Origin of the sequence: Weissella muntiaci (assembly GCF_008107635.1) — a bacterium.
GTDB lineage: Bacteria > Bacillota > Bacilli > Lactobacillales > Lactobacillaceae > Weissella > Weissella muntiaci.
Genome location: NZ_SDGZ01000020.1, coordinates 57,672 through 114,017 on the forward strand (window position 1 = coordinate 57,672; position 56,346 = coordinate 114,017).

Genomic DNA, 56,346 nt, shown 5'->3' on the forward strand with positions numbered 1-56,346 from the left:
AATCCCCTCATACTTTTCCCAAATTCATTTAGCTCACGATAATCAGGCTCACCATAGAGAGAAATAAGCGTATTAAAGAATATCTTTGTCTCGGTTGTTAGCGCTTCTTTTTTATTTAACGCACGTAATGATAACTCTAATGCATTAATGCTACTTGCAAAACCAAAGCCTGAATCAATACCGTCTTTTGCTCTCGTCAGATATTTACGTTCATGTCTTGTTAGGTCATTATTATTTTTCAATAAACCAGTGAGAACCGCATAAATTTTCTTCTCAATATATTCCATCACTCTTGCCTTCTTGAATTACAAATCAGACTAATCATAACCAGAAATAGCCACCCAGCAATCAGCTGTTTTTGATACATATCGTTTTGTAATCTCGGTGAAACCACGTATACAATTATGATCATTGGGATCACTATAGCCAAGAGAAGCCATATAAAGTCTTTATACTGCCAATCGCCATGGCTTCCACCTCCTGGTCCAATAATATGAACGTCATTATTTTGTATCGGCTCACCGTATACGCTCCTTAAACTTTCAAAGAGCGTCTTCACTTCTGAAGTTAGTCCGCCAGCTTGGATTCTACCAAAGTCCAGCGCCTTTAATGCCCGATCTAATCGATCAATAACTACCTCAAATGCTTCTCCAGCATCCAACATCTGCTTAGCTTCCGCCAAATACTTTCGTTCTTCGTTTGACACGTGACTGGTTACTTTAGATAACGTGGCAATTAAGTTATAAAATTTTTCTTGCTGATACATAAACATAACAATCCACCATAAATGATCTTAGCTATAACCCGGTAATGTAAATACACTTTGATTGAACACTTTTCTCATTTTGATTTCACCCTCCGATAAAGACTGTCTATCAGCGATTTTCTGCATCCAAGTCATCATATATTCAATAAGCTCATCGATTGTCATACTTCCATCTTGTAGACCTTGTTGGCTATTGAATAAAACCTGCTGAGTTAACTCAGATAAGTCGTTCCTTTGTTGAAGCACGGTCAGTTGTTCATTTAGATACTGTCGTCTTGACTCTATATTCTCATAATCCTTCTTTAAATCGATCAACAATGCAGCTATTCTTGGCGATAATCCCCTTTCCCTTTTTAAAGACATCCGCGCTTTTCGTATCTGTTCTTTGGCTAGTTTCTGTAGTTTCATGATCAAGGTTTTCATCACACTATCAAATTCAATACCTGACATGATCTTTCTCCGCGCCTCTGCAAGCAGCAATATCTCTTCATTCGTTTCTCGACTTGGTGCACTACTTATTATTGCAATCTTCAAATATAAGTTATCTTGCCTGATGGTCATAGACTAGCATGCCTCCTTCATCGGCTTAATTTATCCCCATTTTTCATTTTCAATCCGATCAAAAATACCACCTTTAAAGGATAAAAATCGACTTTTTCATTAAGCGACGTATCTTTTCTTACAAAACAAAGCGCACTTACAAAATATTATTTAGCATTGATCAACTCTGCTAATTCATCCAAACTTAAGTCCGAAGTATAAATTTGCTGACTAAATATTTTACGTGCTAATTTTTCATCTTTTACTAATCCTTGTGTGTTAGCGATTTTCTGTATCCAATCCATTATGTATTCGATGGCATCATCAACGATCATGCTTCCTTCTCGGAGCTTCTGATCGGCATTTGACAACACCATCCTTGATAATTCAGAAATACCTGCAGTATTTATAAACAATTGTAAAGCTCCAATCAGATACTTTTTACGTCCCTTGGCACCACCGTAATCATGCTTTATATCATCAAAAAGAGCTTTAATTCTAGTTGTCAGACCCCCTGTTTGCACGGTATCTTTGTTTAAATTCTCCAAATCATTTAACAAGCTCATGATTGTATCATCAAAATTATTATTGTTCTCAATCTTAGAAATTGCCTTGTTAAGGTAAATTGCTTCCTGGTTCGTTCCACGCACATCCGTAGAGAACAGAATTAACATTCTGACGAAATAATTCTTTTGCCGTCTGTTCAGCATGTCTATCCTCACTTTCCCTCGTGAATAATACATTTGCGTTATCAAAGTGGCATTCATGTCCAACTATTAATTACGCTCCTATGGACTCGTTAAACTTACTTGAGCTGGTCAAAAGACTATTTTAGGCGGCGCAAAGCAATATTAGTGTAAAAATAGCTTACGCCAATCAACTTTTAACATGGAAAGTTATCCAGTTAATCAATAAAGATAAATTTACCTAATCGGCTTCTTCAGACTCCCAGTAACAAGCAATCATATCAAATAAAAAAGCACCACTACGATATTAAAAATGATATATCCAAATCCACCAAATTGCTCCTTGATTCGTGGTATCAATGGATTAAAGAAACTAAGACTTCTTTACGGCAGCGCTTTACATTATTTGAGCTGATTAAATTAATTTCGGCTTGCTTTCGATTAGCCTTAATATAGCCATCTTTTCTCAAATCTACAGAATATATATTATCGTCTACCCTATGTCTACCCATTCCAACTTCAGATAGATATATAGACGTTTATACATTAGCTTTAAATAAGCTCTGCCGGCATTTTGATGCTAGCCTTTAATCAGTTCGCATTATTCCTTTTATGGCTACACCTATGCGCAAAATTTCTCACAATATCAATACAGAAAAAAAAGCTAATTATTGCTTGGCCCAGTAATCTGAATCGCGATTTTATTAATATCTATTTTTGTCAAATATATATTAGAGTTAAAAATCTGCACTATCAATTTTTCGTCAGGTAACAATTCTTGTTTTTCAGCAATCTTTTTCATCCAATTTGAAATATATTGAATTACCAAATCCCCCGTGATCTCTTCGCTCTCAATTTTCTGCTCTGCATTCGTTAATACTTGAAATGAAAGATTTGAAATCATTCCATTATCCATGATAACTTTAATAATCTCTATCAAATACTGATTCATTTTCACTTCACTTGTAGTATTCAAAATTAGATATTCTATGTTGTTTAACAATTCATCTGCCATTGGAGTCAACCCATTTTCATCTTCACTTAGTTCTTCCAAATCAGCATATAATTTAGTTACAGTCATCGTAAAATCTTCTCCAGATTCAATCTTCTTTCTTACATCAAATATCATTTTTTCTCAATATGTGTAACGCCGCTTCCACGTGATGAGAAAATCAATATTTTATTAAGAATAATATTCTGACTAATCGTTAGCATTATGAATCTCCAATTTATCTACCATTTGGATTTAAATCCTGTTGCTGTCTAAATTAACGCCGTTCTTCTGTAAAGACTTTTTCTTGAGTTTACTGTTCACTATATTCCTTCCCCATAACAGTAGAGGCGCGCTCTTTCACTAAGGAATATACCTCTCTTACCGTTCCCGCAGTACATGCTACCGCAAGTTCCGTTGGTATAATTTGTTCTGGCATCGGTCTTGCCTACCTTATTGATGAAAGTTTAATTTATATCACTATTTTTTTTGCTTCAAACTTCCTGTAAAAAATAGCAATATAATTGCAATTATTCCAACTACGACCATAAATATCTCAACGCCGCTTTGACCAAAAGATTTTTTAACCCATGGGACTACAAAGGAAAGAAATAGGATAAATAAGATCAAAAAAATAAAATTTCCACTCCATCCCTTGAACTGTTCCCAAATCGTTAGATCACTGGCCCTAGGATCATCGCGTCTCCCCCAAGTACCCACTTGACCATATCCTCGAAAAACAAGATTAGGATCTCCATAAAGTTTCAAAAGTTCATCAGATAACATTTTAACTTCTGGACTAAGTTTAATCTCACTATTGTTCTCTATATTTAAAAGCTTTATATTCAGATCCTTTATTATCTTTTCGAATTTATCAAGGTCTTCCAAATCAAGTTGAGCTTTCAGCAAATATTGCTGTTCAATACCAGTCGTCATATTGCTTTTTGTAAGATCGTCGATTTCTTTAATTATTTTGTTTTGCTGTAAAATTTTCATAACATTTCTTTCAAAAGGCATTCCTATTTGTATAAAATTCAATCTATCTTCTAATCTCCTATTCCACCTCCTTGTGAATGTTGCTGAATGTATTCTTGTTGGGTCCGTTTCTTTGAATCTTCTATAGCTTCTTTTTTTTGATCTTCTATCGAATCCGAGTACTCTTTCCCTGTCATTGTTGAACTCTCAACGTGATAGGTGCTCTTTATCTCACTATGCTCAACCATCGCATCAAAAGTTCCTTTTGCGTCATCTGTAAAAGCATTAAATTTACTGTCACGATACTCTGGTATATCAATATCTTTATATGGTCCATTTAAAGTATTTTCTTTATTGGCTGGACCATTGTAATTATTCATAAACTTTCCAAGTAAATCATCTGTGGTCCGAGAAAGAATTTTCCCCGTACGATCATTTCTCACTTCAACGTAAGTCATATTCATACCATCGGCAGTATAACTGATTTTTGTAGTCACAATACTATCATCAGATCTAATCTTATTAATTCGCTTTGCTTCCGCATCCATCGCCAACTGGCTCTTCAAAACCGTCTGTAACTCCTTAGACTTTGGTCAATTGCTAAATTTGTTCTTCAATTTGTCATTTACACTATTAAACGCCAATAATTGTGAACCGCCCAGCTTCTGCGTATCTGCCGCGCTTACGTTTTTCTTGGTTCGAAATGACCCTAGCCATGTTGCATAGTTTTCTAGAAATATTTCGTATAATTAAAGTTCTTCAAACCAATATCTATGCGTAGAGTTTTCCGTAATGCCGACGATTACAGGAAACTAACCATTACCTGGACCAAGAATCCTACTCGTAGTCTTATCAATATCTATATCCTCCAAGTATATATCTGAACTGAAAACGTCCATTATTAACTTCTCGTCAGAAGACATTTCTTGTCGATCAGCTATCTTTTTCATCCAAATTGTTACATATTCAATCGCCTCATTTGCATAAAATTCTCGACTTAATATTTTTTGACTCGTATTTGATAACACTTGGCGAGTGACATCAGAGATATCTCCTCTACTTAACATTGATTGAATAAATTCGTCAAAGAATTTAGCTATTTCTATTCTTGTTTTGCTGACGTCATTTAGTAATGGAATTGCAGAAAACGTACCTGACATAAAAGGGCCGTTTTTCATAGTGTATTTAGCTAGGTTAAAAATCAAGCTATTTTCATATTTATCATTGTTACTCATTTCCCACAGCCCCATTTCCGTATAAATTGCTATTCGGATTGAAATCCGGCTTCAACCCGTTATCTGATGGGTCACTGATCGAACTGCCATTTTGAGGTTTGCTTGCTCCGCCATCGGTTCCCTGTCCAACATTCGTGTATGCCCCAGCCGGTATTTTCCCATTGGTCTTCTCTCCTGATGACATATCCCAGACGCTAAACGCGCCCGCCATACCATCTCCAATATGTGCAATAGCAACTTGCGAGTCGAAATAATATCCAAACTTGTCGTCTCTAAAATGAATCCCTGAATTTTCAGCAACATTATTTCCAAAAGTTTCAAGCGCTTGTTTGTTTAATTCACGCTGTTGTGCTTGTTTCTTCTTATCTGGGGCCTTTTTAAGACCATTTTCAAGTGCAATAATATTTTTAAGATTCCTTGATAAATCACTATTAGAATTCCCTAGGGTGTCTTTTAATCTTTGATCGTTGGCAATAAACACATTTAATTGCGAGTCGTTTAATTTTTGAATATCGGCCTTACTTACTGATTTCTTTGCCTTCAAGGGTTTTACTTTCGATAATTTTTTTGTTCCTAATGCATTAGCGGACACTGATTGCCCCGTTAAATTTAAGCCCCCATCCATAAATTGCCGACCGCTCTTAATAATATCCTTGAACAAATGCTTAGCTGAAATTCCAGAACCGCCCTTGGTAACGTTTCGTTCCCACCAATTGCCAATGCCAGCTGCTTTTTCTTCTAACCAACTAGCAACAGGGTGCTTCTTCCCCCAATCAGCTTGACGCTTTTTCTGCTCTTTAATCGCTTTTTGCCGAGCAGCTTTTTCCGCTAAACTGATTTGCTTATCAACTTTATCAACTGCTTTTGTAAAGGTATTATCTTTAAAAGCATCTTGTAAACGTACATCAGAATACGCCATTCCACCAACTGATTTAGCTCGGTTCAATTGCGACTTAGTCGCACTAGCAAGTTCATCAACACTACTTGCCTTCCCACCTGCTTCAAACTGATAGACCGATTGAATCGTATCCGCCAATACTTTCTTCGATTCCCTTACTGCACTAGTGAAATTAGTCGTTGATGGATTCTTTAACGCAACAATATCATCAACACTGTGATAGATCTGTGCAAATTTCTTACTGATTTGATTATTCTCATCGATCAGCTTTTCTAAATCACGACTTAAATCCTGTAGAATATTCTCATCCAAAATTGCATTTGCATCAGTTTCCTTGACAGAACTTTGGAAATCACTAATTGTCTGTTCATATTCTTGAACTAACAATTTGTCCATATCCTTAATCGCCTTTTGAACAGGTACGTGGACATTGGCCGCATTATTCTTGACTGCCTCCCCAGTTGCTCCCTGAAAGGCATTTGTACTCACAATATTTTGAAATCCATGGCTGGCCTTATCTGCGGCATCAGCTTGTTTTTGTGCCGAGCTTTGCAATCGCCTAAGGTTTTCAAAAACCTCTTTCATATTAATATGAAACCCCATCATACTCCCCTTAACTACTCTTACAAATCCCCAATGGATGCTAAATATTCACTAACAATATCGTCTGGCATAAAGGCTGACGATATTTGCTTATTTGCCAATTGAGAAGCTTTCAGCACCTTCTCCGCCATTTCCTTTTCCAACTCATCTGTATGTCCGAGCGCAATCACCCGATCAATCATTAAATTAGAAATACTAATTGGCTCAACGTTCGGCAATACTCCTAATGGCCAAAGCACAGTTATATAATCAAATAAATAATCAGCAAAATCATTTTGTAGTTCTTGTTTTCTCCCTACAACCATCACCAACAACTCATCTTGATTGGAAAACATCGTTTGCCATTGCTCAGGTAACATACCTTGCTTAATTTTTAAGATCGTCCCTAAAGGATATACGGGAGCATAGACTGCATCAATCAAACCCATGAACTTTAGTAGTTGCTCAAATTTCAATTCTTTTTTGTATGGCCCCACTTGCAAGCTAGCAACATTATCAGTCCAATCGAAAGTCGCCTCAACCAAAGGCCCCATCATGACCTGGCGCGAAATTTCTGTTCCACGATCACGAATCACCTGATATATCTCCCCAAAGACCGCTTGATTAATCCCTAAGCTCATTGCCATCGTTATCAAATCGTCGTCCACTAAAGGCGATATGATTTCATCCGCTTTTAAAACTGTTTCAATAATCTGATTTGGCTCAATCTTTTCTTCCAACATGCTCTACCTCTTAATATGCACTGCATTCTTTGAAATATTGCTGGCAGATTTGCTATCAAAATCAATTACATTTTGACCAACCTGCAGCATTTTACTTGTGTCCGTACTTGCCACTTCTTGTGCTTCCTTAACGACATCGTTAACTTGCTTCTGAATATCATCAAATCGCTTAAAGCGTTGTAAATTATTACTTCCCATACTAGTTCCCGAGATTGTTGGCACTGCTGTCACTTGCGTTTTTGCCGTATTAACCAACTTAGTCCATTCACCATGCAAAAATTTTATTTTAGCCATTTACATTCCCTCAACTATTTAAGCATGGCCATAAGACCGCCGATTGTTGCACTAATCTCTGCCATAGCACCACCAACACTTGATTCTTCAAACTCCAATTTAGAAATCTTTCGATTTAAAGCATCAATTTCATCTTGGTTCTTATCATGTTGACTATTAACCGCCTTGATAATCTGTTCACTGGTTTGTTCAAATTTTTGGCGTCGAGTACCTTTGAAACTTCCTGTCGAAGTTTTCTTAATTTCCCGATTAACCTTTGACTTAAAACTATTTAACTCAGACATCTCACGATCGGCTAATCGTTTAGCATTTTTCAAACGTTCCAACTTCTCAGCAATTTGCTTATGTTGTCCCATTTTACTATCGTATTCCTTACGGAAATTCGCTACCTTGGAATTAATCGCCTTATTAGCTGCATCTTTAACCTTATCCAACTCACTCTGTCCCATAACACTCCCCTAAATTATAAAAACAATTGTGAATATCTTACCATGAATAAATACAATTGAACTAGCTTATAATTACACTTACTTGAAAATTAATAAATATATCTCTAGTAATCCTTATGAATATAAAGACGCCCTAGTGATTTGGGCTCACACTTCAAGGTCTTAACTATCCTTTACTTAAACTCTATTTCCCTAGGATGAAACTCTCTTATAAGGCCAAAATAAAAGCCTGATATATCAAAAAAGACATACCAAGCTTTGATAATAACTATCCATTTGACCTGTTTTTACAAATACACGCGTAGTAAATGTTAGTATAAGGTCATCTAGCTCTTCTATTTCTGGAGTCCCTAACATTTAAGACGTTGCATTTTTCATCCCATACTGCCTAAAAACGATTCTAGTATAGGCCAATAACTTTGTATGCAACCCCTCTTCATGTCACATAGAGCTAAGAACGTTAATGTTCTCGTACTTTTACATAAAATGATTAATAATGATATTTATAATTAAAATTATTCCGACCTTTTTAAATCCAACTCATACTTTGCTCTAGGTAACTCAAATGAAATATAAATCAATAATTCGAAACTTAATCCTTGTACTCTCATCTTGTTTCCTAACGCTTGGAGTACAAACCTCGAGTACGCACGAGGCTGACTCACCAACATACACTAATAAAACAACTGTTACACGTATCACAGCTAAAGACTTAAATGACAACCAACCGCTCTTAATGAGCACGCTTATTTATTATGCAATTACGCATATTTCAGACGGTCGTTGGATTGAGGTTTCCGATATTGACCGTGGCTGGCAGATCCAAAAAGTAGCTGTTGACGGCGGTATACACTATCTCGTCTGGCCAGATAAGCGAATCAAGAATGAAAGCAAGCATATCGAACCCAATTGGTTTGAAATTAATGGCGACACTGTTGTTTATCACAGTTTTATAATTCATTCGCAAGGATATGAAGTCACTAATACCATATCCCTAAAAGAAATCGTTAACACAGTTAATACTAAACACGGCATAATTAAAATTAATTCAATGCTTGAGAACCTAGTTATTGTCTAACAAACATTGTATATGCTTATTTCTGTTTGATCTTCCCCTTAGGAAATAAGGCGCAATTGAAGTCGCGGCACCTACATGTAAAACCCCAATAAGTCGACATATACCAACGCTACTCTAGAAAATGAATATTAGTAAAAGTATTTTGCGATTAGACAGAATACTTATATATCAACATCCCTCTATTATCCCCAAAATTAACTTTACCACAAGCTGAAGAACTGCATGCGCTTTCCTGTCAACATAGAGCGAAAGCATCCGCTATTACAATTAGATATTCGTATACTCTAGTTCATAATAATGTTCACTACCATTAGCATCGGTCATAGGATAGATTAATGTAATTACATCTTCATCATTGTACCTTAAATAATATATGTCTTGATTACTAGGGTTGTAGATTTCTGTATTAACCTGTACGTTTTCTGTTTCCCCAGTTATCTTTGTATTAACTGTTAATGTTTTAGTTTCAACATTTCTAATCTGCAATCCAGAATATTTTACAGATGAATTTGGTGGCGTTAAGTAGTCCACTAGTGATAGATCATTGTCCGTCGAATCTTTACTTATCATAATAATTCTATCGCCATAATGAAATTTATCCGACCATGTGCCTGTATATGTTACAGCGTAAGGAAAATCATTAGCTTCCACATTTATTGAACTACTTGTGGAGCTACTCCTTGACTCGCTCGACCTCACGCTAGATCCTGCCACATTCGATACTGTTTTTTCATTTCCTTTACTTGAGACACCCTCCAGCTTATCCTTTCCAGTCAAAAAGAGTATTCCAAATACGATAACTAAAACAACAAATCCCGCCAACATTGATACAAAAAAATCATGTCTTCTGATTGCTTTAATTCTCAAGTAGTCATCTCTCCAGTTCGGATCATCCTGTCTATCTCTATAAAATTCAAACGTATGACTTGTTCGAGTCTTGCTACTCAAATACTTCTTTGCCATTTCTAACCCCTTAAAAATATACTATTCGAATATACAATACAGGAGTTATGCTATTTTCATTATTCAATAGCTTATATTTCAAAGAAATCTTAAAATTCTTTTTTGGTGCACTATCACTCAAAACAACGTCATTGTACCGTTTAGCCTATTCGACCGCATTCCCCATATCATCGTATGCAAGTGCATTCACTGAAATATGATACTTATAACAATAAAAATCCCGTTATATCAACATAATCGCTGATACAACGGGATTTTTTACTACTAATATTATTGGGCATACTGGATTCGAACCAGTGCTCAAGGATTCAGAGACCTTTGCCTTACCTCTTGGCCAATGCCCAAAAACAACAATACTTATTATAACAATAACCCTTTAAACGGGCAAGGTTTTCGCCAAACAAAAAACTCTGAAGAAGAAGAAACCATTCATCAGAGTTTTCCAAGCAACTTGCTCTACTACATCATCAACTGACGCGCCCTGATCCGTGCACGCGACTTTGAGACAATTTTCTGTTCAATCAATCGTAACATCCGCAAACCACGCTTGGCGCTCTCTTCACCAAACGACTCAACCCAACCTTCAAAGCGCCGTTGAACTCGCTCTGTAACGACCTGCTCAACCTCGCGCCCCTCTGGGGTGAGGTATAACAACATCCGACGTCGATCATGTCGATCTGGCACCTGATAAATATACTGCTTTCTAAGTAGCATCTTAATCTGTCGTGAAATTGCAGCTCGTGTAACGTTGCGACTCTCAACAATCTCAGTTAGCGTTAACCCAGAATGATGATGCGCAACATTATGCATGATTAAGTACTGTTCAAAAGATAGACCAAACTCCATTGCGGGCTCCGATACCACGTCGTCCAAATATTTGATCGTTGTCAAATAGGCGTCAATATACTCATTCAATAATTTCATAAGCTATCCCCATAAAAGGAGTCCCCAAACTACTCATCCATTTTATCCTATAAACAAGATTTTTGCATTAAAAAACGAACAATTATGCATAATTGTTCGTTCCTTTATCTTGATATTATATATATTTTAGCGAACAACCATCACCGTAATTGGCGCATTATTCGCAACATACTTTGATTGCGAACCAAAGTAATGATGTTCTTCATCTTCCTTTGAATGTGCACCGATAACGACTAGGTCAGGTTGAATCTCTGGAATTACGTCCTTGACGATCACATCTCCCGGTTCGCCCTCTGCCAGCATGGTTGAGACGTTTGTTACCCCTGCAGCTTCAGCAGTTTGACGATACCGACCAAGTGCCCGTTCCACGTCATCCCGTGCCGCTTGATTCTTATCTTTTGAAAAGTAATCAAAAACGCTTAAATCATTCGACTCGAAAACTGATAAAATAGTCAGCTTCGAATCATCTTCACGAGCTTGATGAATGGCATTAATTAAAGTCATTTGACCCAATTCAGAATCATCTACGGCGGCTAAGACGTGTTTAAATGTTTTTGGTTCCATCTTTTCGGCTCCTTTTTTAAACAATTAGAAAATCATTGCAACTGTTTGAACAATTAGTTGGAAATTTAGAACTGTTAATGCGGTAGCAACAACATAAGCAATCGCGGTCATCCATGTTGCATTCTTATACTCACCCATGAACTTCGAACGCGAAGTGAAATAAATCAACGGGAACATCGAGAATGGTAATGCAACTGACAAGAATACCTGTGAATAAACCAAAAGGTTATCCAAGGCCCCCTCAGTTGCGCCAAAGATCAATGCGAAGATGATGATTGGCACAAGTGCCAAACCACGGGTTACAACACGTTGAACCCACATTGGTAATTGAAGATGTGCGAAACCTTCCATAATAATCTGCCCGGTTAGCGTCCCAGTGATCGTTGAATTTTGCCCTGATGCCAATAAGGCAACCGCAAACAACATTGAAAGGAAGGGACTAGCAATCGCTCCGACAATCTGATTATTATTTAATGCTCGATACAAGTCGCCGAAGGCCTGCATATCACTGTGACCAAAGAACAACGCTGCTCCAACAATCAAGAGCAATGCGTTCACCACAAAGGCCCCTGTTAATTGGATGTTTGAGTCCCAGGCAGTGAACTTTAGAGCTTCCCGAATCCGACTAGGCTTGCTTCGATCAATCTTACGTGTCTGTGAGATCGATGAATGTAGATATAGATTGTGCGGCATAACAGTCGCTCCGACAATTCCCAAAGCTAATGTTAATTGTCCTGACTTGAGTATATCACTATGTGGTAACAAGTTAACTGTTGCTTGCCCCATATCTGGCTTAGCCAAAACCGCCATATACAAGAAGATCACTAGGATCACTAATATCAGTGTCGCAACAATTGCCTCGATTTTACGGAAACCAAGTTTCATCAATAGCAATAACAACAAAACGTCCGCAGAAGTAATCAATACACCCCAAATCAATGGGAAACCAAACAACAGATTGATAGCAATTGCCGCACCGATAACTTCTGCCATATCGGTCGCCATGATTGCAAGCTCTGTTACAAACCATAAAATCCAACCCGTCGTCCGATTCGTTGAGTCACGAATCATCTGTGCCAGGTCCTTCTGCGCCACAATGCCTAGTTTAGCTGCCATAAATTGGAGCATCATCGCAATTAAACTAGATATTAAGACTACAGACATCAACAAATAGTGATACTTTGCTCCACCTACAATTGACGTGATCCAGTTACCTGGATCCATGTAACCAACAGCTACTAACGCTCCTGGTCCACTCCACGCCATCAACTTCCGGAGAAATCCCCCGCTTTGTGGTACTTCCACAGTGCCGTTGATTTCCGCCAAACTTGGACCGGCATTTGCTTCCAATGCTGGATCCTTTACTGAAATATCGCTCATCAGTAAAATTCCTCCTTGTTTTTTGGTACCACTTATTATGTTCCTAATATTGAAATTTGTAAACACCTTTAAATGCCTTTAGCAAGGCATTTACTAGCATTCACAAATGTAAGCGCATCCCTTCCTTTCAACGCTATTTTATAAAAAAATCACAGACTATCACACGCTAAACATTGACATTCTCCATAATTTCATGTAAATTAGGATAGTTGAAAAAAATAAATGACTATCAAATAACACTGCCTATTCCAATCCGGCACGGCGGTGTAAGGGAGGATAACATTATGGCAGTTCCTGCACGTAAAACTTCAAAGAATGCTAAGCGCTCACGTCGCGGTGGTCAAGGTGGAATTAACACACCTACTATCCATCAAAACGAGAACGGTGTTTATGTACGTAACCACCACGTAGCCGCTGATGGCACTTATAAGGGTAAGCAAGTTATTGCTCCTAAGTAATTAAAAAGAAAGACCTGAATCAAACTTCTGTTTGGTTCAGGTCTTTCTTTTTGCACGGATATTCATCTTAAAGCTCCTTCAAGATAAGATCATTGATCAACCGTTGCGCTGTAATGTTAGGAAGCTTCTTACGAAGATCTTTCCAATCTTTGAAGCCCATTTCTTTGGCTTGTACATCTAGTAATGACATCAAAATTACCTCCTTATTCTTTTTTGTATTCGCTTTCACAAAACCCCTATTAATATTATAATCATTCACGAAAATAAAGAAAGGGTTTTCATTAAAAGATTTTAGTTGTTTTTATATAATCCACTATGCTCTACCATAGTGGTTAACAGATTAATCTATATTGAATCGCCAAATTCAATCTACACTTTTTCAATAAATAAACGTAAAACGACCCGCTGATTTTCAGGGCTTGTTTTACGAGCGTCGCTCAAGTATATTTCACGATGATGATATTGACGCATAACGGGCCGATAACCTTGCGCTAGAGCAAATGTTTCCATCTCAGTGAAAGTAGCCTGCTCAGTATCAAAACTTCCACGATGTGGTGCTTGAACTACTAGACCATCCGTCTGCTCAATCAGCTCGATCGCATCCAACGCCAGTTCACGATCAACTTGCGTCTTAGCCCATGCCAATACCGTATCATCCACAAATTCTGGTTGTCGCAACATAATTTGCCAGACTAACTGTGCCTTATCCAGATCTCCGTCTGGTCTCGTGGTACTAGTCCAAAGACCCTCAAGGGGTGGCATTACATACGGGTAGAAATTTGGAATTTCGTACCCTTTTCGCCAAGCCATTGCGATTTTATAAGCAACGGCGTACAGCGTTGTAATAGCTTGCTTAAATGCTGCGCTCGTATTTGGATCACCAACTCCTCTAATTGCTAGGAATTGCATCGAAGGTATCTCAACAATCGATACCTTCTTCGGATTATAAAATACTTGCTCGCGCTTCTTGAAATCAATCTTATCCATAAAATTAATTCAAACCTCTTATAACGATACTTATTTAGTTTAACACAATTTCTGAAAAAGTAAATTAGTCTTCAACTAATCCTAAAAATATAATAGCAACTAGATTTAAGTATGCACAAAAAAAGTTCTAAAACCATGAATGATTTTAGAACTTTTTATTTTTATTTAGCTCACTTGCTTACAACTCTTGTTGCAAGTCGGTTGGCTTATAAACCTTGATTACCTTAGTAAACAAGAAGTCTGAGAAGAATCCTGCAATAATCGGAACCACAAAGAATGTAAGAATTGCAATCATTGGTGATACCGTATGCGTTTGGAACGCCTTGTCAGCAGTGTCCATAACTGATGATTGGATTGGTGAAACCATTCCAATCCAGCCAAATCCAGCAGTTGTTGGTGTTCCTTGAACATTGAACATTGCTACTGGAATTGCTGAAATCGCTGCCGTCAACAAGAATGACAAGATCATCTGTGGTCGCTTGAATACTGATGGCATCATACCCTTCATCGCACCCAAGAAAATGGCAACGGAAGTTCCCTTCTTGTTTACCTTAACTGAGTTGATCAACAAGACAACTGTGGTTGCAACAACCCCAACTCCAGCCGCTCCTGATCCAAGACCAGCAAGTGAAATTGCCAAAGCAATTCCAACTGTTGAAACTGGTGTGATGATAATGAATGAGAATGCCATCGCGATCAAGATCGACATTGGTAGTGGCAATAGTGTAGTAAAGTACTGCACCATATCACCAAGCCAAGTCGTCACGTGAGCAACTGCTGGTGCAATTGTCAAACCAAGCAAACCAACACCACCACCGATAACAAGTGGGCTCAAAATAATTGCAAGTGCTCCAAAGCCCCAGAGATACTTGTAAACGAGCCAGATTACCAATACTCCGATTGCCGCAACAATCATTGCATTGATCACATCACCTGCCCCAGATGCAAGGTATACATTGGCGGGTGCCTTTGATGCAACACCAGTAATCGGATTGACAAATCCTGCTGGTGCGGCAGCCCACTTAATTGAACCAGAAGCAGCTCCAACAGCAATTGTCAAAACTCCAACGTCCAATGCCTTCATCTTGAACTGCATGGCGATTGCCAAACCAATCAAAAGTGGAATGAATGATGAGAACAAGACCAAAATTGCGTTCAAGTTCATTGCCCATTGCATTCCGTCTTGAATAAATGGTCGTAGTACATACTTCAAGATTGCTGATGGCAAAACACCAATCAAAATACCTTGCGCAGACCCAGATAGAATCTTAAAGAGAAAATCTTTAAGATTGAAACGGTAATTACCGTCAAAAACTTCGTTACTCATATAACCAAAAACTCCTAGTTTATCGATAAGATCTTAATATTTAACTGCAATCTTAGGGGTCTCACCATTAATGAATGCCAATGAAGCGTCCATTGATTGAGTAACCATCTCCAAGACAGCCTTCGTAGTATAGAAAGCAGTATGAGGTGTAACCAAAACGTTCTCGCGGGCAATCAAGTCAGCGATCTTTGGATCTGGGAATTCCTTGTTTGACCAATCAACATTGAACAAACCAACTTCGTCTTCATAAACGTCCATGGCGAAGTCTGCAATCTTACCTGAATCCAAACCAGCGATTACATCATCGATATCCATCAAGTTTCCACGTGATGCGTTAACGATAACCACGCCATCCTTCATCTTTGCAATTGATTCTGCATTGATCATGTGATGGTTAGCAGGTACACCAGGTACATACAATGAAATAACATCAGCTTGCGCATACAATTCATCCAAAGTATCTACATACAATCCTTCTGCTTCAACTTGATCGTTATGGAACAAGTCATAAGCAATTACCTTAGCACCAAAGCCCTTTAGGATTTGCATAGCAACACGGCCGATGTTACCAGTACCGATAACACCAACTGTTTGCATGCGCATCTCGCGACCAATTGTTGGTGCCCAACGCAAGTCGTGCTTAGCAACCTTAGCATCCAATTCCTTTGTGCGACGTAGCACACGTGACATTTGAATGATTGAGTGCTCAGCAATTGCGTTTGGTGAGTAAACTGGAACGTTTGAGATTGAGAAATCAAACTCACGTGCAGCGTCAAAGTCAATGTTGTCAGTTCCAACATTACGCAATGACATCTTGTTAATTCCTAGTTCGTGCAAGGCTGTCAAAGTCTCGCGAGTGTAGTCAAGTTGTTGGTAAACGTTGACAGCATCAAATCCTTCAGCCAACTTAGCTGTTTCTGGATCCAAAAGCTTATCAGTGAATTCAACTGTAACCTCTGGGTTAGCAGCGATCCAATCCTTCAAAGCTGGTTGCTCGTCGTCACGAATTCCGTATGCAAAAATCTTCATGATATTCCTCCGTATAATGTGCAATAACAACTCTAATTATAAGTATTTATTTGTGAAAAAGTCAACGACAATTGCCCTTGTTAGTACGTTTGTAACTTAGCGATTGTAAGCGATTTCCGCCAAAATATTGTTTTAAAGGTAAATTACGTCTGGCCTTTGCCTGTAAATAGTATTAATTTCCTTGATAATTGAACGGTAAAGTTTTTTCATTCACTCAAAATAATTTTGTAAATTCTTATCATTAGCTGTGATTTAACGGCTTTATTAAACGATAAAAAAACGTAAAACCGCTCTGCTGTTGACCACTTTGGCAAACATGTCAGATTCGTTTTTACGTTTTTCTTTTTTCTAAATTACTTTTGTTCGTTAGCTGAGGTCATGATCTTGTCGACCAAACCATAAGCCAATGATTCTTCGGCATCAAGCCAGTGATCGCGTTCCGTATCAAGCTCAACCTCTTCATAAGGTCGACCAGTATTAGCGGCCAAAATCTCATTCAACTTCTTACGAGTCTTCAAAATTTCTTCTGCAGCAATCGCAATCTCAGTCTGTTGCCCTTGTGCACCACCTGATGGTTGGTGAATCATGAATTGTGAGTTAGGCAAAATAAATCGCTTTCCCTTAGCACCAGATGATGCCAAAACGGAAGCCATTGAAGCAGCCAAACCAATCACAATTGTTTGTACATCCGCACGAATAAAGTTCATCGTGTCAAAGATAGCCATACCGGCATTCACTTCGCCACCAGGCGAATTGATATACATATAAATGTCCTTATCAGGATCTTGGGCATCAAGGAACAAAAGCTGGGCAATAATTGCTGTCGCCATTTGTGACTCAATTGGTCCATTCACCATGATAATACGGTCAATCAACAAACGTGAAAAAATATCATATGAACGCTCACCACGTGATGATTGTTCGATAACGTATGGAATTGGATTCATCAAAATTTCCTCCTGTGGAATATTGAATGGATTATATTTTATACTCTTAGTCAAAAAAGGTCAAACTTTTACTTAATTCTCTTTTGGCAGACCACCGCCATCACGTAAGTCATTCGCTAATTGCGTCAATTTGCGCAATCGATGGTTGACACCTGATTTCGAAATCGCTCCCGAAGCAATATATTTACCCAATTCTGACAAAGGTTCTTCGCGATGTTCGAGTCGAACCTGCGCCATCTCTCGTAATTTCTCCGGTAGCTTATGCAAACCAATCTCTTCATCAAGAAACTCGATATCATCAACCTGCTTTTGACTGGCCGTAACTGTCTTCTCAATATTCGCTTGCTCTGCATTAACCAAGCGGTTAACCGAGTTGCGCATGTCCCGCACGATTCGAACGTCTTCAAATTTTAGCATCGCCTCAGTTGCACCAATTAAATTCAACATGTCGGCAATCTTTTCAGCTTCCTTTAGATAGACGATGTATCCAGAACGTCGCTCAACCGTTTTAGCATTTAATTCGAACTGGTTAATGAGATTTTCTAACTGCATGGCCTGCTCCTCATACAATGAGTAAATCTCTAGGTGATACCGACTAGTTTCAGGATTATTAACAGATCCAGCAGCCAAAAAGGCGCCCCGTAAATACGATCTCGCCATCCCCTCATCAGCCAACCAACTGTCCGGGATCGTCGGCAAAAGCTCAAAATTCTCAAAAATTCTCAAATCATCAAGTAATTTATCAACATCTTGAGTCACCCTTACAATATAAAGATTATTCTTTTTCAACTTCATTTGCCGCCGAACGGAAATTTCTGAGTTTACATCATAGAATTTTTGTAAAAGTGATAAAATTCGGCGAGCTGTAGCTGCATTTTCTGTTTGGACGTTTAGCGTGAACCGCATATTTGCTAGGCCCAACGACCCATTCATACGCATTAAGGCGGATAATTCTGCTTTAGCATTGTCAGGCTTGGTAATCTCAAGCATGGTCAACTCTTTTTTGACATCACTGGCAAATGACATGGCCTTCCTCCCTGTTAATCAATATTTTTAGCTTCTGCAATTTTCATGATTAACTGAGCCACCTTATCACCATCATGAAAGGCGCCATCATCACGTAATTCTAGTAGATTGCCCACTACAGGGACAGCTCCAGCACTCCGAACATGCTCAGGATCAGAAATAACCTGCTTTGAAACCTCGTTCCATTTTTTCCAATCAATATAATCATCTGGAACCGGCGCTGTATTCATAATCACCGCATCCACAACCCGTTCGCCAACATGCTCATTAATTGCTCGTACATGATCTGCATCTGAATAACCGTCTGTCTCGCCCTTTTGCGTCATAATGTTGGCTACATAAACCACTTTTGCCCGCGTTGCCAACAACGCTTCTGCTACGTTTGGTACCATCAGATTTGGCATAATCGAAGTAAACAACGAGCCTGGACCCAACACAACAATGTCTGCATTTAGAATTGCATTCACTACTTCAGACGGTGCTTCTGGCAAGCGATGTTCATCTAAGGTGAACTGTGGCGTTACCCACACGTGCTTAATCTTCTTTCCAGCAGCCGTAATTGCGCTCTCACCATCAAGTACAGTTCCATCCGTAAATTCGGCGTGTAAAATTAGTGGCTCATCCGCTACGGGAAATACATTCCCTTGCACTTTAAAGAATTTCGACAAACGATTAACTGCACTAAAGATACTATTATCCTGTTCAGCAATTGAAGCCAAAATTAGGTTTCCCAGGGCATGACCCGCTAGCATGTCATCATCTGAGTTAAAGCGGTACTGAAAAACATCAATAATTTCTTCATCAACATTTGCTAACACTGATAAAACGTTTCGCACATCTCCAGGTGGCACCATATTGAGATAGTTTCGTAAGGCTCCCGAAGAACCCCCATCATCTGCCACAGTCACAATCGCCGTTAAATCAACATGACACTTTTTGAGGCCCTTCAAGATGATTGGTTGCCCAGAACCACCGCCGATTACAACAATCTTAGGGGCGGAGTGCACTTTTAAAGTATCAATTGTTTCATTGTCCTTATTCATGCACGGGCACTTCCTTCTTTACGGCGCTCAATATCCCGATGATATTCGTTGATCTTCCAATCAGCTTTAAGATCCTCTGCCATCCGATGTGCAAAAGCAGTTGAACGATGTTGACCGCCTGTACACCCGAAGGCAATCGTTAATGTGCTCTTTCCCTCTGCTTTATATCGTGGCAAAAGCCACTTTATCCGCTGCAATTCAAGTTGGTAGAAATCCTGAGCGTCTTGATTATTCCACACATATGCACTAACAGCTGCGTCGAGTCCGGTTAAGTCGCGCAACTCCTTAACATAGTAAGGATTCGGCAAAAAACGCACATCAATCACTAAGTCAGCATCCACTGGCATTCCATATTTATAGCCAAAACTCATCACCTGAACCGTAAACAAACTTTGTTGCGCTAGTTCATCACCATATTTACTGATAATTAACTGCTTTAATTTACGTGCCTCTAGTTCATCGGTATGGATCACCTCAGTTGCCATCTCCCGAATTCCTACTAATTGACGGCGTTCCTGCTGAATTCCCCATAAGGTTCCTTTATCAGCCGACAAGGGATGCTGTCGCCGAGTCTCTTTGTATCGCGCAACTAGCGTTTCATCATTTGCATCAATGTAAATCAATTTAAGATCATAATCTCGATTAGCATTTTGCAGCATCGTTCGCATAATTCCACTCAAGTCTTGGAAGAAATTTTGTGAACGAAGATCGATCATCACGGCCGCCCGATGAAATGCTGGATCTTTTTCAATCATATCCCAGAAATCAGGGAGCATTTGTGGTGGCAGATTATCAACCGAATAATAACCTACATCTTCAAGCGCATCCATTGCCACACGCTTACCAGCTCCGCTCATCCCAGTAACGATTACTAATTCTCGTTTCGTCATGACAAGCCTCCTTATATTCCTAAGTTCCATTATATATTAACTACTTACTTATGTGGTGGTTCGTTCCAAAGAAAAAAGACTCGGTTAGCTCAACGCTACCCCAGTCCTCACAATGTCGATTAACTTATGCTTACTTTTTGCTTGTCTTTTGACGCCTTGCATCATGCAGTGCCTTTAACGCACGCTTACGAGTCTTAATGTTAGGACTCTTCATCTTACGACGAGCAGAAGCTACATCTAACTTTTCTCCAGCCATAATTGTCACCTCTTATTTTCTTTAACTTACAGAATGTAAGTATACACGCCATTGCAAATCTTTTCAAGTATTAGCTCTGATGTTTGAACTCAGTTGCCAAAATCCCCATAACCAAACTGTCATGATACGCACCCTCTGCAAAAAAATGTTGCCGCAAATGGCCCTCTTCCACAAAGCCAACTTTACGATAGATATGAATCGCCGCGGCATTTGATACATCAACATATAGATAAACCTTGTGCATATTCAAAACCTTAAAGGCATAATCTAATCCCTTCAAGATACTTGCTTGCGCATAACCTTGTCCTTGATACTCACTATTAATAATAATCTGAATTTCAGCATTGCGATGTAAGTTATCAATGTACATTAATTCCACCACTCCGATGAAATCATCATGGTCCTCAATTACGAAGCGACGTTCTGTTTGATCCAAGACATGTCGATCGTACAAAATTTGTAGTTCATCAAACGACGTGTATGGTTCTTCAAACCATAGTGCCATCACTTTTCGTGAATTCTCCTGCTGATAAATATAAGGTAAATCACTTTTCTCTAATGGTCTTAAACGCATTTTAATACCCCTCCGTTGCATTGATTATATCCTATCAGAAACAAAAAACACCAAACAAAGCGTTTGGTGTTCTCTGCGTAATTATTCTTGGGTAAATAATCACATTTTTAGGAGTAGGTTATGCAAAGTTGCTGGGTTACAACTCTGTAATAGGAGTAAAAAAGTAAGAAATTTTTCTAGCTATTTACTGTTAAAAGCTGTTACCCTTTCAACAATTTATATCTTAAAGCGCTAAACTTAACGCTACATTCAATGAATAATTAATGGAGCTTAAAGACGCTATTTTGCAATACTTGCATCATGCTCAGCACGCGCTCGATCACGCGCCATAATTGGTCCAAGATACCGACCGGTATATGATGCCTTAACATTCGCAATTGTCTCCGGTGTACCACTAGCTAGAATCTCACCGCCACCTTCACCGCCTTCAGGACCCAAATCAATCAGCCAATCAGCAGTCTTAATGACATCAAGGTTATGCTCAATCACCAGCACCGTATTACCACTATCAACAAGCCGTTGTAATACCTCTAGTAAGCGTGCAATATCGTCAACATGAAGTCCCGTTGTTGGCTCGTCCAAAATGTAAAAGGTCTTACCCGTTGACTTTCTTTGGAGCTCAGACGCCAACTTCATTCGTTGTGCTTCCCCACCTGACAAAGTTGTCGCTGATTGACCAAGCGTAACATATCCAAGCCCGACATCAACGATTGTTTGAAGCTTACGGTGAATCTTAGGAATTGGCGCGAAGAAGTCCAAAGCCTCATCAACTGTCAAATCTAGGACTTGTGCAATTGACAAGCCACGATAAGTTACTTCCAAGGTCTCTGAGTTGTAGCGCGTTCCACCACAAACCTCACATGTCACATAAACATCAGGTAGAAAGTTCATCTCAATCTTGATTACGCCGTCACCCTTACATGCCTCGCAACGACCACCCTTCGTATTGAAAGAGAAGCGTCCCTTTGCGTAACCACGCAATTTAGCTTCATTGGTCTGCGCAAAGAGGGTCCGAATGTCATCGAAAACACCCGTATAAGTGGCTGGATTCGAACGTGGCGTCCGTCCAATTGGTGATTGGTCTATATCAACAATCTTATCAATATTCTCTAGTCCGGTAATCTTCTTGTACTTACCTGGCTTCTCTGAATTATTATTCAAGATATGTTTCATCGCCCGCTTCAAGATAGTATTAACCAAAGTTGACTTTCCAGAACCAGAAACGCCGGTCACTGCAACAAACTTTCCCAAGGGGAATTCTGCAGTAACGTTCTTCAAGTTATTCTCAGCTGCTCCGGTCAATTTGATCGTATTACCGTTTCCAGCACGTCGTACATCAGGCACTGGGATATAGCGCTTTCCGGCAAGGTATTGACCAGTTAAGGATGCTTCATTGAGCTTTACATCCTCGGGTGTCCCAGCGGCAATAATTTGACCACCATGTTCACCAGCACCTGGTCCAACATCAATCAAGTAATCTGCTGCTAGCATCGTGTCTTCATCATGTTCGACCACGATCAATGTATTTCCCAGATCCCGCATCTGCTTTAATGAGGAAATCAAGCGATCATTATCACGTTGGTGCAGACCAATTGATGGCTCATCAAGCACATACATGACTCCCGATAGATTTGAACCAATCTGCGTTGCTAATCGAATTCGCTGTGCCTCTCCACCAGAAAGTGTCCGAGCAGCCCGTGATAAGGTTAGATAATCCAAACCAACATTCTTTAAAAAGCTAAGTCGATCCTTAATCTCCTTAACAATTGGTGCAGCAATTTCAGCGTCTTGCTCTCCAAAAGATACTGTCTCAAAAAATGCCAACTCTTGATCAACCGGCAATTCAGAAACTTGACCAATATGCTTGCCACCAACTTTTACAGACAAAGCACCAGGGTTCAAACGATAACCATGACAAGCTGAACAAGGTAATTCATTCATATATTGTGTCATCTGTTCCCGTGTGAAATCAGATGTCGACTCACGATAGCGCCGTTCGACATTGCTAATTACCCCTTCAAAAACAACATCCAAATCACGAATACCGCCAAAATCATTTTCATAATGGAAGTGGAAAGTCTTTTCCCCAGAACCATATAGAATCAAATCTTGTTGTGCCGCCGTTAAATCTTCAAATGGTACATCCATGTCAATATCATTTTGCTCAGCAAACTGACGCAACATTTCAGGATAGTAGCTTGATGAAATTGGATTCCAAGCTGCCATTGCACCTTCAGCCAAGGTTTTGCTACGGTCTGGTACAACCAAGTCAACATCGACTTCTTGCGTTACCCCTAAACCACCACAAACAGGACAGGCACCTAGAGGTGCATTAAAAGAAAACAGTTGTGGCTCTAACTTACCAACTGCAAAATCACGCAATTCGCCCGTATAGTGATCTGAAAAGGTTAAACTTGCACCATCAACCTCTTCAACGGTCACCATTCCATCAGCCATTCGTAGTGCTGACTCAAATGACTCAAACAAACGTGCCCGTGAACTATCTCTTAGAATAATCCGATCAACCATAATTGCGATATCATGATACTTATTTTTATCTAGGGTCAGTTCATCAGTGATTTCGTGTGTGACTCCATCAACAACAATTCTGACGAAACCTTCCTTACGAATCTTTTCCAAAGCAGTCGCATGCGAACCACGGCGATGCTGAACAATCGGTGCAAGAATTTGCATCCGAGCTCCCTCGGCCAAAGTATCAAAGAGATAATTTAGCATCTGATCAATCGATTGTTTAACAATCGTCCCATCGGCCGCCGCATCAGGCTTACCAACCCGGGCATACAGCAACCGATAATAATCATTAATCTCAGTCACCGTTCCAACTGTCGAACGTGGATTCTTAGAAGTTGTCTTCTGATCAATTGAGATTGCTGGACTCAAACCATCAATCGAGTCAACATCAGGCTTATCCATCTGTCCCAAAAACTGGCGCGCATACGCCGATAGACTCTCAACATATCGTCGCTGCCCCTCAGCATACAACGTGTCAAAAGCCAGTGAACTCTTACCTGATCCCGAAAGACCGGTCAAAACCACAAATTTTTCACGTGGAATCTCAACATCTACATTCTTAAGATTGTGAGCTCGCGCCCCATGGATGCTAATCCAATCATTGGCCATGAATTATCTCCTTATTTTTTGTATTTATCATTAATACGTCTATTATACGCATAAAAAGTATTTTTGTTAAGTTACACCTAATCCGATTTAATAAAAAAATGCTACTCGAATATTGTAGCACTTCATGCATATTTTACTTGCTGTTAGCTTTCAAGCCGTTGCCCTTTGCTTGCATCGGCAATTTGTCAGGCTGTCCCAAATCAGGATTCATGAGATCGCCCAACCAGGCAATTATCACATGCGTCAATACCAGAATAACCCCAATTAAGTTGACGTAAACCATCAGAATCAGCACTGTTCCCAGCGTTTGGTAGAAACTGGCATTTCTAATCGCAAAAGTCGCATACCAAGTGAAACCATGATTCAATACAACCAGCATCAAGGTTTCAATCGCCGAACCAATCATCACTGTTTTACGTCGCAAGCGTAAGGCTGGCAAAGCCAAATTAAAGAGCACCAATAACACCCACAAGCCAATCGCACCATAAAATTGACTTTGATCCAAAAGATCCGTGATCAAGGGGACTCTGATATTCACAGAGTCAACAAACACCCGTGCCACCGACATTCCCAGAATCACTACTCCTGCTCCGGCCAATAGCACGAATAGCCATAAGAAGCCAAATAATCGCGCAAAAATTGAACTAATTCGCTCAGAAACATCATGGACCGTATTAAAAGATGTTCTAATAACGCCCAAGACACGACTAGCTCCCCACAAGGCCACTAACAAGGCAAAAGACAATGTCCCAGCATTTCCCTTTAGGACCGAAACTAAAATTGGGTCAAGGATACTAACAATATTTTTAGGCAGGGAATTACTCATCAATTCATATAACTCATTATGGTCAAAGCCTACCATGGCGGCAACTGACCCAATTGACATCAACACAGGCACTAAGGAAAGAATTGTATAGTACGCAATCGTTGCCCCCGCATTTGTTAGATTTGCTCGCTGTATGTACAACATTAGCGAGCGAATTTGCCAGCGTTCAGCATACTTAACGAACGTTATTTTTACTTTTTGCATGCAAAACTCCTTCGTAACTTATCCCTACAAGTATCAACCATTTATAAAGAGACGTCAAAGATTTCGTGATTCTAAATATAAGTCTGCTATAATAATTGGTATTAAATATGTTTAGAAAGGGAATATTTGTCATGCAGCATCGTCGAGCTCGTCCTTGGTCCTTTCGTTGGATTTTAGAACATATCGCATCTGGCTTTTTATTACTCGGTGTCATCTTTGTTGCATCAATTGCCCTGACTGCCTTGATCATCGCAGTTGAAGAAGTCGTTATCTTAGTAATTCAAAAGCGACCAATCAATACATATTCCAACATCTACGGAAACGCTTTGACGACTATTTTTTGGCACTTCCTGATTATTTTCATCTCGGTCGGCTTCTGGTCTGCTCTAGACACTTTTATCCCGCTTCACACTGAAAAAGGCAAGTAAAAAAGGCTTGGTACACCTCAGTACCAAGCCTTTTTAAAATCTCAATTTGTGTTTTGCACGTCGATTCAAGATTAATGCGAATGCCAAGAAGATTGCCCCTGCCCAAAAGATATTATGGAGTCCAGTAAGCATAATCTGTCGAAGAATTGGCAAGTGTGCTGCTGGTAACTTTCCTGCAGTTGCTGGGTTAATCAATTGGTTTAATTCCGTGAACTTAATTTGTGGATACGCCTTCAAGGCAAAAATCATCGAAACATTCAGGATTACTCCATAGATTGTGGTCGTCAAAGTTTGCGACAATGATCGTCCCAAAGTATTTACCGAAGTAGCCATTCCCAGTTGTCTTTGGTCAACTGATTGTTGTGCAACCACTGTCGTTCCTGTGATTGTTGCACCCATTGATAAACCAAAGATAAATCCAGTCAACAAGAAGAAATTAAACGTCGTGTTGACCGGCAAAGTTGCTAACAGGATTGCGTACCCGAGTCCCAAGAGTAAACTCCATTCAAATAAACGCTGCGCATCATACTTCGCCATGATTCGGCCCGCCAAGACTGCCCCAATCATCCAAACAATTGAGCTTGGCGTAACGACAAAGCCCGCTACTGATGGTTGCATCCCCGTGAGTGCTTGAACCCAAGTTGGCATATAAATATTGTAAGCCGTGATGAATCCAGTTGCTAAGGCCGCCAATAAATTCGCATTCGTAAAGTCAAGTGACTTAAACATTTCCAGATCAATCAGCGGTTCAACGAAGTGGCGCTCGCGCCGGATGAACAACCAAATTAACAAGCCTGTTGCAACTGCGAACCCTAACATCCATAACCACTGCTGCTGTGAAACCATTTCAAGCGCCAATAACATTGTCGTCATCAACCCCGTCATCCAAAGAATGCCCCAATAATCAATCACGACCTTACGTCGTTCAACCTGGTCATGCAAGTAAACCAGCAAAATCAACATGGTTAGAATCCCGATTGGTACGTTAATAAAGAATACCCAGTGCCACGATAATACTTCGACTAAATAGCCACCAATTAAGGGACCAATCATCGAAGCGACACCCCAAGCCGTTGAATTTAGGCCCATCATAGTTGCACGTTTCTCAGGAGGATAGATATCGGCCAAGATTGTGAAAGCTACTGGCATAATCCCGCCAGCTCCAATCCCCTGCACCGCGCGCCAAAAGATTAATACGGACATACTGTCCGATAATCCTGACATAATTGAACCCAGCAAAAATATCAGCAATCCCGTCATCATGGCTGGCTTCCGTCCTAGAACATCCGCTAACTTACCATAAATCGGGGTTGTGATTGCTGTAAACAACATGTAGATGCTAAAGACCCAGCTCATTAGCGTAATGCCATGCAGTTCACCAACAATCGTCGGCATCGCCGTTGATATCACCGTTCCTTCCACTGCCGTCATAAAAGTCGCCAGCAGAATGGCCGCTGTAATCAATGCCCGGTGTCGTCCATTTTCTCTCTCTGTCAATGCACCATACTCACCTTCTAAAGTTTATCAAGGACTATCTTACCACAAGGACTTATGCCACAATAAAACTGTCTTGATTAATATCTATCAACAGAAAGTGAGTTAGCTTAATGGATCAACCTAAATTTTCACAAATTCATCATCTTGCAATTATCGCGAGCGATTATGAACAGACAAAACATTTCTATGTCGACATTTTAAATCTGCCGATCATCCGCGAAAACATTCGGCCAGATAAAGGTGATGCTAAATTAGATTTAGCACTAGCAGATGGTACAGAGCTAGAGATCTTCATCAAACCAGATGCACCAGACCGGCCAAGTTATCCTGAAGCACTCGGCCTACGTCACCTAGCCTTTACTACCAATCAAATTAATGAAACGATCGCTTACCTAAAAGAACAAGGTGTGACCGTCGAACCCCTTCGAACTGACGATTTCACTCACAAGCAGATGACTTTCTTTTACGACCCTGATATGTTGCCACTTGAACTCCACGAATAAATAAAAACGAACTGACTGCCAATCGCAATCAGTTCGTTTTTTTCCCTTTTTACAAAGACCGGCGATAATCCATCAATTCGTGTGATAGCTCCGCTGTTTGACGATAAACTTGCTTGTAAATCGTATGCATTTGTTCATATTGTGCCACTCGAGCTGGATCTGGCAAATAGGCATCGCCAAATTCCGTGAACGCCTCAGCCGCTTCTTGAACCGTCTTAAACCAGCCAAGTCCAACAGCTGCCAAAATTGCCGCCCCCATCCCAGGACCTTGCTCATTTTTCAATGCAACAACCTTCTTATTGAAGATATCCGCTTGAATCTGCAACCATAGTGGTGACTTTGCGCCACCGCCAATTGCTACCACGGTGTCAAACTCTGCACCAGCGGCGTCATAAATATCAAAAATATCCTTAAATGAATAGATGATTCCTTCTAGAACTGCTCGAACAAAATCAAACCTTTGGTGAGTTCCATCGATCCCGATAAACGCTCCTCGAATATCACCATCAGCGTATGGTGTCCGTTCACCAACCAAATATGGCGTGAAGAGTAATCCATTTGCACCAACGTTCGACTGCGCTGCCGATTCAACCATCGTCGTGAAATCAGTCTCAGCTGCAAAGGTCTTTTTAAACCATGACAGAGCATATCCAGCAGCGAGTGTCACGCCCATTGAATAGAAATGTCCTGGAATCGCATGATTGAAGAAATGGATCTTGCCATCATAATCGACATTCGCATGCTCTTCATATTTTAAGACCACTCCCGAAGTACCAATTGACGACATGACCATATTAGGCTGTAAGATTGCGGCGCCAACAGCACCAGCTGCATTATCAGCCGCACCACCGAACACTTGAGTATCGGTAGACAATCCCGAAAACTCTGCGTAAGTCTTTGACACATTCCCAGCAAAATCAGTTGCTTCAATCACTTCAGGAAATAGACTAGCTGGTAGATCAAAAGCATCTTGAATCTTTTTAGACCAAGTCTGCCCTGCAATATCAAAGGCCACTGTTCCAGCCGCATCAGAGATTTCCATTTGTAGGCGTCCAGTCATCCGATAGCGGATATAGTCTTTCGGCGTCACAAATTTTGCTGCTTGGGCAAAAATTGCCGGCTCGTTTTCTTTAACCCATAAAAGCTTGGGCAAAGTGAATCCTTCTAGGGCCTGGTTACGGGTAATCTCAATAAATTCATGGCCCATAACCTGAGTAATTTCTTTAGTCTGTGCAGTTGTTCGTGTGTCATTCCACAAGATTGCTGGTCGCAGAACCTGATTCTCAGCATTCAATAAGACCAAACCATGCATCTGACCAGAAAACGAAATTCCCTTGATTTGTTCTGCCTTAATTGCATCCTGTAAAATCAGACGAACAATGGCGATAGTTGTCCCGTTAACCCACTCCTCTGGATTTTGTTCACTATAACCTGGCTTTGGTTGCATAAGCGGATAATCGTACGCCTCCTGTGCAAGAATTTGCCCCTTTTGATCTACAGCTGATACCTTAACGGCGGATGTACCTAAGTCAACTCCCAATACAACATCTGACATTTGATAGTCCTCTTTCTATATATAAGATTATGTATGCCCTCAAATAAATTGAAGGCATTTGTTAGGCCTAGTTCTCACCAGTCCCGTTTTTATCTAGGAGTATGTCGGCGCAAAACTGTTTAACAGCTTACCCAACATAATATCCGTTTTAGTTAAAACGTGCTCCTAAGACAGCATAGATGTAGTTATTCAAAGTTGCCTTGATTGCCTCAAGATGTTGTGACTCAACGGTTGCAAAAATCTCATCGTTGGTCTTGTTCAGGATATATGCTTCAAATTGAGCTAAGCTACCCTTACCATTCTCGAAGTCAGCAAACATTCCTTGATCGAATGAAGCATAGCGTTCTTGCTTAATTTGCTCCAAGAAGCCATCTTCGTACATCTTCAAAGCTACTCGTAAACCAGCCGCATACACATCCATGCCAGCCATATGTGCATAGAATAGATCCTCAGGCTTGAATGATCCACGACGAACCTTTGCATCAAAGTTCAAGCCACCAGTGGTCAAGCCACCGTTCAAGATAAATTCGTACATAACCATAGTTGCTTCATAGATGTCGTTAGGGAATTCATCAATATCCCAGCCAGTTTGCTTGTCACCCATGTTGGCATCCAATGATCCCAACATACCAGCCTCGCGGGCAAAACGAGCTTCGTGCTCGTACTTGTGTCCAGCTAAGTAAGCATGGTTACCTTCCAAGTTCAACTTGAAATCATCTTCCAAACCATAAGTCTTCAAGAAGGCGATCGTCGTTTGAACATCGGTGTCATACTGGTGATCAGTTGGCTCCTTTGGCTTTGGCTCTAACAAGAATTGACCAGTAAAGCCAATTTCATTTGCATAATTCTTAGCCATCTTGAAGAAGGCCGCAATATGGTCTAATTCGCGCTTTGTATCAGTGTTTAGTAGTGATTCGTATCCTTCACGACCACCCCAGAATACATATGACTCAGCATTCAAGCGCTTAGCAATCTCCAAAGAATGCTTAATCTGGGCGGCTGCATATGCAAATACATCAGCAAATGGTGTCGTTGCTCCACCAGCTAAGAAACGCTTGTCAGTGAACAATGATGATGTATTCCAGAGCAATTTCTTGCCGGTTTCTTGCATCTTGGCTTCGATTCGATCAACAACCTTATCCAAGTTTGCATTTGTCTCAGCTAGTGTATTACCTTGTGGTGCTAAGTCACGATCATGGAAGGCAAAATATTCAAGACCTAATTTGTCCATAAACTCAAACAAATAATCAATCTTGGCTAAGGCATGCTCCATATCGCTCATGTCGTCTTCGCCATTAACATCCCAAGGACGTTGCGCTGTTCCTTCACCAAATGGGTCAACCATTCGTTGGTCCATTGTGTGCCAATAAGCAACTGAGAACTTCATCCAGTCCTTCATCTGCTTAGTTACACCATTAATTGTAATTTCTTCTGTTGGGTTGTAGAAGTTAAAGCCTTGCGTTGCCTTGAAATCAACACCCTTTTTACCACCAATGAATTCAACCTTCGGGAAATCAAACAAATCTGACATTATTACTGCCTCCAAAATAGTAAATGAGTTATTTTTTATCAGGTTAGTTGTTTCGATGAACCAACTAACTTATAAAACATATTGTAAACGGTTACTTTGGTTTTGGCAAGCGGTTGTTTTTATTCTCAACCATTAAAAAAGCCAGCACCTTTTCAGTGCTAGCTTCATCAAGCTTAATATTAATCCCATGAGGTATCATCAACCTGCGAAATGGTGAATCTGAGCCGGTAATCCTCTAATCCTAAAATATTACGTGTCGTAAGCGCAATACCACCAATCAAGGTTGCCGAATAAACCGAGTCACCAGCATATTTTAATTGTGTTGCACTTTCTGACTTTAGTTCATGATACATCTTTTGCATTTCGTCAAACAGTTCTGGCATCCCAGCAATCATTCGTGCGTGCACATAAAAAGTTGAAATTGCCGAGTATTGTGCCAAATTGAATAATAAGATTGTCGTTGCTTTAACCCACCCCTGTAAGAGTTCCATTATCTCAGGGTCATGCTGCTGATATAACTCGACTAGTTCATTTCTGGCAATCGCCTGACCTTTTAAATTACCGGCCCGCTTCAGTATCGCATCTTCTGAATAAAGCTCTTCAAAATGAACTGGCAATTTATATCCGGCCGTTTGCCAACGCTGATCATCATAAATAATCGTCCGGCCAATTTCACCAGCTGCCCCGTTCAAACCGTGAATCAGGTTGCCATTCTGAACAATTCCTGCCCCCACACCATTATGAATATTAACGACTGCAAAATCAGTTTGTCTGATTTCACGATCATGCTCACGAAAGTCACGCACATAGAGCGCCGCTAAATTAGCCTCATTTTCCAAAAATACCGGCACATCCAGCGCGATCTCAAGTTCGTGACCCAGATCATGCTCTAATAGGACCTGTGTGAATGGCGTGTAAACGACCCGATTCTCGTGCACAACCCCATGAATTCCTACCGCAATTCCAACTAGCCCGTTGATTGTTCCTTGGTCACCCAATTGCAGGACCCGTTGCAACATCGCTCGTTTAAGATCTTCATAACTTGTTTTACTAGTCAAATCCATCCTACCGCGATCTAAGATTTCACCCGTCAATCGAGCTACTAAGTAACGCAGGTGATTTCGTCCCACATCAAAGGACACCACAAAACCATACTCACGGTTAAAACGGATTAATTGGGGTTTGCGCCCCCCAACCTTCGACACTTCACCTTCGCCCAACTCCTCAATCAAATGTTCGCTTTCAAGCTCACGATAAATTGTCGAAATTGTTGATTTATGAAGTGAGATTTTATCAGCTATCTCACTTCGCGACGTTTTGGGTTCATTAAATAATTCTTGAATAACCAATTTACGGTTAAGTTGTCGCATACCTTCTTGATCTAATTTGTTTTCCATCGTTTTCAGTACTTCCTGTTGCCTAGTTAGTTGTGAGAATGAAGTAACTCCCCACGGTTACTATACCTGAATTAAGTGACTTTTGCTAATCTCCGTAATCAGCAAATAGAGGTCGAAACTCCCCTTAATATGGAAGTCTCGACCTCTATTAATCATCTTACTTAGCTAACTCACCATCATGCAAATGATTTACGCGATGCCGTAACTCGGCCTCAATTGATTCAAGTGAACGTCCACGTGTTTCGATTGCCTTGGCCTTGATAAACCAAACCGCCAAGAAACAGAAAGCTGCATAGAGCAAGAAAATATTTCCGGTACCAAATGCTGATAGCAATGGTAAGAAGGTCAGGGAAACCACATAATTTGCCCCCCAATTTACCACCGCACCAAATGAATTTCCAAGTCCACGAATATTGAGCGGGACGACTCTCCAATCATCACCCACATTACGGGACCCCATGTTGCTGAGAAGAAGGCAATGTAAACTGTTAGTCCTAGCACCGCAATATACGATCCAAAGGGACCAACCGCTTTCAAGTGCATTCCCAAAGACATCACGGCCAATGAGATTCCCATTGCCCATGCGCCCCAAATCAGCATCTTCTTACGATCAACCTTATCCATAATCTTCATCGCAATATAAGTCACAATGACATTAAAGATTCCAATTCCAATATGCGCTAACAAAGCCGCACTCACTCCAAAGCCTAGGTCAGTGAAAATTGATGGTGCGAAATACAGTACCGTATTACATCCCATGACTTGTTGGAAAACAGCTAGCCCAATTGCCATGATCAGCACTGGTCGTGACATTTCACCAAACAATTCTTGGAAGCCACCTTGACGCTCCTCGCTTGCTTGCAGTTGAATGTCAGATAATTCTGCTTCCACTTTGACTGCTGAATCATTAGTCATTCCCAAAACTTCTTGGGCTTCTGTAACTCGCCCCATCCGCACTAGGAAACGAGGAGACTCTGGTAAGATCATCCCACCAAAGAACAGAACCGCTGCAGGTAATGACGCCAATGCTAACATCCAGCGCCATCCATTAACTGGATCACCAGATAGGAGCCAATTTGAAACGTATGCCAGGAAAATACCCGTCATAATCATCAACTGGAAGAGTGTTCCAACACCACCACGATCTTTAGCTGGTGCCAATTCAGACAAATATGTTGGAATTAGCGCTGATGCCGCGCCGACAGCAACTCCTAATAGAATTCGCGAAGCAATTAACAAATTAAAGTCTTGCGCTAAACCGGATCCTAAAGCACCAAAGAAGAAGATTCCTGCTGCCAGTAGCAACAGGCGCTTACGACCAAATCGATCTGACATTGGTCCAATAATTGCAGCTCCTAGAACTGCTCCTAATAGAACCGCCGAAACAACCCATCCCTGTGCCCACGCATTTAAATGTAATTGCTTTTGAATAAAGAGGATTGCACCAGAAATTACCCCAGTGTCATAACCAAACAACATCCCCCCTAATGCTCCAAAGAAATAAACTGTCCTTGGGGAAATCTTACGCATCTTTTAACCTAACCTTCCTAAAAACCGACCTAATAAATAGTGGTAACCAACCACTCCATTAAGCATTAATCAAACCGTTGTTCAGAACGTTCCCATGAAAATGAACCATCATCCAACGCCCTGTCGCCGAGCTCTTTGTAATCGAAATAATCAAACTCAGCCGCCAACTCATATCCTGAGTAGTCAACTGCGGCCAAACCAACAAAGGCCCCTGTGAAGAATCCACCGTATGATTGAACAACGTAATCATCTGACAAAATTGCCGCATCCAAAGTAACTGGGATCTCAAGGTAATTTTCGCCATCGAACGAATACTCGTAACGATATGATTCCTTGCGTGCCTTTACACGGAACCAAACATACTCTGTATCCTCAGGAATCTTAATTGCGTCATCCTTTAGATATGAGGTGTAATTACCGCGGTTATTCTCGCCAACTTCAATCACATGACCATTCTTCTCATTCCATGTAATGAAGGCAAATGACCAGTGCTTGTCATTATAATAATTTGTAATTCCAGCCATTTGTTGATATGACCATGGGTTGAACTTCACCTTTGTTTCAGCATCAAAGTAGAAAGCTTGCCAGCGACGAGCAATCATGCCAACTTCAAAGTTGCTTGCTAGGGATCCCAAGCCGTTCAAGACCAACTTACCGTCACCAACGTGACCCAACTTATCCGTAAATGGTACCCGGAGCGTATTCCAATTCAAATCTAATTCAGCACTTGTAAAGTCATCGTGCTGAGAGTGATCGGCTGGTGCCTCTGTCAAGATGGCGTCCTTTGGTGCGTCAACGAAAGTTGTTCCACCATGACCACCAACAACTCGTGGCCAACCTGCTTCATCCCATTCAACCTTTTGAATTGAAGTCTCACGACCAAGAGTTGACCAACCACGTGGGTCAGTGGATGATTCATTCTCATGATTCCATGGACGACCAGTCAATGATGCATAATACCATTCACCACCTGGTGTACTTACCAAGGCACCATGACCTTGCTTTTGTAAGTAACTGTATGGTGTATCAAAGTTCGTGATGAATGGATCACCAGGCTCAGTTTCAAATGACAAAGCATCCAATGACTTTGAACGCGCAACTACTTCTTGGTGGGTAAAGATCGTACCGCCTTGAGCAGCAAAGAGATAGTAATACCCATTGATGTTGTACAAATGCGGTCCTTCAACAAGCTTTACATCCGTACCTTCATAGATTGTGTGCGCCGTTTGAGGCATTAACTTCATTGTCTTTGTATCAAATTCGGTCAAAGTAATGCCGTCAAAGGGATGATTGTACTCACGATGATCCCATGTTTGTTGAACAAGGTACTTACGTCCATCCTTGTCATGGAACAATGACGCATCAAAACCAACTCCATTCAACTTAATTGGATCAGACCAAGGACCGCGGATATCATCTGCCGTAGTTAGGTAGTTCGTCATGTCCTTGAAAGTTCCCTCGGTCACCTTAACGTCCGTGTAAACCAACCAAAACTTACCGTCGGCATACGACAAATCAGGCGCCCAAATACCACCAGAAGCGGGGTTCCCCTTCATATCCAACAAAGTTGTTGTTGATAATGGTGAAGGCAACAAATTCCAGTGTACTAAGTCCTTTGATTCATGAAGACGTACACCAGGGAACCATTCAAAAGTTGAATTAGCAATATAATAGGTATCTTCAACACGGATAATTGATGGATCTGCGTTAAAGCCAGGTAAAACAGGATTTACAATCTGCATGATATTTCTCCTATAATCATATATTTACAATAACCAACGCCACTTAGCAAAATATCCCACAATAAACAAACACTTACTGTGGGATACTGCTTTTTCAAAAATTAGTTCTTTTCAGCAATTTCCTTATTCATTTGGTTAACCATCTCATCAGTCAATGGATACATCCACATGATAATTCCAGCAACAATCGCCAAAGCAATTGGCACCCAAACCATCGCGTTTACCAAACCTGACAAAGCTGCTGATGATTGTGCCGTCTTGGTTGCATCAAAGCCAGTTGCAGCCAGCATGTAACCTGGAATGATTCCACCCAAGGCAAGTCCAATCTTGAAGAAAAGACCCATCAAGGCATTAATAATTCCGGCAACACGCTTACCTGACTTGTGTTCGTTGTAAGTGATAACTTCAGGAACCAACGCCCACATAAATCCAGTAGCTGCGGTCAAGCCCCACTGTTGTAGGAAACGGCCTGTGTAACCCAAAAGGGTGTTACTAGGGTTCTTATCCCACATGAACAGCAAAACTGATCCAAGAATGAAGACCGCCAAGAAGAGCTCAAAGAACATCTTCTTACCAATCCACTTACGGATGATCGGCCACAAGAATACCAAGAAGATTCCTGGGATTGAACCAATCAAACCAATCATGAACATCAACTCTGAATGACCAATGTTGTATTGCACGAAGAATGGCCAAACAGTGTTTCCAAAGAACATAAATGTAAATCCAACTAAGAAGAATAGTCCAAGGATTTGCAAAGGACGTGAGCCACTAAACTCATTCCACAAATCAGCGAACTTAACTTGTGGTGCATCACCTTCAGGCAAAACCCGTTCGTGTGATGTCCGATAAGTAATGTACAAACCAACTGCACCGAGCACCATATAAACGGCAAAGACACCGAACCAAGCACCTGCGGCGTGTGGAGAAGCATAGTTACCTAGTGGCAACTTGAGATTTCCAAGACCAAAGGCCGTTGGCTTGTTTTGATAAGAAGTTGCAAGTTGAACAAACAATGGGAACAAAGTATAAACCAATAAGTTTCCTGTATTTGCCCAAGTCATACGAGTAGTCGTTAGCTTAGCAATCTCATCATTATCACGAGTCAAACCAGCCATCAATGAACCGTATGGAATGTTAACCCATGAATAAACCAAGGCTGTTGCCAAATATGACACAAAGGCCCAAGTAATCTTCATGGTCATGTTTGTTCCTAGCCAAGTACCAACTGGCAAGAACAACAATGAAGCCAAAATAACCAATGGAATACCGAAAGTCTTAATATACTTACGATACTTTCCATCCTTGGTAACTGGACTCCGATCAACCATCGAGCCAACCCAAGGATCCCAGAACACATTAATCCACCGGACAACCAAGAAGATCGTTGCACCAACGGCAGCCGAAATCCCTGAAATTGAGGTTAGGTAGAATAGTAAGAATCCGCCGACAGTTCCGAAAATCAAGTTCTGTGAGAAGTCTCCCACAGCGAAACCATTTCGATCGGCGGACGTCAGCTTAGCGAATTGATCATCCGCTGGTGCAAACTTAGCCATATTCTCTTCCTCCTAAGAAGCAATCCTTAAATAAAAAAATACCTAGCAAAATGACAGTTATGTAACCGCTATCATCATTACGAATTGTATTATTACACAGTTGATTGTTTAATGCAACCAACCTAAAAGGATTGAAAATTATTAGGCGCATACTGCATTGTCAGTAGTTATCCTTGGGAAACCTTATATATAACTGTTTCTGTACATACAGAATAAATCAAATTTGATCGATAAAATAAGTTAAATTAGTTGTTCGGAAAAACCAACACCCCGAAATTCCATAATTTAAGAACATTTATCTTTAAAATCAACCAAACCATAAAAAAGCCCGTGCCACACGCATTCTCGCCTGTTTAACACGAACCTTATGCCGATTTTTTAAATTTTTTATAACCCCTCCATAAACATTAACCTTGTTTGCAAAAAAAAGACGTTTGCTGTCTAGTCACGACAGCAAACGTCCTCTATATTAACTATTTATTTAGATTATAAATCTTTCAAAACTTCACGGCGATTTGGAATTGATTGCAACGCTCCAAAATGTTGAATCGCAATTGAACTAGCTTTTGAAGCATATCTGATTGCCTCAGCTGCGTTACCCAAGTCCTTATCGAGCTCCACCGTTAATGATCCAATGAATGTATCGCCAGCCGCCGTCGTATCAACAGGAGTTACCTTAAAGATTGGTGCAACTTGGTCTGTTCCATCTAAATGATAGAACACGCCTTCTCCACCCAATGTAATAACGGTCTTTTGAATCGTTAACTGATTCATAGCCTCACGCACAATTTGCAAATCCGCTAGCTTAGTCGAGGGCGTCTCACCAACCAAGGCAGCCGCTTCAGTTTCATTTGGCACAATAATATCAGTTGCGCTAATTACCTCTGGTAGGATCGCATCTTGATCAATAATTGGCGCTGGATTCAGGATTGTCGTTGCGCCATATTTCTTTGCAAAATAGAAGGCCTTAGCAACCGCAACTTGAGGTACCTCAAATTGCGCAATCACAACGTCGGCATTCGCAATCAAATTCTCTGCCTTAACGATATCATCCGCCGTCAGTTCAGCATTCGCACCACCGTAAACCATAATTGTATTATGGCCGTCCTCCTCCAATAAAATTGAAGCAGATCCAGTCGGAACTTTCTTTGTTACGATTCCGCTTACGTCAATTCCTTCTTCACGTAAGACGGTTTTAAATCGTTCACCCGCTTCATCTGCGCCCACGGCTCCAATGAAACTTACTTGACCACCTTGTCGCGCCGCAGCCACTGCTTGATTTGCTCCCTTACCGCCTAAATTCTGCGATTGGTTTTTTACTGAAATCGTTGCCCCTTGATGAGGCAACTTTTCGATTTCCGACACTACATCAAGATTCAAGCTTCCGACAACAACAATATTTTTCATCTTATATTTCTCCATTTTTCGTCAAGTAAAACGTTTTATCAAAGCAATTCTACTATACATTATCCATCACTACAATGAACAATTGAAATGAATTAGTGTCGTAAGGGCCTAGTCGATTCTCGCTCAACCACTCTCACGATATCTAACTGTTCCGCCTGTAATGCCATCTCTGGGTGTTGAAGGCGATCAATTACCATGTCCAGTGCGCGCTGCCCAAGTTGCCAGACCGGCTGAGTCACTGTTGTTAATGACGGCGTCACAAATTCTGAAAAATCTGTATTATCATAGCCGATAATACTAATCTCATCGGGTACCTTTACACCAATATTTGCCAGACCTCGCGACAGACCAATGCCAAGTTCATCATTAAGCGTAAACACTGCCGTAACTTGCATCTTTGCGACTTTGCCTGAGACGGCCAATCCACCATGCTTCGATAGCGCAGTTGTGACCTCAACCAGTTCCCGCCCCTCCTTTACCCAGCAATCCTTGAATCCATTAATGCGTTGTTGCATATTGTTGGTAATAACATTTGGAATTACTAGCGCAATGCGTTGATGGCCTTGACGAATTAAAAATTCACCAACCAGCTTTCCTCCATGATAGTCATTCGTTGTTAAGACGTCTGATAGTCCTGCATCACCGGCTTGATCAAGCACCGTCACTGCGACTCCTCGCTGTTTCAACATTTTAAAGGTCTCGTCTGCTTTTTCAACAGTGCGGGCAATAACTAATCCGTTAATTCCCCGTTCTACAAGATTCTCAATGCTAGTTTCGATTGCATCATCCCCAGCAGCTTGGAAAATTAGCTCCACACGGTCCGCCGCATGTTCCTCCATGCTTTGCATTAAGTCAGCAAAGAATGGATTCCGTAGGCTCGGGACCAGAACCCCAATCATTGGTTTGGCAGTTCCACGTAATTTCTGCGCACTTTTGTTTGGAATATAACCCAACTTATCACGCGCCACCAAGACTCTCGTGATCGTGTCACTCGGAAATCGTTCCGTCTTGTTATTTAAAATTTGCGAAACAGTCGTGATAGACACACCAGCTTGCTTGGCTACATCTTTAATCGACGGCCGCTTTGTTTTCTCTGTCATCAGATTTCCCAGCTCATTCCATTAATTTCTATTATTTTACTTTCATTATAGGACAACGTTTTACTGTCCGCTCTTATCCTGTATTTTGCCCTATTCTACATTTAGTTTAACATATATTTTTATATATTTAATCAATTAGAACATCCTATTGTAGGATTATGCTGATCCGATTTGTTTCTTGTTGGTTCAACACCTGATTTATCAGTGGAAACAACCGTTAATTTATCAGTAAAAACTTTATAGAAGCAATTATTTCCATAATTCCGTATCAAGCGTCTCATCCCAAACTAACCGGTCAATCATTTACACAAAGCGGTCAAGGTAGTGGCAACTATTTAGTTAAGTTATCAACCACCATCCTCCCACCTTGCCGCAGCAAGCGATTATCAATAAACTCGTCCAGGCAGAATGTTTAACCTTAACTCGTTGATTGAGGGCTTTTGTCCAGAACTAGATCCAATAGACAATAAAAAACGACTACACATTAGATGCGTAGTCGTTCGTGGCTAGAAATTTATTCAAAATGCTAGCCAGCCTGTATCAGGATTCTCTATTCCAAAGGTGGGGCCAAATGGAGATAGAGTTAAAGTTATGTTTCTGTACTATAAAGGTCATCCGGATGGTATTAACCATTCGATAGGTATATTTTATAACTTAAACCTTAAAAGGTCATCGAAAACCTGCATTGTTTAAGATATGTTAATCATTTCTTAACATTCTTAAACTTCTAACTGACTTTCCCTTAATTCATATAACAAAATCCACCTTACTTGGCCTCGCCAAAGATCATTTCACGCTGATTCGTACTATAATATGCTGCCTTAGCGTTTCCAAGTCCGCTTCCAAACTTTGCCTGATTGCTACCATTCACCACAAAATCTAAATGGCGCATTTGCTCCATAATACTCTGCACCAAGACTGGTGTTAAATCATCTTTAACATGATCAAAAGTAATCACCTGCTCTGGTCCCTTGCTCAAATTCCCGTCAACCTGAAAAATCAACACCATATCTTTAGCCATCGTACCCCTCCTATTTTTGCTTTGCAAACGGAATTTCAGTCGTAATAATCCGAACCTCGGTCAACTCTTCTGCTCCAATTGCCTTTACCAACTCCGTTAATTGTTTAAGCTCATTTTCACTTAAGCTTGGCCGGACTTGGAATAATCGAGTTACTATCTGTAGCGGATTCACACCCTCGATCACTCCATTAAAGCGCACCTTTTTAATTACCTGCATCCTCCACCCACTTTCACTGACTAATGACGCTTAACAAATTAAACCCTGTTCCTGATCAGCAACATCGTTAATAACGCCACCAATCCCCCAAAAAGTCTCAATCTTTTAAAAAATTTTTTACCATCTGGCGAACAACAGCTAGCTTCCGATAATACGTTGCCCGCGACATATTCAATCGTTTGCGCCGTTCATGGTGTCGTTCACCTTGAAAGCTTAGTAAATCATTTAACAAACCCTGCATTGTACTGTCCTCCATTCTCTCAATCAACGCTAACAATGTTAACTCCATTTCAGGTGCAACAGGCTCGCTCACACCCAATATCCGTTCATCAATTTCCGTTGGTACATTTCTCAGTAGACTACGTCGTTCTTTCTTAAGATAATCCGCTGCCCGCGAGAACAGCAGGATATACAGATTTAGATTCTTTTCCGCTGCCTGATTTGGTCGTAATGCCAATTCCTTGATCAATACAATCCATAACTCCTGTACTAAATCCTCATACAGAGCTGTCTTAGGTCGTACCTGACTTCGCTTTCTCTTCAAGACACCATGAATTAACCGCTCAAAAGCCATATAATCAACTCCATTCGTCATCATCAGCCTCCAGATTTGTGCATCCCCAAGATGTGAACTACACGTTATAGCTTAACGACTTTGTTTGCCCAACACAAAAAGACGAATGGCTTTTAAACCATTCGTCTTGTGAATATTTACCATATTAATTATGCAACTGCGGAGTTGCCTTCTCGATACCGAGTCCAGCTTTTTGCGCACCGGCTTGCTCGATTTCCTCAAGCGTATGTCCACGCGTCTCTGGAACCTGTGTCCGGACAAACAATACACCCAACAAACAGATAATTCCAAAGATCCCGAAAACGGCAGCCTGAGACATTGCAGCCGTCATGATTGGGAACAATAATCCAACCAAGAATGAACCAATCCAGTTAAAGGATGATGCCAATCCTGAAGCACGTCCACGAATTGCCAATGGGAAAACCTCCCCAACAATTACCCAAGTCAATGGAGCCCAAGTACATGAGTACAGTGCCACATAAATTGAAAGGAACACTACCAAAAGCATTGGTTGCGTCTTCATCAAAGAAGGTGCAAACATGTTCAGGATTGCTGGAAGCAGGAAGGAAAGTCCCATAATCGTTCCACCAACCGTTAAGAGTGTCCGCCGATTGAAACGATCAGCAATTACCAAGAAGAACAGTGATCCAAGTACAAGAATCACACCTTGGATAATTGGCCACATCAATGCTGATGTAGCAGCTTTACCCGTTGCCGATTGAACAATCAATGGGATGTAATAGAAGATCGCATTAGCACCTTGGAACTGTTGGAAAGCAGCCACTCCAATTCCAGCGATCACCAGATAACGATAACGGCCAGTCAGTAAGCTACCCCAATTGGTTGTGGAAGCTGCCTTTTGTTCAACGGAAGCAGTTTCTTGAATATCACGTAATTCTTGCTCGACTTGGTCGGCTGGTCGAATCCATGATAAGACTTGTCGTGCTTCTGCAAGCTTTCCTTGCTTAACCAAAAAGCGTGGTGACTCTGGCAAACGCAAAACACCGAAGAACAGAATTACAGCTGGTACAGCCGCCATTCCAATCATCATCCGCCATGAAACTCCTGTTGGCAAACCTTGTAGGAAATAATCGACGATATATGAAATCAACATTCCTGACACAATCATTACCTGATTAATTCCAGATAGCCGTCCGCGGACCTTTGCTGGCGCCATTTCAGACATAAACGCCGGTACTAGCGCCGAAGCAGCACCAACTCCTAGTCCCAAAAAGACACGCATCAAGATTAGGAAAATTGCACCGCCATGACTAGGCGCAAACGCCGAAGCCAACGCAAAGACCGCGAAAACAACCGCCGACATCAAAATCATTCGGCGCCGGCCAAGGCGATCCGAGAGCTGCCCAGCTAAAGCACCACCGAAGATGGCTCCTAACATCAATGATGAAGTAATCCAACCAATAACTGAAGCGTTACCTGTTAGATTCCAATCAGTTTGCAAGAATGGCAAAGCTCCGGTCATAACACCGATATCATACCCAAATAGAATCCCACCAAAAGCACCAAAGAAGTAAATGAAATTACTTGATATTTTCTTTTCTGTCATTACATTCACCAACTACTTAATGTCGATGAAGTGCAAGGCAAACAAGTTACTCAAGTCATTGATTTGCTCTGCGTCAATCGCAAATGATAGCACTGTATGGTGTCCGCCACCAATCTTCATCCAGGCCTCAGCACCCGCCTTCAAGCCCATCTTTGGAGTCCAAAGCTGCTTAGCAACTGGCAAGAATGGTGTTTCAGCTTCTGGCTTATTACCGATAATATCGTATGACATTAGCTTGAACTCGTCACCATAATCAGCCATCGTGACATCAACGCCTTCAGCTTCCATTCCAGTGAAGACCAAACGAGCTGGATCATCTTTACCACCAATATCCAATGGATGCACTTCAACACGAGGACGGTCTGATGCAATTGTTGGATCCACTTCAAGCATATGTGAACCCAAGATTGCTTCGTGCCCCTTGCGCATGTCCAAAGTATAATCTTCCATGAAGACAGTCTTTTCGTTATGTGCCATTACCTTGAATAAACGAACTAAGGCGGCAGTCTTCCAATCACCCTCACCAGCAAAGCCATATCCATCAGCCATTAGCATTTGGGCTGCCAAACCAGGTAATTGTTCAACACCAACTAAGTCCTCAAAATTCGTTGTAAATCCTGTATAGCCGTGTTCATCCATAAATTGCTTGATTCCAAGATACTCACGCAATTGGTATTTCACATTATATTCGAACTTCTCGGCCGAATTCTCACCTTGAACGTAGTCATACTTGTCTTGTAAGTCGATATATAACTGATCAACAGCAACTTGATCGACAGCATCAATTGCGGCTGCCATATCGCCGATTCCCCAGTAATCAACAGTCCAGCCGAATTTGATTTGAGCTTCGACCTTGTCACCATCAGTTACAGCAACATTGCGCATCTTATCCGCAAAAGTCACAATCTTAATCTTAAATGATTCATTGTAAGCAACTGCCACATCCATCCACTTGGCAACTTCACTTTGTGTCTCCTGATCGTTCCAGTGACCAAAGATAATTTTGTTATTCTTCTGCAAACGAGCATTAATGAAGGCATACTCGCGATCACCGTGCGCTGATTGATTAACATTCATATAGTCAAAATCAATTGAGTCATACGGAATGTTATCCAAGAATTGCGTTGCCAAATGCAACAATGGCTTCGTCAACAATTGCGTACCACGAATCCAATTCTTTGCAGGTGAGAATGTGTGCATCCAAGTAATCACACCAGCAACTTCATCATGATAGTTAGCTTCCTTCATAAATTCAGTGATATTGTCAGCGGTTGTTGCAACCATCTTAAATTCGATCGGATATGGCAATGTGCCCGCTGCATTCATCTTCTCAACGATTTCGCGAGCATCCGCTTCAACCTTTGCCAATGCTTCTGGACCGTATAAGAATTGTGATCCTGTGACAAACCAAAACTTGTAATTATTCGTTGCTAACATTTTTAAGCTCCTTAGATATAAACAATAAGTTCAATAAAATTTAAATAGCTGCAAGAACCATCAGTGCGCATTTCCAAGGTTCTCTTGATCAATAATTGATTTGCAGCAGAAAACTGTAACCGTTTACAAGAGTTATTATTAAATATTTATACGGACAAGTCAAGCGCTTTCATGATATTTATATTAACTTGTTTTAAAAATCACATATTTCATCCGGATAAATTCATAATACAAATGACTGCTAGAGCGCGCTTAATCAGGGATAATCGTACCTTAATTTTTATAACAAACTTGTCTAGCTTAGTTTTTAACCGAATAAATTAACTGACAACCATAGAATCTAGCGTATAATACATATAACTATACATATTTAACTAAAGGAGCTCCTAGGCATACATATGGATACTAAATATGAGATCGTCAAAAACGGATTGTTGGCCGACATCAAAGCCGGAAAATATGGTATTGGTGATAAGCTACCTACTGAGTCCGAATTAATGGAACAATATAGCGTCTCACGCTACACGGTTAGACGCGCCGCGACTGAATTAGAAAATGACCATTACGCCTACCGCATTCAAGGTGGTGGCATGTATGTTGATAACTGGACCAAAAAACAAGCTGAACATTTAGCAGACAAGCGAATTGGGGTCATTACAACCCACCTAGCAGACTACATCTTTCCGTCAATTATCTCTGGGATTGATCGAGTGGTCTCAACCGAGGGGTATTCCCTCATGGTAGCGAATACCCATAATGATCATCAGGTTGAGCGCGATTCGTTGCTTAACATGCTGAGTACCGGGATCCAAGGCTTAATCATCGAGCCAACCTTATCGGCAATTACCAACCCAAATGCAGACATTTATCAGCAAATTAAAGACGCTGGCATTCCCGTTGTGGTTATCAATGCAGCGATGGATGAAAAGAATTTTCCAATCGTAACCATGGATGATCGAAAAGCTGAATTTGAGTTAACCGATTATCTGCTCAACCAAGGTCATACTCATATCCTAGGTATATTCAAGGTTGATGATATCCAAGGCGTTCATCGGATGCGCGGCTTTACTGAGGCTTATCAGCAGCGGCCAAATCTGGCCCTAGATTCAGACATCATCATGTATCAGTCTGGGGAAGGCCAAATTGCCAAAACAATCCATAAAATTGAAGCCTATTTAAAAAGTCCCGATCGGCCCACTGCTATGGCCTTCTACAATGATGAATTGGCCATCCAAGTCATGGAATTAGTTCGTTCATTGGGGCTTCGGGTTCCTGAGGACATCTCAATTGTCGGCTTTGACGACTTCCAATTAAGCCAGTACGTCAATCCGAGTTTGACAACGACAGTTCACCCCAAGAACAAAATGGGCTTTGATGCTGCCAAGATGCTCTTCAAAATGATTGAGGGACAGCCCGTAGAATCAATTATCTATGAGCCCCAAATGATCATTCGCAACAGTGTGCAACAACATCATAACTAAAAAACGACGCTGTGGTTCCCTTCGGAATCACAACGTCGTTTTTAATTTATTTGCTTATTAGTGTGGATACTGAGCACCGCGTTCGTAAACCAGCTCAGGCTCTTGCGAAATCCGGATAAAACTATTTAGCTCATTGATCTGTTCCATTTGAGCCGTGGTTAATTCAAAATCGTAAATCGAGGCATTCTCTTTGATGCGAGCAGGATTGACTGACTTCGGAATCATTGAGATACCATTTTGCAAATGCCAGCGCAAAATTACTTGTGCGGTAGTCTTCCCAACTGCTTGCGCAATTAATTGGAGAACTGGATGATCCAAGTTACGCCCGCGCCCAAGTGGTGCCCATGCTTGCGTAACAATGCCCTGCTCACGATTGAAATTAATCATATCCGCTTGATTTAGTAGCGGATGAACCTCAATCTGGTCAACCACTGGCATCATATTTGCTTTAGTTGCCAAATATTGTAAATGTGTCATGGAATAGTTGGAGACACCGATTGAACGGGCCAGCCCTTCTTCCTTCAGTCGCTCAAATGCTTGCCATGTTTCAAAGAAATGTGTATGTAATGGCCAATGAACTAATAGCAGGTCAACATAATCAACCTGTAAGTCACGTAGCGACTGCTCAAATGAACGCAAAGTTTGATCATAACCTTGATTTGCTTCTGCAATTTTCGTTGTCAAAAATAATTCAGTGCGTTGCAACTGATTCTGACTAATTGCCGCTCCAACCATCGCCTCATTACCGTACATCTGGGCCGTATCAAACAGTCGGTAACCATTCTCCCAAGCCGCCTGAATTGCACGATCTAGTTCAGCCTGCTCGGTAACCTTATATAGCCCAAAGCCTTGAACAGGCATCGTGTTTCCATCTGCAAGTTTAAATTTTTGCTCAAGCATCTTATGCCTCCGTCCTTTAAATAAAAATAGTCTAGTTTACCCCATCGAAACAATGAGGCAAGCTAGACCAAGGTGATTGTTATTTACAGTTACAACTACTTCTTTTGACCATAGTACGCATTGGCACCATGCTTGCGTAAGTAATGTTTATCCATTAATGTCTGGCTCATATCAATATTACCACGCTTTAACATCATCGTGTGATAGGCCATCTTAGCAACTTCTTCCAGCACAACTGAATTATAAACGGCCTTATCCGCATTGGCTCCCCAAACGAAGGGACCGTGATCGTGTACCAAAACGGCTGGTACTTGATCAGGATCAATCCCCCGTTGCTTAAAGGTATCAATGATCACCTTCCCTGTCTCCAACTCATAGGCTCCTTGAATCTCGGCATCAGTCATTGTATTAGAGACCGGCACTGCACCATAGAACGTATCAGCATGGGTCGTTCCGGCCGCTGGAATATCCATCTCAGCTTGCGCAAATGCGACTGCCCATGGTGAATGGGTGTGTACAATCCCACCAATATTTTCAAACGTTTTATACAAGATTCGATGGGTCTCAGTGTCCGACGAAGGGTTCAATGTCCCTTCAACAACCTGCCCGTCTAAGTCAACTACAACCATATCTGCTGGTGATAATTCATCATAATCAACCCCAGATGGTTTAATTACAAATAATCCCGATTCCCGATCAATTTGCGAAACATTGCCCCAAGTGAATTTAATCAACTCATGCTTAGGCAAAGCCATATTTGCGTCGTATACCTTTTGCTTCAAATCTTCTAACATGTTATTATCCCCTATTTCAACAATCCAGCAGCCTGCTTTTCAAGTGGCAAAGCCGCTTGATAATTTTCCATAAAGGTTGCAAAACCAGCCTGATCAATTGGATCAGGCGCAATCGTTGTGGAGTTAACATTTTGGAAGACTAATTTATCGAGATAGTCCGCCAAATTCAAACCACCAGCACTATCAACCACATATTGAGCCAAAATTGCCATCGCCCATGGACCACCCTCACCAGCCGTATCCATGACCGTTACTGGTGCATCCATAACCGCCGCCAAAATCTTTTGGCCAACGACTGGGGTCTTGAAGATACCACCCTGAGCCACGACGGAATCCGTTGCAACTTTTTCAGATGCTAGGATATCCAAGCCCAGCTTCATTGCACCAAAGGCAGAATATAGGTTCATCCGCATTAGATTACCAATGCTAAACTTCGAATTAGGACTACGCACAAACAATGGCCGGCCTTGTTCAACATCAGTGATGTTTTCGCCGGAGTAATAACCATAACTAACCATACCACCTGCATCTGGATCAGACGCTAGGACTGCATTGAACAGTAATGGATATAATTGGGCCGTTGGCAGATCAACACCAATTAGTTTTGTAAACTCACCAAATAAGCGCACCCAATAATTAATGTCAGTTGTACTATTGTTAGCATGAACCATCGCTACTGCTGAGCCGTCTGGCGTAGTAACCATATCGATATCCGTATGCAACTTAGTCAAAGCGTGCTCTAAGACGACCATTGCAAAAGCTGAGGTACCAGCCGAGATATTAGCTGTCCGCTGTTTAACTGAATTTGTCGCCACCATGCCGGTACCAGCATCGCCTTCAGGACCAGCAAACAACGCTCCTGCTTGTAATCCACCGGTTGGATCAAGCAACTTCGCCCCCGCCGTTGACAATGTACCTGCTTGAACACCTGCCGACACAATGCTTGGCAAAATGTCTTCTAGATTCCAAGGTTGCTTGGCAATACTTGGCAAATGGTTGAATTTTGCGAGCATCGTTGGGTCATAAGTCTGCTTGGCAGAATCAATTGGAAAGACACCCGAAGCATCCCCAATTCCAAGCACTTTTTCACCCGTGAGTTGCCAATGCACATAACCTGCCAAGGTTGTAATCATCGCAATCTGATCGACATGCTGCTCTTGATTCAAAACTGCCTGATAAAGATGGGCAATCGACCAACGTTGTGGAATATTAAAGTCGAAGAGGGTCGTCAATTCCTGTGCCGCTTGGCCGGTCATTGCATTTCGCCAAGTCCTAAAAGGCGTCAATAAATTCCCAGCCTGATCAAAAGGCAGATATCCATGCATCATCGCTGAGATTCCCATTGCCTTGATCTTTTTCAAGTCAACTGCATACTCGGCTTGTACATGGTTTGCAAGAGCCCGATAGGCCGCTTGAATCCCCTGCCACACTAAATCTAAGCTATAAGTCCAGACACCATCAACCAGCTGATTCTCCCATTCAAAAGAACCTGAAGCAATGGTGGCATGATCTGATGCAATTAAAACAGCTTTGATATTCGTTGAACCCAGTTCAATTCCCAAAGCAGTTTGCCCAGTGATAATTTCATCTCTGATTTGTACAGTATTCATATTATTTTTCCTTGATTACAAATTTGCGCTGTCTGTAATCGGTTACAATTTGATTATAGAATATTTGTCCGTATAAGTAAACTTAATCAATGATATTTATTAGTATGAATACTCTGGGAGAGTCAAAAAAACGACTGGCATCGAAAACCAGTCGTTTTTTCTCATTTAAATATATTGTGCCGTAATCGATACTGGATTATCAGCGAGTTCAGCTACAGGTCCTTCAAAAATAATTCGACCACCTTGATCACCTGCATCTGGTCCAACATCAATTATCCAATCTGCTTGCCGAATGATATCCAGTTGATGTTCAATCACCACAACTGTGTTACCAGCATCCACAAAGTGCTCAATGATCTTCAAGAGATTCGCAATATCAGAGAGATGTAGCCCAGTTGAAGGTTCATCCAGGATATAAATTGACCCCTTCTGATAGAATTCAGCCGCCAACTTTAAGCGTTGCTTTTCACCACCTGACAAGGTCGCCGTTGACTGCCCAAGTGTCAGATAGCCTAATCCAACTTCATTCATTGCAACGATCTTCTTCTTAATTGCCGCCTGCTTTTTAAAGAACTGAACGGCATCTTCAACTGTTAAATCAAGAATATCAACGATATTTTTATCTTGGAAGTGATACTGTAAGACTGCTTGCTTATAGCGCTTACCCTCACAAGTCTCACAGGTTGTTCGAACAGTTTCCATAAATGCCAGATTTGATTCAACAAAACCACGACCGCCACAGGTTTCACAGGCTCCCTCAGAATTATAGGAGAACAAGCCCACTGGCTGACCGGTTTCCTTGGCAAATAGTTTACGGATGGCGTCCATGATCCCAATAAAGGTGGCTGGGTTACTACGCGTGTTACTAGCCAAACTATTCTGATCCACAAAAACAGCATCTGGATAGGCAAGCCGCAATGAGTTCTCAACTAAACTTGATTTTCCTGAACCAGCGACACCTGTCAGCACTGTGAGCGTTTGTTCTGGAATTCGCAACTGTTGCGCTTTCAGATTATGTGCGGAAGTTTTCTGCCCAATTAAGAACTCCCCCACCGTTCGCGGTGTCTGATTAACCGAACTAGTTTGTTTTAGGAACTTGCCCGTTAATGTGTCGGAGTCGAGTAATTCTGCATAAGTTCCCTCAAACATGACTTCACCACCGTGAACACCAGCCTTGGGACCAATTTCAATCACCCAATCCGCAATTTTAATCACGTCAGGATCATGCTCAATAATAATTACCGTATTCCCCTTATCGCGTAACTTGATGAAAATTTGATTCATTCGTTCAACATCGCGAGGATGTAAGCCCACTGAGGGTTCATCAAAAATATAAAGCATATCGGTTAATGAATTATTCAAATGCTTAACTAACTTAACCCGTTGTGACTCACCACCAGACAAAGTTGCAGTCTCACGATCTAAGGTTAAATAGCCCAAACCTAGCTCAATCAAATGATTAATTTGCCCCCGCAAGGTCTGAACGCCACTATCATCTGCAAAATCAAACTTCGCCAGGACATCTGCCAAATCGGTTAGCTGCAAGGACATTAGATCAGCAATATTATAATTACCAACCATCACCTTTAGGGTGGCTTGTGAGAAACGTTGACCATGGCAAAGGTCACAAACATCCTCATGGGTGTATTCTGTAATTAATTTCTGTGTCCGCTCTGGAATATCACCATCACGTTGCAGATAGTTTCGATTGAACTTTTCAAGCAACCCTTCATAGGTCAAGTTAAACGTACCCATCTTGATCTTGCCGACCGCTGGATCACCATCTAAGAGCTGTTGGCGCTCCTTTGCAGTGTAGTCTTTGATCGGCTTGTCATTGTCAAATAAGCCCGATGCTGTATACACATCAACGCGCTTATATGGTGGGAAGAGCACTGCCCCTTCGTTCAAAGACTTCTCCTCGTCCAAGAATTTAGCCATATTTACAACTGTCTTACGTCCAATTCCCTGACAAGTTGGACACATTCCCGCTGGAAAATTAAATGAGAAATAATCTGCCCCACCAATATGTGGCTCACCAACCTTGGCGTAGATATTTCTAACAATCGGCGCGATATCAGTAATCGTGGCTAGGGTCGATCGAACATTACCACCTAAACTCTTTTGGTCAATCACAATTGACGCTGGTAAATGCTCAATATGTTCGACACGTGGTCGTTCATATTTGGGCAAAAACTGTCGGACAAAGTTTGGTAACGTCTCACCCAATAATCGTTGTGATTCATTCGCTAATGTATCAAAAACTACACTTGATTTACCCGAGCCAGATACGCCTGTGAAGATCGTAATCTGCTTCTTCGGAATCTTTAAACTAATGTTTTTCAAATTATTCTCTTGGTCATTGATAATATTGATATATTCTGTCATTTTGCATTCCCGCCTTCTCAAAGGTCAACTATGTTCCTAGACAAAAAAATAGATCACAAACCTAGGCTTAACCTATTTTTGTGGTCCACTTTCTTTATTCCATCAGGATTATTCAGCCGTTTCAACTGGATTTGTTTCTTCGGCCGTCATTCCGGCATTATCAGCAGCTTCAGCTTCTGTCTTGCCAGGGAAATCAGTATTAAAGCTTGGTACTCCTGAACGAACTGACGTAAACTCACGACCATCCATTGAACGAATCTGCTTAACCAACAAGTTGTTCTGCTCTTGTAAGCTTTGTACATTCGCCTCCAAGCCAACTGCTCTTTGCACAGCGACTGAGTACTTGTTCTCGATAACTTGCATTTGTTGATGAGCATGTGCAACTTGATCCGTCAAACCAGAAATAATCGAATCAGTCTTCTTTTGTGTTTGTTGGAATTCAGTAATTGAGTCTTCCTTCATCGTGTTGATCTCTTGCGACCACTTTTGATTTTCAGCCGTTAATGCCTCAATTTTATCGTTTGCCAATTGCAAACGTTCTGTTGCATCACTCAATTGTGCCCAAACTTGATTAAACTGCTCAGATGCTTGTTGCTTCTCAGCTGCACTCTGTTGCGCAACTACATCAGACTGCCCTAGCTTATTTTGCAAATCGTTAACCTGCAAATCGTAATTTTTAACTTGATTCTCTAAATCAGCTCGGTTATCACGTAATTCGGCAATAATATTCTCAAGCTCTGTTTTCTCTTGTAATTGCGCTTGTGCGGCATCACTAATTCGAACTTCTACAGCTGCATAACGCTCTTCAACTTCTTGCGCCTTTACATCAAACTTTTGACTCCAGTCGTTGTTAACAACATCCAAAGCTTCCTGATGTGCTTGCTTGAGCTCAGTTGTCTCAGCTTGATGCTTGTCATTGATCTCATTGATGTAGCTAGCCGCCTCAGTTCGGTAGTTTTGCCATTCATTAATTTGATTAAATAGATCACCATTCAAAGCTTGTAGTTGGTCAATCTGTGTAATCAACAAACTGTTCTGTGACAAAACACGGTTCAATTGCTCAGCGATTGTTTCATTAATTGAATCATTGCTACTATCAATCATTGGAATTGACCCAAGATCAAAAGAACCATCCTGGGCGACTTGATTCATCATGTTCGCCATATCTGGTGCCTGATCTTCAATATCATTAAATTTCTTTTTAAACATTGCCATGGGGAAATCCTCGTTTTTTCATTCTTTTCATATTAAGTTGCAAAGTAGCCTAATCCTTATTCTATCATAGATACACTACCGCGGTTCGACTACTTTTTACTAGACTATAGGTACTTACTGGCTTCACGATAGGATAGTGCATGTAAGGAGTTCTGCTGCTCCTTTAAAAATTCGCGAACCCAGGTTGGATTACTCTTTGAATAATCTCTCAGAGCCCACCCAATCGCTTTATTAATAAAGAATTCTGTTGAATCAAAGTTTTTTTGAATCACTTTTGCTAATAACTCGGTATCAGTCGCCGCTTTAAAGGTTAGTTGATGGTCAATTGCCACCCGTCGAACCCAAAAATTTTCATCCTCAGCCCAGTCCAGAATAATTGACTTACTAGTCGGTTCAAGCTGTGTAATAGTCCCAACCAGCTCATCCAAACTGTCAACGCTATCCCACCATGATTTAGTAGTAATTAGCATTTTAATCTTCGTTAGATCCGCACTTGTCAGTGACTTTCGCATCGCTCTCAGGTAATCACTGGCAAGGTACTGGAACTCACGTTCATCTGCCTCCCACGCTTGCATAACGAAATCCCAATCAATTTGCGGTTGGGCCTTTTTGGCTTTTAAAAACTCCCTACTTAATGCTCGCCGCTCCGGCGTTTTAATACCGATGAATTGAAATTGATCACGCAAATAATGTGCCATCTGTGTGGCCTTTGCCTGATCACTCTGTTTACGGAATAATTCAAAAATTTGCTCCATCTGATGCCCCACTTTTTCAATCTAAAAAGAGTTAAGAACTAAAGCTTACATTCTTAACCCTTTGCCTAACATAAATTTAACACCTATTCTCGCTCATTAATTGGTAAGGTATGCACCTCAGACGGAATCAGCGGCGCTGTTTCCACAATCACATCAAAGAACTGTAAACCAAACCAGCGAATTGGAGTTGCTGTGATTCGCTTAATCGCAGTCTTTGTTTGAAGGACAAAGCGATCAAACGTCGATATCCGAGAATTATTGGTTAAACGCTCTTCAATCACCACATATCTGAACCCGCCAATCTGTCGGTTCTCTGAGATACTGTAATGTCGATTTTGTTCCGGTAATCGACCACTTTCAATCAAATTCTTCACAATTGTTCGCAAATAACGCGACACATTCTGTTCCATACGGAAGCCTAGGTATAGATTAACCCGCACAATGTAGTCAGTATCCAGCAAATCAACTTCATACTCATTCGTATAAGGCTCATCTGTCACGTTGACATGAACGAACCAATAAACGTATGCTCGTTTGGGCAGCCGGTCCAAGATCGAATACATAATCGAGCGATCAATGTACTCGTCGTCCATTCTACTGGTCAGATACACCAGGTTATGATCATAAAGATCATAGCTTTGATCTGCCCGAAGATCGGCTAATTGTTGCTTATATTCATTCAGGTTTAATTTCTTGACGTACTTAAACATCAAAGTGTTCGAACGCACCCAGATAAACATGACAAAAACAATAATCATGGCAATAATGACAACAACATAACCGCCATGGACAAACTTGACAGCTGACGCAACAAAGAAACTACCTTCAAGCAGACCAAAGAAGATTAATGCTAAGTCTACCAAGTAGCGATTGACGCCACTTTGACGGAGATAGTAAGTCAGGAGCAAGGTCGTCATCAACATCGTTAGTGTGATTGCCAAACCATACGCTGCTTCCATATGTGCCGAGGTTCTAAAGTACAACACAATCAGACTTGTCGTTCCCAATAAAATATAATTAACCATTGGAATATAGAGTTGTCCAATGCTTTTACCGGGATACATAATACGCATCATTGGTAACATCTTCAACCGAATCGCTTCAGACACCAGCGTGAAAGAACCAGAGATTAATGATTGCGAGGCAATAATCGCGGCTAAGGTTGCCAAGATTACAGCGGGAATGATAATCATATGTGGTACAACCGCAAAGAAAGGATTTACACCTTCGAATTGAGTTGCTCCTTGATTCTTTAACAACCAGGCTCCTTGTCCCATATAGCTCAACAAGATTGCTACTTTCACAAAGGGCCAACTGATGTAGATATTGCCACGACCGACGTGCCCCAAATCACTGTATAGTGCTTCTGCACCAGTTGTAGCAAGAAAGACTGATCCTAGGATAAAGAACCCAGCCTTATTCTCGGGGCTAAACAATAATCGAAGGGCATAGTAAGGATTAAAAGCGGCTAAGATTGACCAATCACTAGTCAGATGGACTAAGCCGATCAGACCAATGAAACTGAACCAGATAAACATAACTGGGCCGAAGAGTCGACCGACAATCGCCGTTCCAAACCGTTGGATCAAGAATAGAATCATGATAATTACTAAAGTAATGATTACGATTGGTGTTTGATTAATCCCAAATTCATTATAGAATGCTGGAATACCACGCAGACCCTCAACCGCCGATGTCACCGTAACTGCTGGTGTCAACGCTCCGTCTGCCAGTAGCGTCGCACCACCAATCATAGCGGGCACAATTAACCACTTGGCGTTTTTTCGTACTAATGTATAAAGCGAGAAGATCCCACCTTCATTATTGTTATCGGCTCGTAATGCCACTAGAACATACTTAACGGTTGTAATTAAAGTCAATGTCCAGATAATTAAAGAAATCGCTCCTAAAACAAATACCCGTGAAATATGTTCCAGACCACCTTGCCCCTCCAACAAAGACTGCATTGTATATAATGGACTCGTTCCAATATCACCATAAACGATCCCCATTGCTATGATGAAACCCGCAGTGGTTGCTTTGTTAACCGATTCTGCCTTTACCTTACTCACCCCAATGTCCTCCATTCCGCTTCGATAAAAACTCCTAAACACATACTAGCATAAAAACGCTTTCAGTCCATTAGTGCTGATCCAAATCGGCATACTTAGATTAGTTATTTTTTATCATCGATAAATATATGATTTAATTCTCACGCAATCTCGCGCTTTCCAGGGCGAAAACCAAGTTCAATTATAACACCTTTAATACAATATATATATTTATTATCTGAATAGATTTAAAAACACGCACAAAAAAAGCACCCATCACTGGGTGCCTTCTACTTTGCATCGCGACGTCCTATCCT

The 56,346-nt window shown here is 41.0% G+C and carries 53 protein-coding genes, 1 tRNA gene and 1 pseudogene (1 of these 55 cut by a window edge); 5 read left to right on the forward strand and 50 right to left on the reverse strand.

Annotation, left to right across the window (positions count from 1 at the left end; all coding sequences use genetic code 11):
* The 12 genes from ESZ50_RS08740 to ESZ50_RS08795 all read right to left on the reverse strand — a co-directional run.
* Positions 1–287: the 5' portion of a hypothetical protein gene (locus ESZ50_RS08740; RefSeq protein ID WP_148623182.1), read on the reverse strand. The gene continues 22 nt to the left of window position 1, outside the view; only the first 287 of its 309 coding nucleotides appear in the window; the start codon lies at positions 285–287; its stop codon lies off the left edge, out of view.
* Entirely contained in the window at positions 287–772 is a 486-nt protein-coding gene (locus ESZ50_RS08745) for a hypothetical protein (protein WP_148623183.1), read from the reverse strand. The genes ESZ50_RS08740 and ESZ50_RS08745 overlap by 1 nt, the downstream gene beginning before the upstream one ends.
* Positions 773–793: 21 nt before the next feature.
* The gene (locus ESZ50_RS08750; protein ID WP_148623184.1) at positions 794–1,327 is read right to left on the reverse strand and encodes a hypothetical protein; all 534 of its coding nucleotides are present in this window, start codon (positions 1,325–1,327) and stop codon (positions 794–796) included.
* 146 nt (positions 1,328–1,473) lie between these two features.
* A complete protein-coding gene (locus tag ESZ50_RS08755; RefSeq protein WP_148623185.1) occupies positions 1,474–2,016 on the reverse strand; it encodes a hypothetical protein in 543 nt (180 codons plus the stop codon).
* A 640-nt stretch (positions 2,017–2,656) separates the two neighbouring features.
* Entirely contained in the window at positions 2,657–3,121 is a 465-nt protein-coding gene (locus ESZ50_RS08760) for a hypothetical protein (RefSeq protein WP_148623186.1), read from the reverse strand.
* A 342-nt stretch (positions 3,122–3,463) separates the two neighbouring features.
* Positions 3,464–4,021, reverse strand: a complete 558-nt coding sequence (locus tag ESZ50_RS08765) for a hypothetical protein (protein WP_222860805.1) — start codon at positions 4,019–4,021, stop codon at positions 3,464–3,466.
* A gap of 8 nt (positions 4,022–4,029) precedes the next feature.
* Positions 4,030–4,506 (reverse strand): hypothetical protein, encoded by a 477-nt coding sequence (locus ESZ50_RS08770; protein WP_148623188.1) that lies wholly within the window; start codon positions 4,504–4,506, stop codon positions 4,030–4,032.
* A gap of 264 nt (positions 4,507–4,770) precedes the next feature.
* Positions 4,771–5,193 carry a hypothetical protein gene (locus ESZ50_RS08775; RefSeq protein ID WP_148623189.1) on the reverse strand — a complete coding sequence of 141 codons (423 nt, stop codon included), beginning with the start codon at positions 5,191–5,193 and terminating at the stop codon, positions 4,771–4,773.
* On the reverse strand, positions 5,186–6,676 hold the full coding sequence (locus ESZ50_RS08780) for a T7SS effector LXG polymorphic toxin (protein ID WP_187387602.1): 1,491 nt from the start codon (positions 6,674–6,676) through the stop codon (positions 5,186–5,188). Before ESZ50_RS08780 ends, ESZ50_RS08775 begins: the two co-directional genes overlap by 8 nt.
* A gap of 38 nt (positions 6,677–6,714) precedes the next feature.
* A complete protein-coding gene (locus ESZ50_RS08785; RefSeq protein WP_148623191.1) occupies positions 6,715–7,416 on the reverse strand; it encodes a DUF4176 domain-containing protein in 702 nt (233 codons plus the stop codon).
* Positions 7,417–7,419: 3 nt separating this feature from the next.
* On the reverse strand, positions 7,420–7,710 hold the full coding sequence (locus ESZ50_RS08790; RefSeq protein ID WP_148623192.1) for a hypothetical protein: 291 nt from the start codon (positions 7,708–7,710) through the stop codon (positions 7,420–7,422).
* Between the two features lie 14 nt (positions 7,711–7,724).
* Positions 7,725–8,159, reverse strand: a complete 435-nt coding sequence (locus tag ESZ50_RS08795) for a DUF5082 family protein (protein WP_148623193.1) — start codon at positions 8,157–8,159, stop codon at positions 7,725–7,727.
* Positions 8,160–8,724: 565 nt separating this feature from the next.
* Between ESZ50_RS08795 and ESZ50_RS08800 the strand changes: the two genes are divergently transcribed.
* On the forward strand, positions 8,725–9,237 hold the full coding sequence (locus ESZ50_RS08800; RefSeq protein WP_222860806.1) for a hypothetical protein: 513 nt from the start codon (positions 8,725–8,727) through the stop codon (positions 9,235–9,237).
* Positions 9,238–9,504: 267 nt separating this feature from the next.
* Here ESZ50_RS08800 and ESZ50_RS08805 read toward each other — a convergent pair whose 3' ends face one another.
* From ESZ50_RS08805 to ESZ50_RS08825, 5 genes are all read right to left on the reverse strand, one after another.
* Positions 9,505–10,200: a hypothetical protein gene (locus ESZ50_RS08805; protein ID WP_148623195.1), complete on the reverse strand. Its 696-nt coding sequence runs from the start codon at positions 10,198–10,200 to the stop codon at positions 9,505–9,507.
* Between the two features lie 273 nt (positions 10,201–10,473).
* Positions 10,474–10,544, reverse strand: a tRNA-Gln gene (locus ESZ50_RS08810).
* A gap of 115 nt (positions 10,545–10,659) precedes the next feature.
* Complete coding sequence (locus ESZ50_RS08815; RefSeq protein WP_148623196.1) at positions 10,660–11,124, reverse strand: MarR family winged helix-turn-helix transcriptional regulator; 465 nt, start codon at positions 11,122–11,124, stop codon at positions 10,660–10,662.
* A gap of 126 nt (positions 11,125–11,250) precedes the next feature.
* A complete protein-coding gene (locus ESZ50_RS08820; protein ID WP_148623197.1) occupies positions 11,251–11,688 on the reverse strand; it encodes a universal stress protein in 438 nt (145 codons plus the stop codon).
* A 24-nt stretch (positions 11,689–11,712) separates the two neighbouring features.
* Positions 11,713–13,068 (reverse strand): Nramp family divalent metal transporter, encoded by a 1,356-nt coding sequence (locus tag ESZ50_RS08825; RefSeq protein ID WP_148623198.1) that lies wholly within the window; start codon positions 13,066–13,068, stop codon positions 11,713–11,715.
* Positions 13,069–13,352: 284 nt separating this feature from the next.
* On the opposite strand from ESZ50_RS08825, the gene rpmF reads away from it, so the two are divergent.
* A complete protein-coding gene (gene rpmF / locus ESZ50_RS08830; RefSeq protein WP_148623199.1) occupies positions 13,353–13,526 on the forward strand; it encodes a 50S ribosomal protein L32 in 174 nt (57 codons plus the stop codon).
* A 67-nt stretch (positions 13,527–13,593) separates the two neighbouring features.
* Here the strand turns inward: rpmF and ESZ50_RS11930 are convergent, their stop codons facing one another.
* The 12 genes from ESZ50_RS11930 to ESZ50_RS08885 all read right to left on the reverse strand — a co-directional run bounded on the left by ESZ50_RS11930 (position 13,594) and on the right by ESZ50_RS08885 (position 25,776).
* A complete protein-coding gene (locus ESZ50_RS11930) occupies positions 13,594–13,716 on the reverse strand; it encodes a hypothetical protein (protein WP_281282890.1) in 123 nt (40 codons plus the stop codon).
* A 179-nt stretch (positions 13,717–13,895) separates the two neighbouring features.
* Positions 13,896–14,513 carry a GyrI-like domain-containing protein gene (locus ESZ50_RS08835; RefSeq protein WP_148623200.1) on the reverse strand — a complete coding sequence of 206 codons (618 nt, stop codon included), beginning with the start codon at positions 14,511–14,513 and terminating at the stop codon, positions 13,896–13,898.
* A 178-nt stretch (positions 14,514–14,691) separates the two neighbouring features.
* Positions 14,692–15,840, reverse strand: coding sequence for a PTS sugar transporter subunit IIC (locus ESZ50_RS08840; RefSeq protein WP_148623201.1), 1,149 nt, complete (start codon positions 15,838–15,840; stop codon positions 14,692–14,694).
* Positions 15,841–15,873: 33 nt separating this feature from the next.
* On the reverse strand, positions 15,874–16,869 hold the full coding sequence (locus ESZ50_RS08845; RefSeq protein ID WP_148623202.1) for a D-2-hydroxyacid dehydrogenase: 996 nt from the start codon (positions 16,867–16,869) through the stop codon (positions 15,874–15,876).
* A gap of 353 nt (positions 16,870–17,222) precedes the next feature.
* The gene (locus tag ESZ50_RS08850; RefSeq protein ID WP_148623203.1) at positions 17,223–17,816 is read right to left on the reverse strand and encodes an ATP-dependent Clp protease proteolytic subunit; all 594 of its coding nucleotides are present in this window, start codon (positions 17,814–17,816) and stop codon (positions 17,223–17,225) included.
* 72 nt (positions 17,817–17,888) lie between these two features.
* Positions 17,889–18,842: a DNA-binding protein WhiA gene (gene whiA / locus ESZ50_RS08855; protein WP_148623204.1), complete on the reverse strand. Its 954-nt coding sequence runs from the start codon at positions 18,840–18,842 to the stop codon at positions 17,889–17,891.
* 14 nt (positions 18,843–18,856) lie between these two features.
* The gene (locus tag ESZ50_RS08860) at positions 18,857–19,885 is read right to left on the reverse strand and encodes a gluconeogenesis factor YvcK family protein (RefSeq protein WP_187387603.1); all 1,029 of its coding nucleotides are present in this window, start codon (positions 19,883–19,885) and stop codon (positions 18,857–18,859) included.
* Complete coding sequence (gene rapZ, locus ESZ50_RS08865; RefSeq protein ID WP_148623205.1) at positions 19,882–20,775, reverse strand: RNase adapter RapZ; 894 nt, start codon at positions 20,773–20,775, stop codon at positions 19,882–19,884. The genes ESZ50_RS08860 and rapZ overlap by 4 nt, the downstream gene beginning before the upstream one ends.
* Before the next feature lie 130 nt (positions 20,776–20,905).
* On the reverse strand, positions 20,906–21,031 hold the full coding sequence (locus ESZ50_RS08870) for a putative metal homeostasis protein (protein ID WP_148623206.1): 126 nt from the start codon (positions 21,029–21,031) through the stop codon (positions 20,906–20,908).
* 70 nt (positions 21,032–21,101) lie between these two features.
* Positions 21,102–21,605, reverse strand: a complete 504-nt coding sequence (locus ESZ50_RS08875; protein ID WP_148623207.1) for a GNAT family N-acetyltransferase — start codon at positions 21,603–21,605, stop codon at positions 21,102–21,104.
* 279 nt (positions 21,606–21,884) lie between these two features.
* Positions 21,885–24,746 carry an excinuclease ABC subunit UvrA gene (gene uvrA, locus ESZ50_RS08880; protein ID WP_148623208.1) on the reverse strand — a complete coding sequence of 954 codons (2,862 nt, stop codon included), beginning with the start codon at positions 24,744–24,746 and terminating at the stop codon, positions 21,885–21,887.
* Positions 24,747–24,879: 133 nt separating this feature from the next.
* On the reverse strand, positions 24,880–25,776 hold the full coding sequence (locus ESZ50_RS08885) for a YihY/virulence factor BrkB family protein (RefSeq protein WP_148623209.1): 897 nt from the start codon (positions 25,774–25,776) through the stop codon (positions 24,880–24,882).
* Positions 25,777–25,907: 131 nt separating this feature from the next.
* Between ESZ50_RS08885 and ESZ50_RS08890 the strand changes: the two genes are divergently transcribed.
* Complete coding sequence (locus ESZ50_RS08890; protein WP_148623210.1) at positions 25,908–26,204, forward strand: hypothetical protein; 297 nt, start codon at positions 25,908–25,910, stop codon at positions 26,202–26,204.
* Positions 26,205–26,237: 33 nt separating this feature from the next.
* Here the strand turns inward: ESZ50_RS08890 and ESZ50_RS08895 are convergent, their stop codons facing one another.
* Positions 26,238–27,701: an MDR family MFS transporter gene (locus ESZ50_RS08895; RefSeq protein ID WP_246111537.1), complete on the reverse strand. Its 1,464-nt coding sequence runs from the start codon at positions 27,699–27,701 to the stop codon at positions 26,238–26,240.
* A gap of 110 nt (positions 27,702–27,811) precedes the next feature.
* Between ESZ50_RS08895 and gloA2 the strand changes: the two genes are divergently transcribed.
* Positions 27,812–28,204 (forward strand): SMU1112c/YaeR family gloxylase I-like metalloprotein, encoded by a 393-nt coding sequence (gene gloA2, locus ESZ50_RS08900; RefSeq protein ID WP_148623211.1) that lies wholly within the window; start codon positions 27,812–27,814, stop codon positions 28,202–28,204.
* A 49-nt stretch (positions 28,205–28,253) separates the two neighbouring features.
* Here the strand turns inward: gloA2 and xylB are convergent, their stop codons facing one another.
* From xylB to araA, 13 genes and pseudogenes are all read right to left on the reverse strand, one after another.
* Positions 28,254–29,759: a xylulokinase gene (gene xylB, locus ESZ50_RS08905; RefSeq protein WP_148623212.1), complete on the reverse strand. Its 1,506-nt coding sequence runs from the start codon at positions 29,757–29,759 to the stop codon at positions 28,254–28,256.
* Positions 29,760–29,907: 148 nt separating this feature from the next.
* The gene (gene xylA, locus ESZ50_RS08910) at positions 29,908–31,290 is read right to left on the reverse strand and encodes a xylose isomerase (protein WP_148623213.1); all 1,383 of its coding nucleotides are present in this window, start codon (positions 31,288–31,290) and stop codon (positions 29,908–29,910) included.
* 179 nt (positions 31,291–31,469) lie between these two features.
* Positions 31,470–32,687: an ROK family protein gene (locus ESZ50_RS08915; RefSeq protein WP_148623214.1), complete on the reverse strand. Its 1,218-nt coding sequence runs from the start codon at positions 32,685–32,687 to the stop codon at positions 31,470–31,472.
* A gap of 157 nt (positions 32,688–32,844) precedes the next feature.
* Positions 32,845–34,217: pseudogene (locus ESZ50_RS08920) on the reverse strand (sugar porter family MFS transporter).
* Between the two features lie 65 nt (positions 34,218–34,282).
* Positions 34,283–35,959, reverse strand: coding sequence for a glycoside hydrolase family 43 protein (locus tag ESZ50_RS08925; RefSeq protein ID WP_222860807.1), 1,677 nt, complete (start codon positions 35,957–35,959; stop codon positions 34,283–34,285).
* A 101-nt stretch (positions 35,960–36,060) separates the two neighbouring features.
* Entirely contained in the window at positions 36,061–37,515 is a 1,455-nt protein-coding gene (locus ESZ50_RS08930; RefSeq protein ID WP_148623216.1) for an MFS transporter, read from the reverse strand.
* Between the two features lie 486 nt (positions 37,516–38,001).
* Positions 38,002–38,922, reverse strand: coding sequence for a ribokinase (gene rbsK, locus ESZ50_RS08935; protein ID WP_148623217.1), 921 nt, complete (start codon positions 38,920–38,922; stop codon positions 38,002–38,004).
* 92 nt (positions 38,923–39,014) lie between these two features.
* Positions 39,015–40,022 carry a ribose utilization transcriptional repressor RbsR gene (gene rbsR / locus ESZ50_RS08940; RefSeq protein WP_148623218.1) on the reverse strand — a complete coding sequence of 336 codons (1,008 nt, stop codon included), beginning with the start codon at positions 40,020–40,022 and terminating at the stop codon, positions 39,015–39,017.
* A 766-nt stretch (positions 40,023–40,788) separates the two neighbouring features.
* A complete protein-coding gene (locus tag ESZ50_RS08945; RefSeq protein WP_148623219.1) occupies positions 40,789–41,043 on the reverse strand; it encodes a hypothetical protein in 255 nt (84 codons plus the stop codon).
* A gap of 10 nt (positions 41,044–41,053) precedes the next feature.
* Positions 41,054–41,260, reverse strand: coding sequence for a hypothetical protein (locus ESZ50_RS08950; protein WP_148623220.1), 207 nt, complete (start codon positions 41,258–41,260; stop codon positions 41,054–41,056).
* 97 nt (positions 41,261–41,357) lie between these two features.
* Positions 41,358–41,855: a hypothetical protein gene (locus ESZ50_RS08955; RefSeq protein WP_148623221.1), complete on the reverse strand. Its 498-nt coding sequence runs from the start codon at positions 41,853–41,855 to the stop codon at positions 41,358–41,360.
* A 124-nt stretch (positions 41,856–41,979) separates the two neighbouring features.
* The gene (locus ESZ50_RS08960) at positions 41,980–43,401 is read right to left on the reverse strand and encodes a sugar porter family MFS transporter (protein ID WP_148623222.1); all 1,422 of its coding nucleotides are present in this window, start codon (positions 43,399–43,401) and stop codon (positions 41,980–41,982) included.
* 12 nt (positions 43,402–43,413) lie between these two features.
* Complete coding sequence (gene araA, locus ESZ50_RS08965; protein ID WP_148623223.1) at positions 43,414–44,838, reverse strand: L-arabinose isomerase; 1,425 nt, start codon at positions 44,836–44,838, stop codon at positions 43,414–43,416.
* 398 nt (positions 44,839–45,236) lie between these two features.
* Between araA and ESZ50_RS08970 the strand changes: the two genes are divergently transcribed.
* Complete coding sequence (locus ESZ50_RS08970; RefSeq protein WP_148623224.1) at positions 45,237–46,319, forward strand: GntR family transcriptional regulator; 1,083 nt, start codon at positions 45,237–45,239, stop codon at positions 46,317–46,319.
* 57 nt (positions 46,320–46,376) lie between these two features.
* Here ESZ50_RS08970 and ESZ50_RS08975 read toward each other — a convergent pair whose 3' ends face one another.
* From ESZ50_RS08975 to ESZ50_RS09005, 7 genes are all read right to left on the reverse strand, one after another.
* On the reverse strand, positions 46,377–47,219 hold the full coding sequence (locus ESZ50_RS08975) for an aldo/keto reductase (protein WP_148623225.1): 843 nt from the start codon (positions 47,217–47,219) through the stop codon (positions 46,377–46,379).
* A gap of 95 nt (positions 47,220–47,314) precedes the next feature.
* Positions 47,315–48,013 carry an L-ribulose-5-phosphate 4-epimerase gene (locus ESZ50_RS08980; protein ID WP_148623226.1) on the reverse strand — a complete coding sequence of 233 codons (699 nt, stop codon included), beginning with the start codon at positions 48,011–48,013 and terminating at the stop codon, positions 47,315–47,317.
* 11 nt (positions 48,014–48,024) lie between these two features.
* The gene (locus tag ESZ50_RS08985) at positions 48,025–49,623 is read right to left on the reverse strand and encodes a xylulokinase (RefSeq protein ID WP_148623227.1); all 1,599 of its coding nucleotides are present in this window, start codon (positions 49,621–49,623) and stop codon (positions 48,025–48,027) included.
* A 165-nt stretch (positions 49,624–49,788) separates the two neighbouring features.
* Positions 49,789–52,008 carry an ATP-binding cassette domain-containing protein gene (locus ESZ50_RS08990; protein ID WP_148623228.1) on the reverse strand — a complete coding sequence of 740 codons (2,220 nt, stop codon included), beginning with the start codon at positions 52,006–52,008 and terminating at the stop codon, positions 49,789–49,791.
* A gap of 108 nt (positions 52,009–52,116) precedes the next feature.
* The gene (locus tag ESZ50_RS08995) at positions 52,117–53,223 is read right to left on the reverse strand and encodes a coiled-coil domain-containing protein (protein ID WP_148623229.1); all 1,107 of its coding nucleotides are present in this window, start codon (positions 53,221–53,223) and stop codon (positions 52,117–52,119) included.
* Positions 53,224–53,327: 104 nt separating this feature from the next.
* Positions 53,328–53,978: a DNA alkylation repair protein gene (locus tag ESZ50_RS09000; RefSeq protein ID WP_148623230.1), complete on the reverse strand. Its 651-nt coding sequence runs from the start codon at positions 53,976–53,978 to the stop codon at positions 53,328–53,330.
* Between the two features lie 83 nt (positions 53,979–54,061).
* Positions 54,062–56,065, reverse strand: coding sequence for a KUP/HAK/KT family potassium transporter (locus ESZ50_RS09005; protein WP_148623237.1), 2,004 nt, complete (start codon positions 56,063–56,065; stop codon positions 54,062–54,064).
* Positions 56,066–56,346: the final 281 nt, after the last annotated feature.

Bases quoted from the DNA above. Each gene is read 5' to 3' on its own strand.
- ESZ50_RS08970 (WP_148623224.1), top strand. From the start codon at position 45,237: ATGGATACTAAATATGAGATCGTCAAAAACGGATTGTTGGCCGACATC.
- rbsK (WP_148623217.1), bottom strand. From the start codon at position 38,922: ATGAAAAATATTGTTGTTGTCGGAAGCTTGAATCTTGATGTAGTGTCG.
- ESZ50_RS08795 (WP_148623193.1), bottom strand. From the start codon at position 8,159: ATGGGACAGAGTGAGTTGGATAAGGTTAAAGATGCAGCTAATAAGGCG.
- ESZ50_RS08815 (WP_148623196.1), bottom strand. From the start codon at position 11,124: ATGAAATTATTGAATGAGTATATTGACGCCTATTTGACAACGATCAAA.
- ESZ50_RS08800 (WP_222860806.1), top strand. From the start codon at position 8,725: ATGAAATATAAATCAATAATTCGAAACTTAATCCTTGTACTCTCATCT.
- ESZ50_RS08955 (WP_148623221.1), bottom strand. From the start codon at position 41,855: ATGACGAATGGAGTTGATTATATGGCTTTTGAGCGGTTAATTCATGGT.
- ESZ50_RS08985 (WP_148623227.1), bottom strand. From the start codon at position 49,623: ATGAATACTGTACAAATCAGAGATGAAATTATCACTGGGCAAACTGCT.
- ESZ50_RS08870 (WP_148623206.1), bottom strand. From the start codon at position 21,031: ATGGCTGGAGAAAAGTTAGATGTAGCTTCTGCTCGTCGTAAGATGAAG.
- ESZ50_RS08820 (WP_148623197.1), bottom strand. From the start codon at position 11,688: ATGGAACCAAAAACATTTAAACACGTCTTAGCCGCCGTAGATGATTCT.
- ESZ50_RS08850 (WP_148623203.1), bottom strand. From the start codon at position 17,816: ATGAATCCAATTCCATACGTTATCGAACAATCATCACGTGGTGAGCGT.
- ESZ50_RS08915 (WP_148623214.1), bottom strand. From the start codon at position 32,687: ATGGAAAACAAATTAGATCAAGAAGGTATGCGACAACTTAACCGTAAA.
- ESZ50_RS08790 (WP_148623192.1), bottom strand. From the start codon at position 7,710: ATGGCTAAAATAAAATTTTTGCATGGTGAATGGACTAAGTTGGTTAAT.
- rpmF (WP_148623199.1), top strand. From the start codon at position 13,353: ATGGCAGTTCCTGCACGTAAAACTTCAAAGAATGCTAAGCGCTCACGT.
- ESZ50_RS08760 (WP_148623186.1), bottom strand. From the start codon at position 3,121: ATGATATTTGATGTAAGAAAGAAGATTGAATCTGGAGAAGATTTTACG.
- whiA (WP_148623204.1), bottom strand. From the start codon at position 18,842: ATGTCATTTGCCAGTGATGTCAAAAAAGAGTTGACCATGCTTGAGATT.
- ESZ50_RS08805 (WP_148623195.1), bottom strand. From the start codon at position 10,200: ATGGCAAAGAAGTATTTGAGTAGCAAGACTCGAACAAGTCATACGTTT.
- ESZ50_RS08975 (WP_148623225.1), bottom strand. From the start codon at position 47,219: ATGCTTGAGCAAAAATTTAAACTTGCAGATGGAAACACGATGCCTGTT.
- ESZ50_RS08925 (WP_222860807.1), bottom strand. From the start codon at position 35,959: ATGCAGATTGTAAATCCTGTTTTACCTGGCTTTAACGCAGATCCATCA.
- ESZ50_RS08890 (WP_148623210.1), top strand. From the start codon at position 25,908: ATGCAGCATCGTCGAGCTCGTCCTTGGTCCTTTCGTTGGATTTTAGAA.
- gloA2 (WP_148623211.1), top strand. From the start codon at position 27,812: ATGGATCAACCTAAATTTTCACAAATTCATCATCTTGCAATTATCGCG.
- ESZ50_RS09005 (WP_148623237.1), bottom strand. From the start codon at position 56,065: ATGGAGGACATTGGGGTGAGTAAGGTAAAGGCAGAATCGGTTAACAAA.
- ESZ50_RS08845 (WP_148623202.1), bottom strand. From the start codon at position 16,869: ATGAAGATTTTTGCATACGGAATTCGTGACGACGAGCAACCAGCTTTG.
- ESZ50_RS08980 (WP_148623226.1), bottom strand. From the start codon at position 48,013: ATGTTAGAAGATTTGAAGCAAAAGGTATACGACGCAAATATGGCTTTG.
- ESZ50_RS08930 (WP_148623216.1), bottom strand. From the start codon at position 37,515: ATGGCTAAGTTTGCACCAGCGGATGATCAATTCGCTAAGCTGACGTCC.
- uvrA (WP_148623208.1), bottom strand. From the start codon at position 24,746: ATGGCCAATGATTGGATTAGCATCCATGGGGCGCGAGCTCACAATCTT.
- xylA (WP_148623213.1), bottom strand. From the start codon at position 31,290: ATGTCAGATTTGTTTGATTTCCCGAAGGTTGAATTCATTGGTGGTAAA.
- ESZ50_RS08875 (WP_148623207.1), bottom strand. From the start codon at position 21,605: ATGCGTTTAAGACCATTAGAGAAAAGTGATTTACCTTATATTTATCAG.
- ESZ50_RS08775 (WP_148623189.1), bottom strand. From the start codon at position 5,193: ATGAGTAACAATGATAAATATGAAAATAGCTTGATTTTTAACCTAGCT.
- ESZ50_RS08990 (WP_148623228.1), bottom strand. From the start codon at position 52,008: ATGACAGAATATATCAATATTATCAATGACCAAGAGAATAATTTGAAA.
- ESZ50_RS08750 (WP_148623184.1), bottom strand. From the start codon at position 1,327: ATGACCATCAGGCAAGATAACTTATATTTGAAGATTGCAATAATAAGT.
- ESZ50_RS11930 (WP_281282890.1), bottom strand. From the start codon at position 13,716: ATGTCATTACTAGATGTACAAGCCAAAGAAATGGGCTTCAAAGATTGG.
- ESZ50_RS08835 (WP_148623200.1), bottom strand. From the start codon at position 14,513: ATGGATAAGATTGATTTCAAGAAGCGCGAGCAAGTATTTTATAATCCG.
- araA (WP_148623223.1), bottom strand. From the start codon at position 44,838: ATGTTAGCAACGAATAATTACAAGTTTTGGTTTGTCACAGGATCACAA.
- ESZ50_RS08860 (WP_187387603.1), bottom strand. From the start codon at position 19,885: ATGAATAAGGACAATGAAACAATTGATACTTTAAAAGTGCACTCCGCC.
- ESZ50_RS09000 (WP_148623230.1), bottom strand. From the start codon at position 53,978: ATGGAGCAAATTTTTGAATTATTCCGTAAACAGAGTGATCAGGCAAAG.
- ESZ50_RS08785 (WP_148623191.1), bottom strand. From the start codon at position 7,416: ATGTTGGAAGAAAAGATTGAGCCAAATCAGATTATTGAAACAGTTTTA.
- rapZ (WP_148623205.1), bottom strand. From the start codon at position 20,775: ATGACGAAACGAGAATTAGTAATCGTTACTGGGATGAGCGGAGCTGGT.
- ESZ50_RS08945 (WP_148623219.1), bottom strand. From the start codon at position 41,043: ATGGCTAAAGATATGGTGTTGATTTTTCAGGTTGACGGGAATTTGAGC.
- ESZ50_RS08825 (WP_148623198.1), bottom strand. From the start codon at position 13,068: ATGAGCGATATTTCAGTAAAGGATCCAGCATTGGAAGCAAATGCCGGT.
- xylB (WP_148623212.1), bottom strand. From the start codon at position 29,759: ATGTCAGATGTTGTATTGGGAGTTGACTTAGGTACATCCGCCGTTAAG.
- ESZ50_RS08770 (WP_148623188.1), bottom strand. From the start codon at position 4,506: ATGGATGCGGAAGCAAAGCGAATTAATAAGATTAGATCTGATGATAGT.
- ESZ50_RS08755 (WP_148623185.1), bottom strand. From the start codon at position 2,016: ATGCTGAACAGACGGCAAAAGAATTATTTCGTCAGAATGTTAATTCTG.
- ESZ50_RS08885 (WP_148623209.1), bottom strand. From the start codon at position 25,776: ATGCAAAAAGTAAAAATAACGTTCGTTAAGTATGCTGAACGCTGGCAA.
- ESZ50_RS08780 (WP_187387602.1), bottom strand. From the start codon at position 6,676: ATGAAAGAGGTTTTTGAAAACCTTAGGCGATTGCAAAGCTCGGCACAA.
- ESZ50_RS08745 (WP_148623183.1), bottom strand. From the start codon at position 772: ATGTTTATGTATCAGCAAGAAAAATTTTATAACTTAATTGCCACGTTA.
- ESZ50_RS08995 (WP_148623229.1), bottom strand. From the start codon at position 53,223: ATGGCAATGTTTAAAAAGAAATTTAATGATATTGAAGATCAGGCACCA.
- ESZ50_RS08960 (WP_148623222.1), bottom strand. From the start codon at position 43,401: ATGACAGAAAAGAAAATATCAAGTAATTTCATTTACTTCTTTGGTGCT.
- ESZ50_RS08950 (WP_148623220.1), bottom strand. From the start codon at position 41,260: ATGCAGGTAATTAAAAAGGTGCGCTTTAATGGAGTGATCGAGGGTGTG.
- ESZ50_RS08840 (WP_148623201.1), bottom strand. From the start codon at position 15,840: ATGAGTAACGAAGTTTTTGACGGTAATTACCGTTTCAATCTTAAAGAT.
- rbsR (WP_148623218.1), bottom strand. From the start codon at position 40,022: ATGACAGAGAAAACAAAGCGGCCGTCGATTAAAGATGTAGCCAAGCAA.